This is a genomic window from Delftia acidovorans NBRC 14950, from assembly GCF_001598795.1.
In the GTDB taxonomy this organism is placed as follows: Bacteria; Pseudomonadota; Gammaproteobacteria; order Burkholderiales; family Burkholderiaceae_C; genus Comamonas; species Comamonas acidovorans.
In genome coordinates this window covers 1-55,009 of the sequence record NZ_BCZP01000019.1, presented here as the reverse complement: position 1 = coordinate 55,009, position 55,009 = coordinate 1, and the positions used below count along the sequence as shown (strand labels likewise).

At 64.0% G+C, this 55,009-nt stretch carries 61 protein-coding genes, 1 other RNA gene and 1 other annotated feature (1 of these 63 cut by a window edge); of the genes, 32 read left to right on the top strand and 30 right to left on the bottom strand.

Features of this window, described 5'->3' with window-relative positions; all coding sequences use genetic code 11:
* From DA1_RS21530 to gyrA, 4 genes are all read right to left on the bottom strand, one after another.
* Positions 1-796 carry the 5' portion of a prephenate dehydrogenase gene (locus DA1_RS21530; RefSeq protein WP_034398732.1) on the bottom strand. Its footprint begins 83 nt before the window's first position, so only the first 796 of its 879 coding nucleotides appear in the window; it begins with the start codon at positions 794-796; its stop codon lies beyond the left edge, outside the window.
* The gene (gene pheA / locus DA1_RS21525; RefSeq protein WP_013801628.1) at positions 796-1,896 is read right to left on the bottom strand and encodes a prephenate dehydratase; all 1,101 of its coding nucleotides are present in this window, start codon (positions 1,894-1,896) and stop codon (positions 796-798) included. Before pheA ends, DA1_RS21530 begins: the two co-directional genes overlap by 1 nt.
* Positions 1,897-1,915: 19 nt before the next feature.
* The gene (serC, locus tag DA1_RS21520; protein WP_012206519.1) at positions 1,916-3,025 is read right to left on the bottom strand and encodes a 3-phosphoserine/phosphohydroxythreonine transaminase; all 1,110 of its coding nucleotides are present in this window, start codon (positions 3,023-3,025) and stop codon (positions 1,916-1,918) included.
* 123 nt (positions 3,026-3,148) lie between these two features.
* The gene (gene gyrA, locus DA1_RS21515; protein ID WP_034395021.1) at positions 3,149-5,815 is read right to left on the bottom strand and encodes a DNA gyrase subunit A; all 2,667 of its coding nucleotides are present in this window, start codon (positions 5,813-5,815) and stop codon (positions 3,149-3,151) included.
* A gap of 229 nt (positions 5,816-6,044) precedes the next feature.
* On the opposite strand from gyrA, the gene ompA reads away from it, so the two are divergent.
* From ompA to ssrA, 4 genes are all read left to right on the top strand, one after another.
* Positions 6,045-6,704 carry an outer membrane protein OmpA gene (gene ompA / locus DA1_RS21510; protein ID WP_012206517.1) on the top strand — a complete coding sequence of 220 codons (660 nt, stop codon included), beginning with the start codon at positions 6,045-6,047 and terminating at the stop codon, positions 6,702-6,704.
* Between the two features lie 84 nt (positions 6,705-6,788).
* Positions 6,789-7,511, top strand: coding sequence for a bifunctional 2-polyprenyl-6-hydroxyphenol methylase/3-demethylubiquinol 3-O-methyltransferase UbiG (gene ubiG, locus DA1_RS21505; RefSeq protein ID WP_012206516.1), 723 nt, complete (start codon positions 6,789-6,791; stop codon positions 7,509-7,511).
* 5 nt (positions 7,512-7,516) lie between these two features.
* The gene (locus tag DA1_RS21500; protein WP_013801633.1) at positions 7,517-8,182 is read left to right on the top strand and encodes an HAD family hydrolase; all 666 of its coding nucleotides are present in this window, start codon (positions 7,517-7,519) and stop codon (positions 8,180-8,182) included.
* Positions 8,183-8,194: 12 nt separating this feature from the next.
* Positions 8,195-8,572, top strand: a transfer-messenger RNA (tmRNA) gene (gene ssrA, locus DA1_RS21495).
* A 113-nt stretch (positions 8,573-8,685) separates the two neighbouring features.
* Here the strand turns inward: ssrA and DA1_RS21490 are convergent.
* From DA1_RS21490 to DA1_RS31480, 23 genes are all read right to left on the bottom strand, one after another.
* Positions 8,686-9,861, bottom strand: a complete 1,176-nt coding sequence (locus DA1_RS21490; RefSeq protein WP_080736920.1) for a site-specific integrase — start codon at positions 9,859-9,861, stop codon at positions 8,686-8,688.
* On the bottom strand, positions 9,822-9,962 hold the full coding sequence (locus tag DA1_RS31605) for a hypothetical protein (protein ID WP_507762545.1): 141 nt from the start codon (positions 9,960-9,962) through the stop codon (positions 9,822-9,824). The genes DA1_RS21490 and DA1_RS31605 overlap by 40 nt, the downstream gene beginning before the upstream one ends.
* A 649-nt stretch (positions 9,963-10,611) precedes the next feature.
* Positions 10,612-11,088, bottom strand: coding sequence for a hypothetical protein (locus DA1_RS21485; protein ID WP_034395030.1), 477 nt, complete (start codon positions 11,086-11,088; stop codon positions 10,612-10,614).
* Complete coding sequence (locus DA1_RS31375) at positions 11,085-12,014, bottom strand: hypothetical protein (RefSeq protein WP_230590890.1); 930 nt, start codon at positions 12,012-12,014, stop codon at positions 11,085-11,087. Before DA1_RS31375 ends, DA1_RS21485 begins: the two co-directional genes overlap by 4 nt.
* A 10-nt stretch (positions 12,015-12,024) precedes the next feature.
* On the bottom strand, positions 12,025-12,297 hold the full coding sequence (locus tag DA1_RS21475) for a hypothetical protein (protein WP_062794158.1): 273 nt from the start codon (positions 12,295-12,297) through the stop codon (positions 12,025-12,027).
* Positions 12,294-12,527: a hypothetical protein gene (locus DA1_RS21470; protein WP_034395035.1), complete on the bottom strand. Its 234-nt coding sequence runs from the start codon at positions 12,525-12,527 to the stop codon at positions 12,294-12,296. The genes DA1_RS21475 and DA1_RS21470 overlap by 4 nt, the downstream gene beginning before the upstream one ends.
* A 1-nt stretch (position 12,528) precedes the next feature.
* The gene (locus DA1_RS21465; RefSeq protein ID WP_051940896.1) at positions 12,529-13,158 is read right to left on the bottom strand and encodes a hypothetical protein; all 630 of its coding nucleotides are present in this window, start codon (positions 13,156-13,158) and stop codon (positions 12,529-12,531) included.
* Positions 13,155-13,427 (bottom strand): hypothetical protein, encoded by a 273-nt coding sequence (locus tag DA1_RS21460; RefSeq protein ID WP_034395038.1) that lies wholly within the window; start codon positions 13,425-13,427, stop codon positions 13,155-13,157. Before DA1_RS21460 ends, DA1_RS21465 begins: the two co-directional genes overlap by 4 nt.
* A 280-nt stretch (positions 13,428-13,707) precedes the next feature.
* Positions 13,708-15,459 carry a hypothetical protein gene (locus DA1_RS21450; RefSeq protein WP_155294291.1) on the bottom strand — a complete coding sequence of 584 codons (1,752 nt, stop codon included), beginning with the start codon at positions 15,457-15,459 and terminating at the stop codon, positions 13,708-13,710.
* Between the two features lie 148 nt (positions 15,460-15,607).
* Entirely contained in the window at positions 15,608-16,651 is a 1,044-nt protein-coding gene (locus tag DA1_RS21445; RefSeq protein ID WP_034395044.1) for a DNA-methyltransferase, read from the bottom strand.
* A gap of 402 nt (positions 16,652-17,053) precedes the next feature.
* Positions 17,054-17,338, bottom strand: a complete 285-nt coding sequence (locus DA1_RS21440) for an H-NS histone family protein (protein WP_034395047.1) — start codon at positions 17,336-17,338, stop codon at positions 17,054-17,056.
* Between the two features lie 24 nt (positions 17,339-17,362).
* Positions 17,363-17,545, bottom strand: a complete 183-nt coding sequence (locus DA1_RS21435; RefSeq protein ID WP_034395050.1) for a hypothetical protein — start codon at positions 17,543-17,545, stop codon at positions 17,363-17,365.
* Positions 17,542-17,775 (bottom strand): hypothetical protein, encoded by a 234-nt coding sequence (locus DA1_RS21430; protein WP_034395052.1) that lies wholly within the window; start codon positions 17,773-17,775, stop codon positions 17,542-17,544. Before DA1_RS21430 ends, DA1_RS21435 begins: the two co-directional genes overlap by 4 nt.
* A 45-nt stretch (positions 17,776-17,820) precedes the next feature.
* Positions 17,821-18,672 carry a YfdQ family protein gene (locus DA1_RS21425; RefSeq protein WP_034395055.1) on the bottom strand — a complete coding sequence of 284 codons (852 nt, stop codon included), beginning with the start codon at positions 18,670-18,672 and terminating at the stop codon, positions 17,821-17,823.
* Between the two features lie 38 nt (positions 18,673-18,710).
* Positions 18,711-19,127 (bottom strand): YfdP family phage-associated protein, encoded by a 417-nt coding sequence (locus DA1_RS21420; RefSeq protein ID WP_034395057.1) that lies wholly within the window; start codon positions 19,125-19,127, stop codon positions 18,711-18,713.
* A gap of 76 nt (positions 19,128-19,203) precedes the next feature.
* The gene (locus tag DA1_RS21415) at positions 19,204-19,491 is read right to left on the bottom strand and encodes a hypothetical protein (RefSeq protein WP_034395060.1); all 288 of its coding nucleotides are present in this window, start codon (positions 19,489-19,491) and stop codon (positions 19,204-19,206) included.
* Between the two features lie 5 nt (positions 19,492-19,496).
* Positions 19,497-19,793 (bottom strand): hypothetical protein, encoded by a 297-nt coding sequence (locus tag DA1_RS21410; protein WP_034395063.1) that lies wholly within the window; start codon positions 19,791-19,793, stop codon positions 19,497-19,499.
* 106 nt (positions 19,794-19,899) lie between these two features.
* Positions 19,900-20,211, bottom strand: coding sequence for a hypothetical protein (locus DA1_RS21405; protein WP_034395065.1), 312 nt, complete (start codon positions 20,209-20,211; stop codon positions 19,900-19,902).
* Positions 20,199-20,396: a hypothetical protein gene (locus DA1_RS30605; RefSeq protein ID WP_155737662.1), complete on the bottom strand. Its 198-nt coding sequence runs from the start codon at positions 20,394-20,396 to the stop codon at positions 20,199-20,201. The genes DA1_RS21405 and DA1_RS30605 overlap by 13 nt, the downstream gene beginning before the upstream one ends.
* Positions 20,397-20,653: 257 nt before the next feature.
* Positions 20,654-20,950 (bottom strand): excalibur calcium-binding domain-containing protein, encoded by a 297-nt coding sequence (locus DA1_RS21400; protein ID WP_034395069.1) that lies wholly within the window; start codon positions 20,948-20,950, stop codon positions 20,654-20,656.
* Between the two features lie 332 nt (positions 20,951-21,282).
* Entirely contained in the window at positions 21,283-21,648 is a 366-nt protein-coding gene (locus tag DA1_RS21395; RefSeq protein ID WP_062794155.1) for a hypothetical protein, read from the bottom strand.
* Positions 21,649-21,823: 175 nt separating this feature from the next.
* Positions 21,824-21,914, bottom strand: a sequence feature (23S ribosomal RNA rRNA prediction is too short).
* A gap of 307 nt (positions 21,915-22,221) precedes the next feature.
* Complete coding sequence (locus DA1_RS21390) at positions 22,222-22,521, bottom strand: hypothetical protein (RefSeq protein ID WP_034398739.1); 300 nt, start codon at positions 22,519-22,521, stop codon at positions 22,222-22,224.
* A 155-nt stretch (positions 22,522-22,676) separates the two neighbouring features.
* Positions 22,677-23,399 carry a S24 family peptidase gene (locus DA1_RS31480; RefSeq protein ID WP_051940901.1) on the bottom strand — a complete coding sequence of 241 codons (723 nt, stop codon included), beginning with the start codon at positions 23,397-23,399 and terminating at the stop codon, positions 22,677-22,679.
* A gap of 75 nt (positions 23,400-23,474) precedes the next feature.
* Here DA1_RS31480 and DA1_RS21380 point away from each other — a divergent pair, with 75 nt between their 5' ends.
* Complete coding sequence (locus tag DA1_RS21380; RefSeq protein ID WP_034395077.1) at positions 23,475-23,741, top strand: transcriptional regulator; 267 nt, start codon at positions 23,475-23,477, stop codon at positions 23,739-23,741.
* A 173-nt stretch (positions 23,742-23,914) separates the two neighbouring features.
* On the opposite strand, the gene DA1_RS21375 is transcribed toward DA1_RS21380, so the two are convergent.
* Positions 23,915-24,187 (bottom strand): hypothetical protein, encoded by a 273-nt coding sequence (locus tag DA1_RS21375; RefSeq protein ID WP_034395079.1) that lies wholly within the window; start codon positions 24,185-24,187, stop codon positions 23,915-23,917.
* Positions 24,188-24,284: 97 nt separating this feature from the next.
* Between DA1_RS21375 and DA1_RS21370 the strand changes: the two genes are divergently transcribed.
* From DA1_RS21370 to DA1_RS21270, 22 genes are all read left to right on the top strand, one after another.
* Positions 24,285-24,710, top strand: a complete 426-nt coding sequence (locus DA1_RS21370) for a hypothetical protein (protein WP_034395081.1) — start codon at positions 24,285-24,287, stop codon at positions 24,708-24,710.
* The gene (locus DA1_RS21365; protein WP_034395084.1) at positions 24,707-25,426 is read left to right on the top strand and encodes a phage antirepressor KilAC domain-containing protein; all 720 of its coding nucleotides are present in this window, start codon (positions 24,707-24,709) and stop codon (positions 25,424-25,426) included. Before DA1_RS21370 ends, DA1_RS21365 begins: the two co-directional genes overlap by 4 nt.
* The gene (locus DA1_RS21360) at positions 25,423-26,379 is read left to right on the top strand and encodes a helix-turn-helix domain-containing protein (protein WP_034395086.1); all 957 of its coding nucleotides are present in this window, start codon (positions 25,423-25,425) and stop codon (positions 26,377-26,379) included. Before DA1_RS21365 ends, DA1_RS21360 begins: the two co-directional genes overlap by 4 nt.
* Positions 26,372-27,154: a hypothetical protein gene (locus DA1_RS21355; protein ID WP_034395089.1), complete on the top strand. Its 783-nt coding sequence runs from the start codon at positions 26,372-26,374 to the stop codon at positions 27,152-27,154. Before DA1_RS21360 ends, DA1_RS21355 begins: the two co-directional genes overlap by 8 nt.
* Positions 27,151-27,657, top strand: coding sequence for a hypothetical protein (locus DA1_RS21350; protein WP_034395092.1), 507 nt, complete (start codon positions 27,151-27,153; stop codon positions 27,655-27,657). Before DA1_RS21355 ends, DA1_RS21350 begins: the two co-directional genes overlap by 4 nt.
* On the top strand, positions 27,638-27,865 hold the full coding sequence (locus DA1_RS30600) for a hypothetical protein (protein ID WP_034395095.1): 228 nt from the start codon (positions 27,638-27,640) through the stop codon (positions 27,863-27,865). The genes DA1_RS21350 and DA1_RS30600 overlap by 20 nt, the downstream gene beginning before the upstream one ends.
* On the top strand, positions 27,841-28,329 hold the full coding sequence (locus DA1_RS21340) for a hypothetical protein (RefSeq protein WP_080736921.1): 489 nt from the start codon (positions 27,841-27,843) through the stop codon (positions 28,327-28,329). The genes DA1_RS30600 and DA1_RS21340 overlap by 25 nt, the downstream gene beginning before the upstream one ends.
* Positions 28,326-28,646, top strand: a complete 321-nt coding sequence (locus tag DA1_RS21335) for a DUF4406 domain-containing protein (protein WP_034395097.1) — start codon at positions 28,326-28,328, stop codon at positions 28,644-28,646. Before DA1_RS21340 ends, DA1_RS21335 begins: the two co-directional genes overlap by 4 nt.
* Positions 28,639-28,896 carry a hypothetical protein gene (locus DA1_RS21330; protein WP_034395100.1) on the top strand — a complete coding sequence of 86 codons (258 nt, stop codon included), beginning with the start codon at positions 28,639-28,641 and terminating at the stop codon, positions 28,894-28,896. The genes DA1_RS21335 and DA1_RS21330 overlap by 8 nt, the downstream gene beginning before the upstream one ends.
* Positions 28,893-29,417 (top strand): hypothetical protein, encoded by a 525-nt coding sequence (locus DA1_RS21325; protein WP_034395104.1) that lies wholly within the window; start codon positions 28,893-28,895, stop codon positions 29,415-29,417. The genes DA1_RS21330 and DA1_RS21325 overlap by 4 nt, the downstream gene beginning before the upstream one ends.
* Positions 29,414-29,962: a hypothetical protein gene (locus tag DA1_RS21320; protein ID WP_034395107.1), complete on the top strand. Its 549-nt coding sequence runs from the start codon at positions 29,414-29,416 to the stop codon at positions 29,960-29,962. The genes DA1_RS21325 and DA1_RS21320 overlap by 4 nt, the downstream gene beginning before the upstream one ends.
* 255 nt (positions 29,963-30,217) lie before the next feature.
* Complete coding sequence (locus DA1_RS29950; protein ID WP_230590977.1) at positions 30,218-30,790, top strand: ComF family protein; 573 nt, start codon at positions 30,218-30,220, stop codon at positions 30,788-30,790.
* 5 nt (positions 30,791-30,795) lie between these two features.
* On the top strand, positions 30,796-31,362 hold the full coding sequence (locus tag DA1_RS21315) for a hypothetical protein (RefSeq protein WP_034395110.1): 567 nt from the start codon (positions 30,796-30,798) through the stop codon (positions 31,360-31,362).
* A 65-nt stretch (positions 31,363-31,427) separates the two neighbouring features.
* The gene (locus DA1_RS21310; protein WP_080736923.1) at positions 31,428-32,342 is read left to right on the top strand and encodes a terminase small subunit; all 915 of its coding nucleotides are present in this window, start codon (positions 31,428-31,430) and stop codon (positions 32,340-32,342) included.
* Positions 32,339-33,886, top strand: coding sequence for a terminase family protein (locus tag DA1_RS21305; RefSeq protein WP_034395113.1), 1,548 nt, complete (start codon positions 32,339-32,341; stop codon positions 33,884-33,886). The genes DA1_RS21310 and DA1_RS21305 overlap by 4 nt, the downstream gene beginning before the upstream one ends.
* Positions 33,883-36,216, top strand: a complete 2,334-nt coding sequence (locus DA1_RS21300; RefSeq protein ID WP_307187361.1) for a portal protein — start codon at positions 33,883-33,885, stop codon at positions 36,214-36,216. Before DA1_RS21305 ends, DA1_RS21300 begins: the two co-directional genes overlap by 4 nt.
* Before the next feature lie 232 nt (positions 36,217-36,448).
* A complete protein-coding gene (locus tag DA1_RS21295) occupies positions 36,449-37,513 on the top strand; it encodes a hypothetical protein (RefSeq protein WP_034395116.1) in 1,065 nt (354 codons plus the stop codon).
* A 17-nt stretch (positions 37,514-37,530) separates the two neighbouring features.
* Entirely contained in the window at positions 37,531-38,817 is a 1,287-nt protein-coding gene (locus DA1_RS21290; RefSeq protein ID WP_034395119.1) for a phage capsid family protein, read from the top strand.
* 59 nt (positions 38,818-38,876) lie between these two features.
* Positions 38,877-39,356, top strand: coding sequence for a hypothetical protein (locus DA1_RS21285; protein WP_034395122.1), 480 nt, complete (start codon positions 38,877-38,879; stop codon positions 39,354-39,356).
* Between the two features lie 65 nt (positions 39,357-39,421).
* A complete protein-coding gene (locus tag DA1_RS21280; RefSeq protein WP_034395125.1) occupies positions 39,422-39,874 on the top strand; it encodes a hypothetical protein in 453 nt (150 codons plus the stop codon).
* Entirely contained in the window at positions 39,871-40,542 is a 672-nt protein-coding gene (locus DA1_RS21275; protein ID WP_034395128.1) for a phage adaptor protein, read from the top strand. Before DA1_RS21280 ends, DA1_RS21275 begins: the two co-directional genes overlap by 4 nt.
* A gap of 18 nt (positions 40,543-40,560) precedes the next feature.
* A complete protein-coding gene (locus DA1_RS21270; RefSeq protein WP_155294292.1) occupies positions 40,561-42,234 on the top strand; it encodes a hypothetical protein in 1,674 nt (557 codons plus the stop codon).
* Between the two features lie 4 nt (positions 42,235-42,238).
* On the opposite strand, the gene DA1_RS21265 is transcribed toward DA1_RS21270, so the two are convergent.
* Entirely contained in the window at positions 42,239-42,904 is a 666-nt protein-coding gene (locus DA1_RS21265) for a hypothetical protein (RefSeq protein ID WP_051941109.1), read from the bottom strand.
* Positions 42,905-43,048: 144 nt separating this feature from the next.
* Here DA1_RS21265 and DA1_RS29945 point away from each other — a divergent pair, with 144 nt between their 5' ends.
* The 4 genes from DA1_RS29945 to DA1_RS21250 all read left to right on the top strand — a co-directional run bounded on the left by DA1_RS29945 (position 43,049) and on the right by DA1_RS21250 (position 53,027).
* Complete coding sequence (locus DA1_RS29945; protein WP_080736924.1) at positions 43,049-44,185, top strand: ImmA/IrrE family metallo-endopeptidase; 1,137 nt, start codon at positions 43,049-43,051, stop codon at positions 44,183-44,185.
* Positions 44,186-44,187: 2 nt separating this feature from the next.
* Positions 44,188-44,709 (top strand): DUF4411 family protein, encoded by a 522-nt coding sequence (locus tag DA1_RS29940; protein ID WP_080736925.1) that lies wholly within the window; start codon positions 44,188-44,190, stop codon positions 44,707-44,709.
* Positions 44,710-44,891: 182 nt separating this feature from the next.
* Positions 44,892-45,323, top strand: a complete 432-nt coding sequence (locus tag DA1_RS21255) for a hypothetical protein (protein WP_034395131.1) — start codon at positions 44,892-44,894, stop codon at positions 45,321-45,323.
* 39 nt (positions 45,324-45,362) lie between these two features.
* Entirely contained in the window at positions 45,363-53,027 is a 7,665-nt protein-coding gene (locus DA1_RS21250; RefSeq protein ID WP_051940912.1) for a PLxRFG domain-containing protein, read from the top strand.
* A gap of 260 nt (positions 53,028-53,287) precedes the next feature.
* Here the strand turns inward: DA1_RS21250 and DA1_RS29935 are convergent, their stop codons facing one another.
* Entirely contained in the window at positions 53,288-54,028 is a 741-nt protein-coding gene (locus DA1_RS29935; protein WP_080736926.1) for a discoidin domain-containing protein, read from the bottom strand.
* A gap of 235 nt (positions 54,029-54,263) precedes the next feature.
* Between DA1_RS29935 and DA1_RS21245 the strand changes: the two genes are divergently transcribed.
* A partial coding sequence (locus tag DA1_RS21245) for a hypothetical protein (protein ID WP_062794159.1) occupies positions 54,264-55,009 on the top strand: 746 nt, incomplete at its 3' end.

Sequence of the window (55,009 nt, the reverse complement as noted above, 5' to 3'; positions counted from 1 at the left end):
CGGTCTGGATCAGGGATTCGAGTTGCTGCAGCGCCTGCTGGAACTGGCGCGACTGTGCCAGAACCTGCTCGCTGTTGGCCAGCAGCACATCACGCCACATCTTGGGATCGCCTGCGGCAATGCGCGTGAAGTCGCGGAAGCCGGGGCCGGCCAGGGACAGCACGTCGTCGGAGTCGGGCTGGGTGATCACGCTTTGCATCATGGCGAAGGCCAGCAGATGCGGCAGGTGGCTGACCGTGGCAAAGGCGCTGTCGTGGGCTTCGGGCGACATGGCGCGCACGCGGCAGCCCAGCAGTTCCCACAGGGAGCGGGCCTTTTGCAGGTGGTCGGTCAGCGTGCGTTCGGTGGGTGTCAGGATGACCTGTGCGCCCTTGTACAGCTGGGGGTCGGAGTGCTCGACGCCCGAGACTTCCTTGCCTGCAATGGGGTGGGCCGGCACGAAGGAGCCGAGCTGGTCGCGCAGGACCGAGCGGGCGGCATGCACCACATCAACCTTGGTGGAGCCCACGTCCATGATCATCATCTCGGGCGTGACCAGGTGCTTGATGGACTTGAGCGTGGCCTCGGTCGCCGCCACAGGCACGGCCAGCAGCACCAAGTCGGCACCGGCGGCGGCCAGCAGGGCGGAGGGGGCCTCCACATCGATGACGCCCATCTGGCGAGCGCGTTCGGTCGTCGAAGGCGACTTGCTGTAACCCACGACGCGCTTGACCAGCCCTGCCTGCTTGAGCGCCAGGGCGAACGAGCCGCCCATGAGGCCGCAGCCGATCAGGCCCAGTTGTTCAAAGGGCTGCATCACTTGGATACCGGGTAGGTGCCCAGCACCTTGTAGAAGGCACACAGGCCGCGCAACTCTTCCAGCGCGCTGGCCACATTGGGCTGTGCCGGGTGGCCTTCGAGGTCGATGTAGAAGTAGTACTCCCACTGGCCGGTGCGCGCGGGGCGCGACTCGAAGCGCGTCATCGACACGCCGTGCCTCTTGAGCGGCACCAGCAGGTCATGCACGGCGCCGGGGCGGTTGGGCACGGAGATGATGATGCTGGTGCAATCCTGGCCGCTGGGCGAGGGCGTGGCCAGCGTGTGCGGCAGGCAGATGACGGCGAAGCGCGTGCGGTTGTAGGCATCGTCCTGGATGGCATGCGCCACCACATGCAGGCCGAATTGCTGGGCCGCGCGTTCGCTGGCCAGGCCGGCGATGTTGGGGTGCAGCGCGGCCAGGCGGGCGCCTTCGGCATTGCTGGACACCGGGCGGCGCTCGGCATGCGGCAGGTGCTTGGCCAGCCAGCCCTGGCACTGGGCCAGGGCCTGGGGATGGGCTGCCACGACCTCGATGCCCTCGGTCGTGTTGCTGCTGCGAAGCAGGTTGTGGCGCACCAGCAGGCTGACCTCGCCCACCACGTGGCAGGGCGTGTGCAGGAACATGTCCAGCGAGCGCGTGACCACGCCTTCGTTGGAGTTCTCCACGCCCACCACGCCGTACTGCGCGCTGCCTGCGGCCGTGGCGTGGAACACCTCGTCGAAGCTGTTGCAGTACATCAGATCGGCCGCGCCGCCGAAGTACTGGATGGCGGCTTCCTCGCAGAACGTGCCCGCCGGGCCCAGCACGGCCACGCGCTGGGGCGACTCCAGCGCCAGGCAGGCCGACATGATCTCGCGCCAGATGGCCGAGACATGGCCATTCTTGAGCGGGCCGGGATTGGCGGACTCGATCTTCTGGATGACCTGGGCCACGCGGTCCGGGCGGAAGAAGGGCGTGCCTTCACGCTTCTTGACCTCGCCGACCTGCTCTGCCACGCGGGCACGTCGGTTCAGCAGGTCCAGCAGTTGCTGGTCGATATCGTCGATCTGCACGCGCAGATGCGCCAGATCGGGAGAGGCTTGGGGTGTGGTGCTCATGGGCGGGAGTGTGGGTCGGTCAGGCGTTGCGCTGTTCGAATTCGCGCATGTACTCCACCAGCGCCTGCACGCCAGCGATGGGCATGGCGTTGTAGATGCTGGCACGCATGCCGCCGACGGACTTGTGGCCCTTAAGCTGCAGCAGGCCGCGTTCCCGGGCTCCGGCCAGGAAGGCGTCATTGCGCGATTCGTCGCGCAGGAAGAAGGGGATGTTCATGCGCGAGCGGCAATTGGCAGCGACCTTGTTCACGTAGAACGAGGACTGGTCCACGTACTGGTAGAAGAGGTCGGCCTTGGCGATGTTGCGCGCCTCCAGGGCGGCCACGCCGGTCAGGCCGCCTTCGGTCTGGCGCTTGATCCATTGGAATGTGAGGCCCGCGATGTAGATGCCCCAGGTCGGAGGCGTGTTGTACATCGACTGGTTGTCGGCCACGGTCTTGTAGTCGAAGGCCGAAGGGCAGGCCGGCAGGGCGTGGCCCAGCAGATCCTCGCGCACGATGACCAGGGTCAGGCCGGCAGGGCCCAGGTTCTTCTGCGCGCCGCCGAACGCCAGGCCCACGCGGCTCCAATCGACGGGGCGCGAGGCCACGTGCGAGGAGAAATCAACCACCAGCGGAGCATCGCAGCCCAGCGCCTTCAGGTCGGGCAACTCTTGGAACTCCACGCCATGGATGGTTTCATTGCTGCAGATGTGCACGTAGCTGGCGCCGCGGCTCAGTTGCCAGCTCTCGGGGGCGGGCAGGGCGGTGAACTTGCCGTCCTCGCCGCTGGCCGCGATGTGCGCGTCGGCCACGTACTTGCGTGCTTCCTTGGCCGACTTCTGGCTCCAGCTGCCGCTGAGCACGAAGTCCACCGTGCCTGCGCGCGACAGGTTCAGGGGAACGATGGCGTTCTCGGCCAGGCCACCGCCCTGCATGAACAGGATCTTGAACTCGGGCGGCACGGCCAGCAGCTCGCGCAGGTCGGCCTCGGCCTGTTCATAGATGGAGATGAACTCCTTGCCGCGGTGGCTCATCTCCATCACGCTCATGCCGGACCCGTGCCAGTCGAGCATTTCGGCGGCTGCCTGCTGCAGCACTTCGGCGGGAATGGCGGCGGGGCCGGCGGAGAAGTTGTAAGGGCGGTTCATGGAGTTCACTGTCAAGTCACGCGCAGGCGCCAGTTCGGGCGGTGCCTGCAACTGTCAAAAATCTGGGCCGCCGCTGGGGCTGTGCTCCCGGTGCGGGAGGCAGTCCCAGCGGCGGCTGGGTCATCAGGCGGGCTCGCCCGTGCCTTCGGCAGCGGCTTCGTCGCCTCCCGTGGCCTCCTCGCCCGTGGCCTCGTCCTCGACTTCGTTGGCATCGTTTTCAACGATGCGCTGCAGGCCGCCGAGCTTGGCGCCTTCGTCCAGGGAGATCAGCGTCACGCCCTGGGTGGCGCGGCCCAGTTCGCGGATTTCCGAGACCCGGGTACGCACCAGCACGCCAGTGTCGGTGATCAGCATGATTTCGTCATCGGCATGCACCAGGGTGGCGGCGACGACCTTGCCGTTGCGCTCGGACTGCTGGATGGCAATCATGCCCTTGGTGCCGCGGCCATGGCGCGTGTACTCCACGATGGAGGTGCGCTTGCCGTAGCCGTTCTCGGTGGCCGTGAGCACGCTTTGCGACTCGTCTTCGGCCACCAGCATGGCGATCACGCTCTGGCCTTCTTCCAGGTTCATGCCCTTGACGCCACGCGCGTTGCGGCCCATGGGGCGCACGTCGTTTTCGTCGAAGCGCACGGCCTTGCCGCCGTCGCTGAACAGCATCACGTCATGCTTGCCGTCGGTGAGGGCTGCGCCGATCAGGAAGTCGCCCTCGTCCAGGCCCACGGCGATGATGCCGGCCTTGCGCGGGTTGGAGAACTCGTCCAGCGCCGTCTTCTTCACGGTGCCCATGCTGGTGGACATGAACACATAGTGGTCGGCCGGGAAGCTGCGGTACTCGCCCGTCAGCGGCAGCACCACGTTGATCTTCTCGCCATCCTGCAGCGGGAACATGTTGACGATGGGGCGTCCGCGCGAGCCGCGCGAACCTGCAGGCACTTCCCAGACCTTCAGCCAGTACAGGCGGCCGCGGTTGGAGAAGCACAGCAGGTAGTCGTGCGTGTTGGCGATGAACAGCTGGTCGATCCAGTCGTCTTCCTTGGTGGCCGTGGCCTGCTTGCCGCGTCCGCCGCGCTTTTGCGAGCGGTACTCGGACAGCGGCTGGCTCTTGATGTAGCCCGTGTGGCTAAGCGTGACCACCATGTCGGTGGGCGTGATCAGGTCCTCGGTGGACAGGTCCTGCGCGCTGTACTCGACCGTGCTGCGGCGGGCGCCGACCTTGCTCTGGCCGAACTCGGCCTTGATCTGCTTGAGCTCGTCGCCAATGATGGCCGACACGCGCTCGGGCTTGGACAGGATGTCCAGCAGGTCCTCGATGACGGACATCACGTCCTTGTACTCGGCGACGATCTTGTCTTGCTCCAGGCCGGTCAGTCGCTGCAGGCGCATCTGCAGGATTTCCTGGGCCTGGGTTTCGGACAGGCGGTACAGGCCATCGGCCTGCATGCCGAATTCGCGCTCCAGCCCGTCGGGGCGGTAGTCGTCGGCGTTGACCACGCCGCCATCGGTGCGGGTGCGCGTCAGCATCTCGCGCACCAGCTTGCTGTCCCAGTTGCGCGTCATCAGCTCGGCCTTGGCCACAGGCGGCGTCGGCGCGTTGCGGATGATGGCGATGAAGTCGTCGATATTGGCCAGCGCGACCGCCAGGCCTTCCAGCACATGGCCACGCTCGCGCGCCTTGCGCAGCTCATACACCGTGCGGCGCGTGACCACTTCGCGGCGGTGCTGCAGGAAGACCTCGACCAGATCCTTCAGGTTGCACAGCTTGGGCTGGCCATCGACCAGCGCCACCATGTTCATGCCGAAGGTGTCTTGCAGCTGGGTCAGCTTGTACAGGTTGTTGAGCACGACCTCGGGCACTTCGCCGCGCTTGAGCTCGATCACCAGGCGCATGCCCGACTTGTCGGACTCGTCCTGGATGTGGCTGATGCCTTCAATCTTCTTCTCGTGCACCAGCTCGGCCATGCGCTCCTGCAGCGTCTTCTTGTTGACCTGGTAGGGCAGCTCGTCAACGATGATGGCCTGGCGCTGGCCGCGATCGATGTCCTCGAAGTGGCACTTGGCGCGCATCACCACGCGTCCGCGACCCGTGCGGTAGCCTTCCTTGACACCGTTGATGCCATAGATGATGCCGGCCGTGGGGAAGTCAGGCGCGGGAATGATCTCCATCAGCTCGTCGATGGTGGCCTGAGGCGTCTGCAGCAGGTGCAGGCAGGCATCCACCACCTCGTTGAGGTTGTGCGGAGGAATGTTGGTGGCCATGCCCACGGCAATGCCCGAGGAACCATTGACCAGCAGGTTGGGCAGCCGCGCAGGCAGCACCAGCGGCTCGCGCTCGCTGCCGTCGTAGTTCGGGCCGTAGTCCACCGTCTCCTTGTCGATGTCGCCCAGCATCTCGTGGGAGATCTTGGACAGGCGGATTTCGGTGTAACGCATCGCCGCCGCGCTGTCCCCGTCCACCGAACCGAAGTTGCCCTGCCCGTCGACCAGCATGTGGCGCAGCGAGAAGTCCTGTGCCATGCGCACGATGGTGTCGTACACCGCGCTGTCTCCGTGCGGGTGGTACTTACCGATCACGTCGCCGACGATACGCGCCGACTTCTTGTACGGCCGGTTCCAGTCGTTGTTGAGCTCGTGCATGGCGAACAGCACGCGCCGATGCACAGGCTTGAGACCATCTCGCGCATCGGGCAGCGCCCGGCCCACGATCACGCTCATTGCGTAATCGAGATAGCTGCGACGCATCTCCTCTTCGAGGCTGATGGGCAGGGTTTCTTTAGCAAACTGGGTCATGTGTGGCGATACTCTGACGGCGGGAAAAGGCCCATTTTAGGTCGAATGACGTGTAGCAGCCGAGCAACATAACCCTGGAATTCCGCCGCTGTCCTACTTGTTGGCGCCCGCTTGGCGGTCCGTCTGCTTGTGACGTATGGCACAATCAATTCAACGTTTTTGGTGATGGTCACTGATAACGTCCACAGATTCGCAGCCCTGCTGCGGCTTTTTCCCCAAGAGGAGAACCATGAAGAAACTGAACAAAGTGGCGATGTTGTTTGCCTCTGCCGCCCTCGCAACGGCTGCTGGCGCACAAGTGAAGGCTGCTGACGGTGGCAAGACCATCGACAACTGGCAAAACGGCACCAGCGAACTGGTGTGGAAGAACGGCACGAACGAACTGTGCTGGCGCGATGCCAACTGGACGCCCGCCACTGCAGCAGCTGACTGCGACGGTGCCCTGAAGCCTGTGGCAGCCGCTGTGGCTCCTGCCGCAACGCCCGCTCCGGCAGCTCCCGCTCCGGCACCGGCTCCCGCTCCGGCCGTGGCTTCCAAGGTGACCTTCTCTGCTGACGCTTTCTTCGACTTCGACAAGTCGGTTCTGAAGCCCGAAGGCAAGGCCAAGCTGGATGACCTGGCCTCCAAGGTCAAGGGCATCAACCTGGAAGTGGTCATCGCCGTCGGTCACACCGACTCCGTTGGCTCTGACGCCTACAACCAGAAGCTGTCGGTTCGCCGCGCTGAAGCTGTGAAGGCTTACCTGGTGTCCAAGGGCATCGAAAAGAACCGCGTCTACACTGAAGGCAAGGGCGAAAAGCAGCCCATCGCCGACAACAAGACCAAGGAAGGCCGCGCAAAGAACCGTCGCGTGGAAATCGAAGTGGTCGGCACCCGCGCCGCTCAGTAATCTTTCGATTGCTTCCCGCAAAAGCCCCGGCAACGGGGCTTTTTTTATGGCCGAACGGTCGTCGCAATCACCGACAATCGAGCCATGAGCAACGCAATCAACGTCAATGCCGACCCGGCGGAGCTGGAGAAATTCTCCAGCCTGGCCCATCGCTGGTGGGACCCGGAAAGTGAGTTCAAACCTTTGCATCAGATCAATCCGTTGCGCCTGGACTGGATTGATGCGCAAGCTCCCTTGAAGGGCCGCAGGGTCCTTGATGTCGGCTGCGGTGGCGGCATCCTCGCCGATTCCATGGCCCGCAAGGGGGCGAGAGAGGTGGTGGGCATCGACCTGGCCACCAAGGCATTGCGCGTGGCCCAGTTGCATGCGCTGGAGACGGGTACTCCGAACATCCACTACCACGAAGTCAGCGTGGAACGTCTGGCCGAGGAGCAGCCGGGCTCCTTTGACGTGGTGACCTGCATGGAGATGCTCGAGCATGTGCCCGATCCCGCTTCCGTGGTCGCGGCCTGCGCCGAGCTGGTCAAGCCTGGGGGCTGGGTGTTCTTCTCCACGATCAACCGCAGTGCCAAGGCCTTTGGTCTGGCCATTGTGGCGGCGGAGTACCTGCTCAAGATGATTCCCAAGGGGACGCATGAGTACGCCAAGCTGATCCAGCCCAGCGAACTCGCCATGTTTGCCCGTCAGGCTGGCCTTGACCTGCAGGCCAGCAAGGGCCTGCAGCACAACCCCATCACCGGGCGCTACTGGCTCAGCGCGGACACATCGGTGAACTACATGCTGGCAACGCGCCGGGCAGAAGGGTGAGCCGCATGTGGCAAGAAGTCCGAGCTGTTCTGTTTGACCTGGACGGCACCTTGATCGACAGTGCACCCGACCTGGGTGCGGCCGCAGACAGGATGCGCATTGACCGTGGCCTGCAGTCGCTTCCCTATGAGCGGTATCGGCCCATGGCGGGCGCCGGGGCACGGGGGATGCTGGGGGTGGGCTTCGGGCTCACGCCTGACTCGCCGGAGTTTCCGGAGATGCGCGAGGAGTTTTTCCGCAACTACGAGCAGTGCATGACCGAGCGCACCTATGCGTTCGATGGTGTCCCGGAGCTCATTGCACAGCTCCAGGCGGCATCCATGCCCTGGGGTGTGGTCACCAACAAATCCATGCGTTTCACCGATCCGCTGACGCAGCAGATGCCGCTTTTCGCGAGCGCTGGTGCCATCGTCAGCGGTGATACCACGCCCCACGCAAAGCCCCATCCAGCGCCGTTGCTGGAAGCTGCCGCGCGTATCGGCCTGCCCCCGCAGTGTTTTGTCTATGTGGGTGATGATGAGCGCGACATCGTTGCAGGCAAGGCCGCAGGCATGAAGACCGTGGCGGCCTGCTACGGCTACCTTGGTGCAGCGGGCGATACGCTGCAGTGGCAGGCGGATGCGCAAATCTATTCTCCGCTGGAGCTCTTGAAACTGCTGGAAAGAGGCTAAGATAGGAGCCTTGGGGCTGTCCTGGTTTCGACGTGGGTTCGGGACCGGTGTGGTGCATGTCGAGCTTGAGTGACGCTCGTAAATCTCCATTCAAAAAACTAACTGCAAACGACGAACGTTTCGCACTCGCCGCTTAAATCCGGTGAGCCTTGCAACAGCACGCTGATGGGCTGGGCAAGGGGGTAGCAATACCTCCCGGCTGCAAGGGAATTTACATCAGCTGGCTGCGTGCTGGGCTTCTTAGTACGTGGCAAGATCCAAGGAAGCTGGCATCCCGGGTAGCGTGCGCCTGCGCGACTTGGGAGGCGAGACTCAAAACAGAACGCTAAACATGTAGATCTGCCCGGCGAAGGCTTGCGGACGCGGGTTCAATTCCCGCCAGCTCCACCATCCAAAACAACGCCACACAACGGAGAACCCGATGTGTGGCGTTTTTTCTTGCCCGCTCGTTGCCCTGTGTTGCCCTGAAATTCACACCGGAATCACACCGGATTCACACGGGCTCAGTTCACCGCTTGGAGCGTGGCCCGGGGCTTCTGGTAGTCCTCGCGGATGAACTTCCCGTAGGTGCGAAAGACCATCTCCACATCTTCGTGGCCCAGTTGCTGGGCGACATACCACGGGTTGGCGCCGGCGGTCAGGATCGAAGAAGCGTAGGTATGCCGCACCTGATAGGGGTTCCGGTATGAGATGCCGGAACGCTGCATGATGGGCATCCATGCGGTCTTGCGCACCTGGGCATCAGTTGTCCACGGCTCGAGCGTCCGAGGGTTGAGCCAAACCCGTGCGCCGCGGAGCATGCTGTAGGCCTTCTGTGTTCGCAGGGCCTCCATGGCCTCGAAGTTCAGGTCCACGCTGCGGATGCCTGCGGCCGTCTTTGGTGCCTTGAGCACACCCACGACCTGGTTTTGCTCGATCCGGGCCGTTGCCTTCTCCCAGTCTATGTGTCTCCATTCGAGGGCCTGCAGTTCGCCCGGCCTCAGACCCGTGTTGAACCAGAACTGAACCATCGGCCGCTCATCGTCTCTGCACGCCAGCAGGATCTGCTCCCGCTCCGCCTGAGTGAAGGGCTGGATCACATAGTCGCTGGCCCGGCTGGTCTGGCGGATGAGCTTGGTGAGCGCGAGCCGGTCGAAGGGATTGAACTCGATGAGTCCGTCGTTCAGCGCATCTTCAAACACGCTGCGCAATGGAATCAGCATATTGCGGATAGCCTTGCTGGTGCATTCCATCCCGCTGATCCACTCCCGGAGGGCGGAAGGCGTGACTTCATGGAGCTTGAGGCCATGCCATCGCCGCATGCGCTCCCCGCTGATGCTTTTTTCGTAGCCACGGAATGTGGCCGGCGACATCTTCTCGTTCTCGACCTGCCTGCGGTACAGCTCCAATTGCTTCACCAACATCTCTTCCATCAGGCAGGAAAGCGGATCTGGCGCTCGGGCCTTCGCGCTGGCCGGGAAGTATTCAGCGTACACAAACGTGCCATCTGTGATCTTGCGCCGAATCTCAGCGCGCAGGTTCGCTGCGTACTGGATGCTGCCCTTGTTGACCGGCCCAGGAGGCAGGAGCTCCCGGCATTGCTGCCCGTGCCACGAGAACGCGATCTGAATTCGAGCGCCCGTGGCCATTTCCCGGACTGTCACGCCCGCCGGAGTTGATGGAGCTGGTTTTTTATCCACTGATCTGCTTCCTTTACGTTTACATAGAGGTGTCTGCCCACGACGCCGCAGTGCGTGCCATCCAGCCAAATGCCGGCGCGACGGCGGTTATGGATGGTCATGGGCGTGATGCCAGTCATTTCCTTGTATTTCGTGGCAAGCACCCAATCCGCGCCCTGGGATGGCACGGTATTTCCTGGGGCGCCAGGTTCTGTAACTGTGTGTTTCATGTAATCCACCGAATTTGGAACTCAAAACGGGTTCTTTCCGCGCACTCTGGGTTGATTTATCCAGGTGAAGTGCGGCGGCGTACCGGCATTGAGGTATTGGCTCCAGAGCGCCTGCCCAGCATGGCAACGCTCCTGCCGCCCAGGCAGGACGCCAGCTGTGCAACACTGGGGGCACGCGAAGTGATGAGCCTGGTAGGCCTTGTCAGCGGCCTCCCATGCGTTGGTGGCTGTTGTCATGGCGGTGTGTACCCCCCGAAGTGCTCGCGCAGCCGAGCGAACATGGCCGGATGCATAAACAGTCCTTGTGGGGTTCGGAAGCAAGCAGGCGAGCTGCTTTCCACGCGGACTGCGGCCCAGCGTCGGCGGCGCTTGGCGATTGGGTGCCGGCGCAACTCCCAGGACACATGAACGGTCTCTGCATATGGAGTCTGGAATACCGGAACCCCGTAGAAGGTGGTGAGCTGGTTGATGTTCATTGCAGGCCCAGAAGTGAGAAGCCCCGCTCAAGGGCGGGGCTGGGTGACGGGTGTTTGCGGCAGCGCTATGGCAGCCAGCAGTTGGGCGTGGTGCGCCGGATCGCCGCAACGTCGGAGGACAGCCGCATTTCGGCCAGGTGTCGCGTGGCCGCCGCATCGATGGTGCTGGCCACGGCCGCGCGCGCCTCGCGTTCCAAGCGCGGCAGGAAGTCCGCGCGCTGGGCCTGCAGCAGGCGCAGCCCGGCCAGCAGGTCAGGGTGCAGAGACAGGCAATCGTCCGCCGGGTCCAGGATCTCATTGCGGTCCCAGCAGATCACGTAGCACATGCCGCCGATCACGCGGTTAGTGAAGCCTGGCGCGCGATCCAGGAGGCTGTCGAGAGTGTCGTAGAGACGGCGCAGGTGCTGGCGGTCATCAGGATCGAAGTAGGTGGCGTCCTCGTCCCCATCCCACGGGCAGTACCCGCTGGAGAGGTCGTTCATCAGGGAGAGCAGTTCCCCGGCCGCGTCGATGTCGCGTTCGCTGGGCTTGGCCATCTTCATGACGATTCTCCTGCGCACGTTGGCGGGCCGATCTCCTTGCCGTCCTCTCCCCACATGGGCACATGCATGCAGCTGTCGCAGCGGTGGAAGTCGTGATACGCATTGCTGTCAGCACGGTATTTCCCGGACTCGCACCTGCTGCAGGGCAGGCCGATGCGGGAGCGAGAAAGCGCGAGGGCTGCTTGGGCCGCGATGATTTCGGCATCGCTCAGCGGCAGCGGCCGATCTTGCAAATTCGCGGTTTTGTCAACCAACGGTTCTTGCAGATCCGGCGATTTGTCAACCAGACGCGCGTCCGCCTCGGCCTTGTAGAGCGCCTGGCACATCTCCATCAAGCGAACAGGATCGGGCGGGCTGCCCTTCTTGCCGCGCGGGCCAGCGATCTCAAGGCAGAACTGCATTGCCAGTTCCTCCTGCCCTGGGGCCATGAAATCAAACCCAGGCTCCCAGGTCGGCATGGCGCGCAGGTCGAGGATCTTCCGCGCGAACTGCCGCCAGCCCCAGGTCTTCATGAAGCCGGCCAGGCCGCGCGGCATGCCGTCGGCAATGGCGTCGATCTGCTCATCGCTCAGCGGCAGCGGCTTGCGCGCCTCCAGCTCTGCGATGCGGGCGTATGGGTCGAAGGTCTCCGGCCGCTTGCCGTCTGCGTAGCGCTCGGTGATGGCGCGGATTTCGGGATGATGCTGGATGCTGCCCAGGGCTAGTTCTGCCGTCATGTGCGGCTTGCTGGCGTGGTGCACGGCCCAGCGCTCCACGAACTCCAGCGTCTCGCGCATGGCCTCGTTGTCGGCCTGCAGGCGGCGCAACTCTTGCTCGGCTCGCAGGACCCACTTGTGCGGCGCCTTTGTGCCCTGGCCGAAGCCGTCGCTCTCGCGGAACCAGTCGAGCAGCTCATGCGCCTCGGAGGGTGTTGGTGCTGTGGTCACGGTGCTCTCCTCAGTGCTTTGCCGCGTCCCGGCCCATATCGACACACCGGAATGTATCGACCATGGTCTGCCCGATGGATGCGGCTTGTTCCTGGCCAAAGTCATTGGCCATGGCGCCCATGCATGCCTGCAGAAAGCCGCAGTACAGCTGTGCGAGCTGGTTTGGCGTGGCTTGAAGTTGGGTCTGCGCCTGCTGGACCGCTGGTATGCACAGGTTGATGAATACGGCGGCGCCGATCTCGACGGGCGTGCCTTCCATGGCGATGGTCTTCGTTGTTGTCACGGGGTCTGTCCTTTCGAGAGTGCGTGCGCGGTATGGCGGGCATAGGTGGCCACGGCGCGCCAGTAGGCAGCCATGGGGCCTTTGCGCTTGCGCCATGCCTTCTCTGCCTCGACGTTGGCCTGGTCGCGCAGCTCGCGCATCACGGCCTCGATCCGCGCGCGGTCACCAGGTGGGAGTTGCTGCAGCGCCTGGCCCGCAGGCAGGTCCAGCAGGGGGTTGATGTAGCCCATGTCACGGTCCTTTCTGCTGCGCCTGGGCGCGCGCCTTGGTCGTCGTGTAGCTCGGCGACCACTCCACCTCCAGGTCGAACTTTCCGCCGCAGGTGCCGCATTCGAGGCCCTGAGCCGAATCGTGGCGGTCATCGCTGCTTTGTTTGGTGGCGCAGTACGGGCAGATGATGTCGCTCGTGTAGACGCAGTCGTCTTCGCTGTGGCCCTTCGCCTCGGCTGCGGCAAGCGCTTCAGCTTTCCGGGCCGCGTCCAGGCGGTCCTGGCAGGGCTTGCACCGCCAGCCGCCATCGCGCGCACCCCACGGCACTTCGGTCAGCTCGGCGCGGGTGCAGTTGCAGGTCACGCAGCGGTCGTGCGCATCGCATGGGGAGTAGTTGAACGACTTGCCGCTGCCCAGGCACTTCTCGCAACCGCACACCCAGTACCAGGCCCCGTCTACGCGTTCGGCGATCAGGCCTTTGGCGGGCGGCTCCAAACGCACCTCCGGGAGCCCGTCCTGCGGCGAGTGCTTGTCATTCCAGACCTGCGTGCTGCCGCTGCGGATGCGCCGCGTCCACTCGCCGGGGATTTCGGGGATCAGGATCTTCGTTTCGCGCAGGGATGTGCCTGCGCCGTTCAATGCGTTGGTCATGTGCTCTCCTTGTGCCCAGTGGGGCGCGCCCGGAGCCACTCGTGCAGCTCCAAATTTCCGGTGAAGTCGTAGCCATGGTGATGGAAGGCCTCGGCGTCTTTGGCGCAGGCCTCGCGCTCGGCGGCCGCCACCAGGGCGGCGAATCGCTCCAGCTTGCCTGTCGAGTCCTGACCAGTCAGCTCATCGATGCCGATGCGTGCCTGGTGCTTGCGGTAGTGCACTTCGATGCCCGCCTGCTGGGCAAAGGACAGCAATTTGTCTCGCTTCATGCGTGCTCCCCCTGGGCTGCTGCCTGGGCTGCGAGGGCCTCCACATACTCGGCTCCCCGGCGGAAGTGGCGCCCCGTCCGGTTGTGCCGGAGTTTGATTCGCGGCTCTCCATACGCGATCCAGCCAACGACGGTTGCCTCGAAAGATCCGCGCCCATGGTGGACGCGAACCTGGCAGCCCTTGGGGAAGTCGCCCTCCAGCGCGACCATGATCGCGGCCCGTGCTGCTCGCATCGCGTCGTCTGCCTGCTTGACGGCAGGGGTGTATCCAGGACATGCCATCACGCACCGCCTTCCTTGGCCTGGGCTGCGCGATAGAGCCGGTAGCAGCCGGGCGGCAGCGTGCACGGTGGCACGGTCTCGTAGTCGAGGCCTCCCTCGCTGTCCACTTCGAGCGTGGCCACCCATTCGCCGAGTGCTGGCGCATCCACTGCAGGCGCAGCAGGTGCTGCCACGTCGAAAGGAGCCCAGCCGAGGACGCGGTGACCCGCATCGGTGCTGGTGTCCACAAAGCAGTCCTGCTCCCAGTTCCAGCCGACGAACTGCCAGTGATCCACGCCAGTGTTTTCGACGGTGTTGCCGCCGATGGTCCAGCATGGGTCCGCTGTGTCATAAAGCGGCCCGGCGCCGTTGAGCACGGACTTTTGCCCTGGCGGGTGGTCCACAAACTGGACCAGCAACTGCACTATCGTGCCGTCCTTCGGGGCTGTTTCGAGAGGGTGTACCTGCATCACGGGCATGGCCCAGGGCGCAAAAGGTGCCTGGGGCGCTGCCCCGGAGCCATCGCACTCGCGGCACGGGCCATCAACGGTGTGATCATCGGGGCCGTGGCCATGCGTCAGATAGCCCTCGGGGTCTTCGCCGGAGCCGCTGCAGCGTGTGCAGTCGGGTGCCTGGGGTGCGGTGACGTTGGCCCACTCCGATGCGGCCCAACGGCGGACGAGTGCGGAAAACTTGGGCCCGAACAGGCCCGAGGTCAGGTCATATCCGCCGTCTTTTTCGTCTGCTTCAAGCGCGGCGATGATCTCGCCGGCCAAGGCCGTGACAGCCATGCCTGGAGCCGGTGCCTGGGGCGCTGCTGCACGGGCCAGCCACGCTGCACGCGCGAACTCCCACATGCCCTGGTACGGCTTCCCCTGCTCGCCCTGGAACCACTTCGTGAAAGCGGCCTCCTCATCGCTGGCGGGGGCTGCAAGCGCTTCCAGGGCGGGCGCTGCCTGGGCGCCGCGCATGTAGGCCAGCGGCATGCCGGGCTCCGTCGCAGCGTCCAGTGCGATGCAGGCGACATCGAAGTCCAGAAAGGGACGGCGCGCCAGCCCCAACAGCAGCGTTGCCAGGGAGTCGCGCGTCTTGTCCCAGGCCGGCCCAGCCACAGCGGCAGGCTGCAGGTACACGGTGCGCCAGTGCCCTTCGTTGCCCTGGCGGCACGGCTCCACCTCCGTGAAGAACTGGCCTGTGTGCGTGTTGACGTAGCCGAAGGGCGCCACAGCGGCAGGAGCTGCCTCGGCGCGGCCGATGCGAGCCTTCAGCTTCTCGACCTCGGCCTGCAGGTTGCGGATGGTCGTTGTGCCGTCTTCGGCTTCAGGCAGCTCGCGCAGCCACCACGCGACGGGGCCGTCTTCGGTGTCGAAGATGGAAACCAGCTTCCAGCCGTCGCCCTGGGGTGCGGTGGGCTGCCAGTCGGTCCAGTTGACGGCCTCGCTCATGGCGCCAAGCACATCGCCGTCCAACTGATCTTCGGCAGACGTGTGTGCCAGTTCAAGGCCGAGCGCGGCGAAGAAGCTGCGCGGCATCATGCCTTCGTCCAGCCACGGCAGATCGGGGTGATTGCCGAAGCCCATCTCGTCGCGCTCTGGTGCGCGGCCGTCGAGCATTCGGGCCTTCCAGCGGTCGTCCAACACCGGGGCGCCAGCGTGCTTGCCGCACAGATGTACATAGGCGACATCGGAGTACTCGCCGCCGCCAGAGGAAAACTCATGGCGGCAGCCGCATGCAGCCTTCGCGCCATTCACGAATGTCAGTTTTTGGGACATGGGTTGCTCCGTTCGATGCGCCACCAGGTGGCAGTGGTGTTGATGACGTGGCCGGCGCGCTGCAGCAGCTGCTGGCACTGGGAAGAGTTGGGATTCACGGGATGCAGAAACAGGAAAGCCCTCGCGGCATACCGGGAGGGCTTCGGGATCAAAAAAGCCCGCGTTGTGCGGGCTCTGGTTCGGGTGGTCGTGCGGCGCGGCGTCGGGGCCTGGCCGTGGGCGGAGCGGCAGAGGCCTCAATGCGCTCGCGCTGCAGGGGCTCGTAGTCGGGGTTGAGCTCGCAGCCCAGGTACTGGCGGCCGTGCTGTAGCGCGACGGCCGCTGTCGTGCCGCTGCCCATGAACGGGTCCAGCACGATGTCGCCTGCTCGAGATCCAGCGCGAATGCAGGGCTCGATGAGCGCGGGCGGGAAAGTGGCGAAGTGGGCGCCTTTGTATGGCCGGGTGGCCACGGTCCAGACGCTGCGCCTGTTGCGCGTTGGGCTGGTCGCGCGGAAGGCCTCGCGGCCCGGCATGGCGTTGGTCTTGCCAGCGAACCCGCCGCGCTTCACGCTGGGCCTGAGCCTTCCCTGTGGTGGCGCACCTGGCACGGGGCCGCCCATGGGTGGGTAGTTGTTCACGCCGGCGGCAGGCTCTTGCATGGCACCGCTGTCGAAGAAGTAGCGCGGGCCCTTGGACAACAGGAACAGGTACTCATGCGCCTTAGTGCAGCGGTCCCCAACGCTCTCCGGCATCGGGTTCGGCTTGTGCCAGATGATGTCCTGGCGCAGATACCAGCCGTCGGCCCGCAGCGCGAACGCCAGCATCCAGGGGATGCCGATGAGGTCCTTGTGCTTCAGCCCAGGCGGCACCTGGCTGGATCGGCGGGCGTGCGCTGTCCGGGAGGCAACGTGTGGAGCAACGCTGTCGGCCTTTGGAATGCCCGCCGGCCCGTTCGGCTTGCTGGCATAGCTGTCCCCGATGTTGAGCCACAGCGTGCCATCGTCGGCCAGCACGTCGCGCACACAGCGGAACACCTCGACCATGGCCGCGATGTACTGATCTGGCGTCTGCTCCAGACCCAACTGGCCGGCGTGCCCGTAGTCGCGCAGGCCGAAGTAGGGCGGCGACGTGACGCACATCTGGGCTCGGACGCCCTGGGCCGCCCAGGCGCGCATGGTGTCTCGGCAGTCGCCGAATTCGATGATGTTCATGTTTCAATATCTCACATTAAATCAATTCTTTCTCGCGGCTCATTTGCGTACCATTAATTTTTCTCTGGAGGCTTTATGGCAAATTACGTTGAAAAATTTCATCCCGCACTAATTGAGACCGGACCGAGATTGGTCACGACTGGTCATTATCTCGACTACTCTCTCAGGGTAGTTTCAGGGTATGACGTAGTACATGACAGATTTCCTGTGCATGCATATATACAGAAGGGCAAAGGCGAGACAATAAAAATCGATACACAAGATATTCAAGGACGATCTCAGCATGAAGCATTTGAATTGGGCTTTCATGCAATAGACAAATGGATATCACGACAGCAAACATCATGAAAGACTGAGCCCATGAGGACAGCGCGCGCTGCACGCGCTGTGCTCATGCCTCTGTCAGGCGGGCTTGATCTGGAAGGGCGCGCGGTCCTTGCCGTTGATCCAGTTCGGCGGCTTGCCCCGGCCGGTCCAGGTCGCCCCGGTGGCGGGGTCTCGGTACTTCGGGGCGCCCACGCTGCCCTTGGCCTTCGCGGCTGGGAAGACATCGGCAGCGGTCAGGCCGTGCTCCTGGATCAGCGCGCGGGCTTCGGTTACAGCCTTCGCCTTGGCTTCAGCCTGAGCAGCTGCGATCTGGGCGTCGAGTTCGGCCTTGCGGGCCAGCAGGTTCTGGTATTCGGACATCGGGTTTCCTTTCTTGGATGGTGATTAGTGGCCGCAGGGCAGGGCATCGCCGCGGCTGTGGTCTTCGGGCAGCTCGGCGCCGCAGCCGAAGCAGTGCGTGGGCTTTTGCTCGTCCCACCACAGGGCGCGGGCACGTTCGGCGGCGCGGCGCGCGGCTGGCAGATCGCGCTCGGCGCGCGTGGGTTGGTGCTCGGTGTCTTGGTTCATGCTGTTGAGGCCGTGGCTACCGGGTGCTGCATCCAGATGCTGGCGAGCGTGTCGGTGATACGCGGGCGGGAGTGATTGCGCTTGCGATAGCGGCGGTACTTGTCACACACGCAGGCGTTGCACTGGTCGGCCAGCCCGTCGGGGCTTTTGACCAGTGCGCGGAAGAAGCCCACATCGGCGGGCCAGGGCTCGCCGCAGGTGGTGCAGACCTTTTCAGGTGGTGTGGCCATGGCGGGGGAGTTCGCAAAGGGCGCCCAAGATAGGCGCCCCCGCGATCAGTTGCGCGCGGTGTTCGGCGCGCCGTTGAGGATCTGCAGCTCGGTGGCGGCGGCGATCTTTTCGCGCAGGTCCTTCACGGCCTGCTCGATCACCTTGTGCGGACGGACCAGCTCCAACCACATAACGAGGTTGCCGCCGTCGATGCGGTAGCGGAAGCGCACATCCACACGCCACTTGTCGCCGTTCTCGAAGACAGGAATGCCCAGGCTGAACTGCTCGGGAACCTGCAGCTGGCCCTGGCGCGCGCTGCCCTGCACGTCTTCGTCATAGGTGAACTGGGTCGAGCCGTCCGACAGGCGCACGCTGCTCTTGAAGTCCACCTTCTTCTTGGCCTCCAGCGTGCGGCACACCTCCAGCAGCGTAGAGCCGTCCGGGCTGCCGGGTTCACGCGAGGCTGGGTCAGCAGCGATGAACACGACATCAACCAGGTTGCTCTCGATGAATTGGGCCAGATCGACCTGGCCGACCTTCTTGCCATCCATGCCGGTCCAGGCCTTCCACTCGGGTGCAAGCGGGGCGTTGTACCGGGCCTGGTGATCGCCCCAGCCAGTGCCGAGCGCGATGTGGTTGAACACGGCAGTGAAGGTGGGCGGGTCGATGGTGCTGAACAGACGAGTGGATTCACCCTTCTGGTCGTTGACCACGGCGATGAACGATTCGGCATCGTTCAACTGCACCGTGCCCTTCTTGCGGGTCGGAGCCGCGAGCGTGTGGCTCAGGTCTTCAGCGGTGAAGCCTTCGGGGAGCAGCACGATGGGTGCGCCGGCTCCGACGAAGCGTACGGCTTGATGGCTGGCTGCCTGGATTTCACGGCTGGCGGTTTCGGTCTTGGTGTCTTGCAGGTCCACGGGGTTCTCCTTGAGGGACTGGGTTGAGGGAATGGGAGTCAGCCGACGACGCGCAGGCCGGGCTGCTGCTCAGGGGCTGCGGCGGTTTGGCGCAGCTCCTTCTGGGCAATGGATTCCTGCGACACGTCGCGCACGCCATCCAGCGTTTGCTGGCGTGGATCGCTGCGCTGCAGGTTGTTGTCGGGGGTTGTGAAGAGGATGGTCCGACCCTTGGTGGGCGCGGGCAGCTTGGTCTTCACATCGGTGTCCAGCTCCATCTGGCCGGCCTTGCCGCCGATGGGTTTCATCTTGATCGTCAGGGTCAGCGAGCCGGCTTTGCCCGTTTCCGTGGTGGCGTGCACCAGATCGTTCAGTGCCTCGGTGGCCTCCTCGCCGAGGAATGGCGCGCTGTTGGCCAGGAAGTCGGCAAAGGCCTGGCGTTTGGCCTTGAGGGTGGGATTGATGAGCTTGCTCACGGGATGCTCCTGTCTGGTTAAAGCAAAAAAATGCCCACCAGGTGGTGGGCGTTGTGGGAGAGCAGGGGAAGGGCGGCTAAATCGCGCCGCCCTCGGTGTCGTCGGCCGGCAGGTGCTGGATGGCGGGCGCAGGGATCGCAGGCACGCGCGGCGCGGGCCCGGCCAGGAATTCCTCGCGCTTGGCGTAGAGCCGGTCGATCAGAGCGTCGGCCAGGCGTGGCAGGTCGCGGGCATTCATCAGCACCGCGCTTTGAACCTTCTCGATGGGCACGCCCAGGGCCGCGAGATTCGCCGCGTTGAGCTGCAGCCAGGGAGAGAACTTGGCGCAGATCTGCGTGAGGTTGAGCTTCTCGGTGTTCGACATGGCGATCAGTGGGCCTGTGCCTTGACCTGGGACTCGCGCATCGCCTGGTAGCCGGCGAGCATCGGTTCGAGCTGCTGACGCAGATCCACGCCGGGCTCCAGGTTCGCGCCGATGCTGGCCAGGGCGCAGCCCATGGCATACAGGCCGCCATACAGGGCAAACGTGTTGCCGTTGCGCTGGCCGTAGGCGCTCAGGATTTCGATGATCGGCTCGGCCACGTGCGTCATTGCATGGGCGTGGTGGTTGGACGTGATCTCGTGGGTGACGCGCACGCCTTCGATGGGGTCTGTGGATTGGCTCATGAGCTGGTGCTCCAGGTTCAGAAAAGGGGTGCTCCGGAAATGGCGACCGCAGCAGCAATGCAGAAGGCCGAGTAGGCCGACCAGAGGAAAAAGCCGAGGAGTTTGGTCATGGCAGCTCGCGCAGGCATTCCATGGATTGCGGCCCGTTCCAGACCACGGCATGGCCGGGCGGACAGGCCTGGGCGGCGCTGTGCGCGCGCTGCACGTCCGCTGCGCTGGCCACCGGCTCCTGAGCCGCGCCGGCATCTGCGCACGCGCTGAGCGCCAGAGCCACAAGCAGGACCAGGCACAGGAGCAGCCAGCCGCCGGGCGGGGGCGCCGGGCCCGGCTCGACTACAGGACCAGGGCGAGACGCTTGGCGCAGAAAGCGCGCATCGGGATCGGGATTGAAGGGCTCGGAGGGGATCACTCGTTGCATTTGGGCACTCCAGGAACAGCAAACCCGCCGGGCGGCGGGTTCGTGGGGTTGGTGGCTTGCTGCTGTCGGCGCTGGGCTGCAGCCTCTGCCAACAGGCGCTCTTCTTCTTTCCATTCGGCAAGAGAGCGCGGCTCATAGGCGGCGGCATTGCGTTCGCCGCGCAGACGGGTGAATCTGGTTCTCATGGTGGATTCCAAAAAAGTGCCCGCCCCACATTGCTGCAGGGCGGGCCAATGCCGCGAGAGCGGCCCCACGAAACAAAAAGGCCCTGCAACTGGTGAAGCTGCAGGGCCTGGCTGGAAAGTGCCGATGCCTTGAAAGGCGTGCCTGGGAAGTTGAGAGGGAGGGAGGAGGAAGCCCAGGCTCGGCGCGAAACTGTTGAGGTCAGTATGCCTTGCTCATATTCAGCGGAACATGAACAGGAGGTAAAAGGAGGTAGGGATCAGTTGCAGAGCTGACGCTCGCACGGAATGCCATCTCCATCTCCATCCATCTTGGTGTTGGGGCAGTTGCGCAGGAAGAACTTCGCCTCTTCGCACGAGGTCATCTGCGAGCAGTGCGTGCGACCGTCACAGGTGTATTTAGGAGCGCTTGAAGTGGTGCTGCCGACATCGATGTCGCGAGGGCGAGGCTCATTGAGAAGCAGAGCCGGGACCGGCCCTCCGGTCTTGGCCTGATACGTCGTGTATGCCTTCCAGGCGGCCGCCGCGAGCAGCACGTAAATAATGAGTCTCAGCATTGAATGCCCTCTCTTGTTGTGATTGGTATGGCGGGCATCGTATCGCAGCCGGAAATGAAGATGGCCAGGCCTGTTCGCCCGGGCTTATTCTCAACTCGACGGTGGCAAGACTCTCACTGCTTGCAGGCGGGCAAATGCCTGTCACGATTGGCCATCACAGATAGGTGCCGGACGCGATCCCGGCACAGAAGCGAGCGCTGTTTTTCATGGCAGCCGCATGGCCCTCGCGGGTACGGCCTAGGAAGTCTGTCGCTCCGGTTGCTTCCATTCCCCGCGCGTCGCCCGCGCATTCCCTATCTGTGATGGCCCCGGCTCCGCGCCGAGGCCGAAACTCACAGCGCGAGGCGCCGCTCCAGGTCCTGCAGGGCTGCGCGGTCCTTTCGCAACTGAGTGGCGAGCTCGTTGAGTCGGCGCACCAGAGGAGTGGGGGATGCAGGCTCGGCTTCGTGCGCACTGCCCTCGGCAGAGACGCCGGCCGCCGACAGCACAGGCTCCAACCGGCCGGAAATGCGCCTGATGGTGTTCTGCAAGTCCTCCATGCCTGCATCGATGTTGCTGAGCGCGGCTTCGACTTGGCTCTGCGGGGCCGGGGCAATTTGGGCGCTTTCATATGCTGCGCCACGGGCAACCGATTCGGCGGCACGCTGCAGCACGGTGGGGCCGCTGCCGAGATGAGCGAGGGAATTGGAATGGTTCACGGTGGTCTCTCCTGTGGTGGTGGTGGAAACAGAAAAGGCCTCCCGCATCGAGAAGCCTCTTTTGTTTCGCCCCGATGCGCTCGGGGAGGGCGTGCTGCATCTGGTAGCAGCTGCGCGGCATCAACATGCCGCACCGTTTATTTGCTCCGTGGTGTCATCTCACTGCGTTCGTCACCGGCATGCCAGGGCGGTGTTCCATCGTCGGCTCCAAATGCGCTGGCGCGCACCCTTCACAGCCTCCCGCCTACTCTCTACAGGGCATCCCGCCCGCAGTTCCTTCCCTATGCCGTGAACCGTGCTTTGACGGACTGGCAACCGCGCGGAGACGCGGCGCGCTGACCTGGCCCATGCCCAGGAGCGCCATTTCGCCGGACGAATGCCCCTCGGGTGGGGCAAGCAACATCGGCGTGCGACTTGTGAAAGACCGGGGCTTGCTCGGTCGATGCCGTGGTGCCCAACTTCCCGGCCGGTCCGCATGTGCGGTGGCTAGGTACGTTGAAGGCGATGATAAGGCGATGCCTAATTTTCTGCAATAGGCGTTGCCTTATTAATTTCTATGCGCTGCCTTTGCGCTCAGTGAAGGCGGACTTCGAAGTAGGCCTCTTCCACGGCTATCCCCTGAAGTCCGGCTTGTTGGGCCGCCTCATAGGCCTTCTGCCAGGAAAGCGCCATTGCCTCGTTGGCCTTCCCGATTACGCCGCCCTCGGCCGCATCGTTGAAGAGCTTGTAGGCCCGGGTCATGGCCTCTTGGCTGGGGAAGCTGCGTTCAATCACCTTGGCGAAGCGGGCTTCGGCCTTGGCCTTGATGTCGTGCTCGATGCCGATGCAGTCTTGAAGAGTGACTCGGAACGAGGTGAGGGCGGAAGTGGTCATGTGCATCCTTGGTGCTGGTTAAAAACACAGTTAAAGTATGCATGACAACTGTATGCGTGTACAGTAATTTGTTGCATGGCGCGTAGCTCGCCAGCCAGCGGTCATGAAAAAGCCCGCTCATGGCGGGCTCGGGTCTCAGGCTGGGGCGTTGGCATTCAATGCTTCATAGTCCACCACGCCAACACCTTGCCGGCAATGTTGATGCACTCAGATGCCTTGCGAAGATCAATTCGCTCTTCGTCGGGATAGTCCACGATGTTGTCGCTGCGAAGGACCAGTGTGCCGTCAGACAGTATTAGTGCTTTCTTCAACAAGAGGCGGTTGTAAACATCGATGACGTAAATACCCTGTGCGTCAATGGTCCTCTGCCCCATATCCACAAACACCAGGTCTTCATCTTGAATCGTTGGTTTCATGCTGTGGCCGTTGCCCGTCATGATCTTGATGCGCTCGGGATTGACGGTCCCGATCTTCTTGCGGACCCAACTTTCCAAGACATCGAGATGCCGGACGATCTGCACGGCCTCGTCCATGTGCGAGCCAGGACCCATCGACGGCCGGACCGAGAGATGCTGTAGGCGTACGTAGCCGGGCGGCGGGGTGTCATCGATGACCTGGATCACGTTCTCCCCTTGCTTGGATGTCTCGGCGGTAGTCCCTGGCGGGTAATCGGGCAGCCCCCAGTGCGCTGGCTGGACTACGTCTGCGAAGTAGCTCCAGAGTTTTGGGAGCTTGTCCTTGCTGATGGTTCCACGATTCACCCAGTCTTGGATGGACGGAGGCCTTACCTCAAAGTGCTCGGCCACCTCCTTCTTGGAGACGCCCTTCAGTTCGATGGCTTCAGCGATGGCTTGGCCTAATTTTTCACCAGTAAGCATTGCCTAATGTTCCATGTGTGAGTGTGCGTAGGCAATGCCTATTGATCAAAATTAGGCAGAGCCTTATCATGGGGTATGACGTACTTACACCCCGGACTTGCGGTGCAGGCGGTTGTCGATCTTGTCGGCAGCCAAGCTGCCCTGGCTCGCGCCTTACAGGTATCCCCGCCCACTGTGAACCAGTGGATCAAGAGGCGGCGTCCGGTTCCGAAGGCGCTTAGCCCCAGGATCGAAGCGCTGTCCAGTGGGACTGTCTCCCGCCGTGACCTCCGCCCCAACGACTGGCAGGACATCTGGCCCGAGCTTGCGCAGCCTGCCGCCCAGGAGCAAGGCCATGCGTAGCCGCGCGATCACCCTTCGACCTGGGGAGTCCTTCGTCACGGCAGATGGCGTCAATGTCGAGGGGCGCACCGCGGAACAGGAAGGCCGTGAGCAGGCTGTGCCGGACGCCATCCGCAAGGCCCACCTGCAATCCGTGGCAGCCATGGCGCGTACAGATGACGTGCTGCCAGGGACTACTGATTCCCTCGCTTCCCTGCGCTGGAGGCAAGCAGCGTTTGTCGCACGAGCAGCTCCGTCTGCGCCGCGCGAGCCCGTAGCTCCACTACCTGCTCCGGATCTATGTCCGAAGGCGCCGAGGTCGTCATCGATTCGATGGCTGCTCGGAAGTTCTGCAATAGCAGTTCTGGCGCTGGTGCTTGCGCGATCAGTTGCTCCAAAAGGATCCGCGTGATCTGCGCATCGCACTCCAGTGCAACAAGCGCTTTGCGCAATGTCTCTTCGTTCATGTCCGCCCCTCCTGGGAATGGTTGTGTAGGAACTTCCATTCTGCCCCGGGAGGCGGCGGGCACCTTTTCCCAGAATCAACCCCAGGAGTAGTCCCGCATGCGTGACACCCACGAAAAGCTGAGCCGGGCTGAAGCGGCTGCCGTGAAGGCGATCCAGGCGGCGCTGGCCGTGCTTGATGCCGAGCAGGTTGAGCGCGTGCTGGCTCATGTGCAAGACCAACTGGATGAAGAAGCTGGCGCGCCCATGTTCGCGCGCGGCGTTGCCGGCCCGCTGGGCAAGCTGGACATCCAGCTCAAGACCAAGGTGGACGAGTCCACTGCCGAGCAGTTCCGCCGCAACTGCGTGCTGAAGGGAACGGACACCTCCACGGTGCTGCGCGATGCCATCTACGTGATGACCTGGGAGCGCAGCTATCGGCAGATGGTGGCTGAGAAGTTGATGCATGAGGAGCAGTCTGCCAGCCGACTGCAATCGCTCATAGGACCCTTTGGGGCCCCCGAATTCGGAGGGTCTGCCCGATGAACGCGATCACTGCAATTTCCGCCGCCGTGCTGACCATGAGCAGCCGCGAAATCGCCGAGCTGACGGGCCGCGACCACGGCAACGTGATGCGCGACATCCGCACGTTGCTGGACGACCTGCAGGCTTCAGATTTGAAGCCTGTTTGCGAAACAACGACTTACGCGGGTGCCAACGGCCAGCGCTACCCGCAGTACGAACTGGACCGCGACACCTGCCTGACCCTGCTGCTGGGCTACGACGCCGTGGCGCGCATGAAGGTGGTGAAGCGCTGGCAGGAGCTGGAGGCCCAGGCCGCTCCAGCGGTGCCGCGCACGATGTCTCAGGCGCTGCGCCTGGCCGCTGAACAAGCCGAGCAGATCGAGCAGCAGCAGGCCGCGCTGGCCCTGGCCGCGCCCAAGGTTGAGTTCGTGGACCGCTTCGCTTCTGCCGAGACCGGGGCAATGGGCTTCCGCCAGGTCTGCAAGCTGCTGCGCGCGAACGAGGAGCGCTTCCGCGAGTTCCTGCTGGACCAGAAGGTCATGTACCACCTGGGCGGGCGGCTGACCCCGGCGGCGCCGCACATGGCCGCCGGCCGCTTCGTGGTCAAGGCCGGGCATGCCCAGCACAGCGACCACGCCTACACGCAGGCCAAGTTCACGAGCAAGGGCGTGACGTGGATTGCCGGCCTGTGGGGCCAGCACCAGGCCCGCCTGGCGCAGGAGGGCGTGCAGCAATGAGCACGATGATCATGGCGGCCTGCTGGCCGCTGGCCATGTCCCCGGCGCAGAAGGCGGTGCTGATTTCCCTGGCCGACCAGGCCAACGATGACGGCGTGTGCTGGCCCGGCGTGGCGACCATTGCTCGGCGCACCTGTCTGTCCGAGCGCGCTGTGCAGGATGCCATCGCATGGCTGCAGACCGTGGGTGTGGTGTTCCGTGAGTACCGCATCAACTCGAGCACCAGCTACACCATCACGCCGGCCAACTTCAACCCGGCTGCAGCGCCCGCGAAGCGTAAGCGAGGCACGGGTGCAGATGCCGCACCGGGTGCAAATGGCGCACCCCCCGCAAATGGCGCACCGGGTGCAGAGGGCGCACCACTCCCCGCAGATGGCGCACCAGGGGGTGCAAATGGCGCACCTCAACCCCCGCAGATGGCGCACCCCAGGGGTGCAGATGGCGCACCCAAATCATCATTGAACCGTAATAGGAACCGTAAAGGAACCGCCAACGAATCATTCCCGCCGGCTGCGCCGTCGGCCCGCGATGGGGCTGGCGGTGATCCAGACGACGGCGAGACAGCCCTGCAGGCAGCCTGCAAGCTCACCTGGGCGGCCTACAGCCTGGCCTACGAGCAGCGGTATGGCGTCAAGCCGGTGCGCAACCAGGTGGTGAACGCCAACGTGAAGACGCTGGTCAAGCGCCTGGGCTTCGAGGAGGCACCGCTGGTGGCGGCTTGGTACGTGGCCAGCGTGAACGAGGCTTTCGTGGTGAAGAACTCCCATGGTGTCGGCGTGCTGGTGAACCAGGCCGAGAGCTTCCGCACCCAATGGGCCCGCGGCCAGGCCGTGACCGGCACGGCAGCGCAGGCAGCCGACAAGACGAGCGCCAACTTCGACGCCATCGAGGAGGCCAAGCGGCTGCTGCGCCAGCGTGGCGGCCGGGGAAGCGGGGAGGGTGGCAATGCGTGACGACCTGGACACCGACTGGTTGCTCGAGGAGCTGGGCGCCACCATGGAGCTGAGCGGCCAGCAGGTCCGGCCTGCTGCGCTCCTGCTGTTGGCTGAAGACCTGGCCCACATCGAGAAACCGGTGCTGCGTCTGGCCCTGGCCCGCATCCGCGCCGAGCACCGCGGCCCGATCCTGACCGGCACTGTGCTGCAGTACGTGGACCACGCCATGGGCCGCATGCTGCCCGCCGAGGCCTATGGCCTGGCACTGACCAGCGCCGACCAGCAGGCCACCGTGGTGTGGACCGACGAGATTGCCCAGGCCTGGGCCGTGGCCGCGCCGCTGCTCAGTGCCGGCGACAAGTTCGGCGCACGGCAGGCCTTCATCGAGGCCTATGGCCGGATCACTGGCGAGGCCCGCGCGCTGCGCCGTCGCCCCGTGGTCCAGGTCAGCCTGGGGCACGACCCCGAAGCCCGCACGCGCGCCGTGCAGGAAGCCATTACGGCGGGCCGGCTGCCCGGCGGGCTGGAGGGCCTGACCGACGACCTGCGCGAGCAGCTGCAGCTGCCGGCCCCGCGCGCAGCCCTGGCGCTGCCGGCTCCGGACTCGGTGCCCACCGGCCCGAAGCGCGAGGTGCTGGCCCAGCTGGCCACCCTGCGCGAAGCATTTGCGCTCAAGGCCTCGCGCTTCACGCCCGTGCAGGTTCAGGCCCGCGCAGACCGGATGCGCGTGGGGCAGGCCAAGCGCCGCGCTGCTGCCGCCGTGGCGCAGCACCAGCAGGGGAGCCAGCCATGAGCGCCATCCATCCGGCCGCTACCCGCGCCTACCTGGCGCTGCCCTATGCCTACACGCTCGCACAGGAGCTGTCGGCCAGCGAGCGGCAGCCGCTGCACCAGCGCAAGCGCGAACCCATGGCTGCTGCAGTCCTGGCCGCTGTGCATGCCGTGGGCTACGCCGTTCCGACGGTGCAGCACTGGCGCGACCTGGCCGACGCCGCGAACCTATCCGAAACGCTGCTGGGCATGGGCGTCTTCACCGAGCCCGAGGCCCAGAGCCTGTTTGCCGATGCTGTGGCGGCTGTCGTGGACCTGGGCCGCAAGCACGGCCATGGCCAGGAGATGCGCCTGAACGCTGTGCAGCTGGGCCACCTGGTCGAGTTCGGCGAGGCCTACGGCCAGGTGCTGGAGGTGATCCCGGCCCGCACCTTCATCCGCGCGCACCGCGCCACCGAACGCCGTCTGCGCGAGCTGCTGGTCAACAGCCACGGCAGCGACACCCATGAATTCATCGTCGTCTGAACATCAATGGCAGCAACACCAAATCAATCTCAGCGGGGTAGCCGTGGCTCACCTCGTCAAGCTGGCCCAGCAACCCGGGTGGTGGGAGTACGTCAAGGCCAGGGCCAGGGAATTGGACAGGGACGAGTCCCGGCTGTTCGTGGACATCGAGCAGCAGGTGGTGCAGCAGCTGAAGGCGCTCGCGTGGCGCCCGCCGCCCCGCGCGTGACGGTGCCGGTTGGGCATCAGGGCCCGATCACGGTGCTGGGCATGGACCCGGGCAAGCACACCGGCCTGGCCTGGATCGTTGATGGTCAGCTGCAGGCGCTGGAAGAAATTGCGCCGGCGCAGATCCTGCAGACGCTGCAGGGCAGGACACCCACGCTGGTGATCTTCGAGGACAGCCGCAAGGCACGGAAGACCTGGACCGGCCAGGGCAGCGCGGCGGCGCGGGCCAAGATGGCGCGCAATGTGGGCGAGATCGATGCATGGTGCGTGCTGATCGAAACCCTGTGCGCCAGCCTCGGCATTGCCTGCTTCGGCATGCCGCCCAGCGCGAAGGCCGGCAGTGCCCACGGCGCCAAGATCGATGCCGCCACCTTCAGCCGCCTGACCGGCTGGGCCGGCCGCAGCAATCAGCACCAGCGTGACGCCGCAATGATCGCGTGGTCCTTTCGGAGGGCCCGGCCATGAAGCGCATCTACATCGCCGGTCCGATGACAGGCCTGCCCGACTTCAACTACCCGGCCTTCAACCGAGCCGCCGCCACGCTGCGCGCCCAGGGCCACCACGTCGAGAACCCGGCCGAGAACCCCGCGCCAGCGTGCGGCAGCTGGGCCGGCTACATGCGTTTGGCGCTGCCGCAGCTGTGCACCTGCGATGCCGTGCACCGGCTGCCGGGCTGGAAGCAGTCGCGCGGTGCCCGGTTGGAGAGCTTTGTGGCGCGCGTGCTGGGCCTGGAGGTGCAGGACTTCGATGCCAGCGCAGGGGAGGGCGGTGCCCATGCTTGATTTCCGCCCAGACCTTCCGCGCCGTGGCCAGCGCGGCACCGTGCGCGCCATGCCCCAACACCCGCCCCTGTGGCGCGGCGCCGCAATGCGCGAGCGCATCGACGGCCCCGATGCCCTGGGCCGCTACCGCTTCTCCGTCTGGTCGGAAAACCGTTGCTGCCGCCTGGAGCAGTACGGCCCCACGCGTGTGTGCGTGATGGGCGACCACGGCTTCCTGGTGGATGTGGGGCTGGAGGGTGACATCCGATGATCCAGAACCGGAGCACCTGGCCCAGTCGCGGCTTCGGCCGCCGCGCAGCCGCCGAGCCTGTGCAGGACCGCGAGGAACGCTTGGCGCAACGCGCGGCCCGGGCGATGGACAGTGCCCGCGCCACGGCCGGCATGGCGTGCACAAGCATCGTTGTGATGGGTGCGGCCAGCACAGGCCTAGTCGTGCCCAAGACGGAAATCCTCGAATGTGAGGCCTACCGCCGCGCCGTGGCCGCGCTGCCGTGCATCTGGTGCGGCATCTGCGGGTTCTCCCAGCACGCGCACCTGAACCTCGGCAAGGGCTTCGCGCTCAAGACAGATGACCGCACAGGATTCCCGCTTTGCTGCACGCGCCCCGACATCGAGGGTTGCCACGTCGCATACGACCAATACCGCCTTGTTGACGGCGGCCGCGAAGCCCATCGGGACTATGGCCTCGAATGGGGTCGCATCACCCGCCACACGATTCTCGAATCCGGCCAATGGCCAGCACGACTTCCCCTCTGGAGTGAAAACGCATGAACCAAGCCACCACCAGCACCATCCACAAGACAGCCGGCGGCAATCCGGACACGGGCGCGGTCGAGGCCGTGCCCACGCTGACGCAGGTCTACGAGGCGATCCGCCAGTTGCATGACGCTGGCGAAGAGCCCACGCGCGACCGCATCCACAAGATGACGGGGCTGAATCTCACCACAGTAGATGACCGCATCAAGGTATTGCGCGGCGAGGGGATGATTGCGGCAGTGAAGCAGTGCTATCGCCCGGTGCACCAGCACGGGCCGGCGCGGGATGTGGTCATCGTGCACCTCAACGACGGACGCACGATGGTGGAGATCGGGGAGCATGTGTTGCATCTAATCCGCCCTGAAGCCGCTCGCCTCGGTCAAGGGCTGGCAGGCGTAGCTCTGGAGCATACGGCTCTCGCGCGCGTTACGGAACTTCAGGATCAACTGCTGGACGAATTAGCGAAGCGGCGGGAGTTGGAGCGAGAAGTGAAGGCACTGAAGTCGTTGAGACGCGCGGACAGTCGACAAGCAGACCTCATTCTTGAGATGGGCTCCTGAGACCTGGCGTAGATCATCGGGAGTTGTTGATGCCAGTTGCTATCAGCAGAGAATTGGTCAGAATCTCATTGATTGATGTCAAATTTTAGTGCATAGGGTTTTATCGAATTGACTGCTGCCTTTATTTGTTTTGAGGTGATCTATTTAGTTAAAGCTGATTCCCCAATCTTCGTTCAAGTTCATCTTGGAAGTATTTGGCTGAAGGTGTTACGATGTGTAATCGCTTAACTCTTTGGAAAAGGTGGTGCTATGCAGGTGAACTTGAAAGAAATCCACGGCGACTGGGATGCTGGCTGGGCGCTTGATAAGCATGTCCTCTCTAGTACGTATGTTGGAGATAACGAATGGGGCCACCCTCAGTTTGATACCCAACGCTCCGAAGTAGGGGAAGCATCTTTCCAGTTGAAATATCGTTCGGACTGGGCTCAGGTGCCAGTCCTTGCTCAAGCGCTGGCAGTAAACATTCTTCCGAAAATCAGCAGTGTTGGCTTCATTGTTCCGATGCCTGCGTCGAAAGTGCGAGATCGCCAACCTGTTACGGAGGTCGCACGTGCGTTGGGCATGTTGGTTCAAAAACCTGTATTTGAATCACTTGCGAAGACGCCTGGAGGACCTTCACTGAAGGATTTGCAGACGAAACAGGAGAAGCTTGATGCGCTGACGCAGCGCCTTTCTGTTGTGCATCACATCACCAACGAGGGACGTTGGGACGTGCTGCTGGTGGACGATCTGTATGACTCGGGTGCTTCGATGGAGACAGCATGCGCAGCGCTCCGAGGGTATGAAAAAGTCAATAAAATCTACGTTGCTGCCCTAACTTGGAAATAGCATCGATGAGTACCAAAGTTTTTATCGCCGGTTCAATGAACATCAAAAATCTCGATCCGGAAGTTAAGAAGCGAATCGATAACATCATAGACCAAGACTTCGAAGTGTTGGTCGGTGATGCGGATGGCGTGGACACCTCTGTGCAGTGGCATATGTTAAATCACGGAGGATGTAGGGCTACAATTTTTTGCAGTGGCCCTGTGCCTCGCAACAATGTTGGAGATTGGCCCGTTGAAGCTGTTGTCACACCTCACAGCGAGGGATCGCGTGCATTTTTTACAGCTAAAGATTTGAGGATGGCTGAAGTTGCCGACTATGGGCTAATGATCTGGGACTCGAAGAGCACCGGGACTCTTAGCAATGTCATTGAATTATTGCTGCGTGACAAGAAATCCGTTGTGTTTGTGAACAAGTCTAAAACGTTCCACAAGGTGGGCACCGTTGAGGAGCTAGAGGAACTGGTTGCCTTCATGTCTGATCATGCTAAGAAGAAGGCTGATGAGAAGATTGGTCTTCTTGACCGAATCGACTCACTAAGAAGCGATAAGTCTCAGGCACGCATGTTTCTATAGCAGACATGATGTCCGGACCCGTCTAGGGTTCGACGTCCTCAGGTCGTGCGGGAACACTCCCAGTCATGGCCCAACGTCCTGCCGGCAAGTCCGAGCCTCAAAAGAAACCAGTCCCCAAGAAGCCTGCAGCCGTGAAGAAGGCCGCAGGCTCTGCCGTTCCTGCGAAGCGTCCAGCGGCCAAGAAGCCTGTACGCAAGGCATTGCAGGCCAACGCTGCAGATGCCCAGACTCTGACTCCGAAGCAGCAGCGCTTCGTGGAGGAGTACCTCGTTGACCTCAACGGTGCCCAGGCCGCCATCCGCGCCGGCTATAGCGTTCACACGGCCAAACAGATTGCTACTGAAAACCTAGCAAAACCTTACCTGCAGGCGGCAATCGCAGAGGCACGGAAGCAGCAGCAGGAGCGCACCCAGGTCAGTGCTGACCGCGTGCTCACCGAGGCCCTGAACATCCTGGTTGCTGATCCCCGTGAGCTGGTTGAGGTCAAGACCGGCTGCTGCCGCCACTGCTTTGGCGAGGGCAACCGTTACCAGCGCACGGTGGGCGAGATGAATGCTGACCGTGAGCTCTGGGCCGTGAAGGGCAATGCGCCGGCAGACTTCGATGAGCAGGGCGGCATTGGCTTCAACCCTCTGCTGGAGCCCAGCCCAGACTGCCCGCAGTGCGGTGGCGATGGCCATTCGCGCGTGGTGACGAAGGACACTCGCAGGCTCAGCACGCCCGCGCGTGCGCTGTATGCCGGCGCCAAGGAAGGCAAGTACGGCATCGAGGTCATGTTCCATGACAAGGTGGCCATCCTGGAGAAGCTGTTCAAGCACACCGGCCTCTACGAGAAGGACAACGAGCAGAAGAGCGATCCCTTCATGCTCAAGCAGATGACCGATGCAGAGCGGGCTGTGCGGCTGGCGGCACTGCTCAACGGCGGGCCAGGCGCGGCCATGCTGCTGGCCACGCTCGCGGCGAAGCGGGGTGAGAAATGACCACGCCCGCGCTGACCACAGCCGACATCCTGGATCTGCTCAAGGGCCTGGACGCGGACACGCGCGCGGAGCTGGACTCCCTGCTGCTGTCTGGCGATGCGCCGATCTGGGTCCCGCAGCCTGGCCCCCAGACCGTGGCCTTCGAATCCGACGCCGATATCGTCTTCTACGGCGGCGCGGCCGGCGGCGGCAAGACCGATCTGCTGCTCGGCCTGCCGCTGACCAAGCAAAAGCACAGCATCATCTTCCGGCGCCAGTCCGTGCAGCTCACCGGCATCGAAGAGCGCATGACATCGATCCTGGGTACGCGCGATGGCTACAACAGCCAGGACGGGATCTGGCGGCTGCCGCAGGGCAAGGTGTTGGAGCTGGGCAGCGTGAAGGAGCCGGGCGACTGGATCAAGTACCAGGGCCGCGCGCACGACTTCAAAGGCTTCGATGAGATCACCCACTTCACCGAACTGCAATTCCGGTCCCTGATTGGCTGGCTGCGCACCGATGACCCGACCATCCGGCAGCGTGTGGTGTGCGCGGGGAATCCGCCCACCGAGCCCGAAGGCGAGTGGGTCAAGCGCTTCTGGGCGCCGTGGCTGGAGCCTTCGCACCCGAACCCGGCAAAGCCGGGCGAACTGCGCTGGTTCGTGACCAATGAGAAGGGCGAGGACCAGGAGGTGCCTGGCCCTGAGCCCGTGATGGTCGGCCCGGACCTGATGACGCCCAAGAGCCGGACGTTCATCCCTTCCAGCGTGAACGACAACCTATTCCTGCTGTCCACGGGCTACAAGGCCACGCTGCAGTCCTTGCCTGAGCCGCTACGCAGCAAGATGCTGAATGGCGACTTCAATGCCGGCAGCGCGGACCCGGCCTGGCAGGTGATCCCCACCGAATGGGTGAAGGCGGCGCAGGCCCGGTGGAAGCCGCGCGAAGCCAAGGGTGGCATGACGGCCCTGGGCCTGGACCCGGCGCGCGGCGGCATCGACAAGACCTCGGCGGCGCGGCGCCACGGCGCCTGGTTCGATGAACTGATCACCGTGCCCGGCGCGGTCACCAAGGACGGCCCGACCACTGCGGGCTTTGTCACGCCCCTAGTGCGCGACGGTGCGTGCATCTGCGTGGACAGCATCGGCATCGGCTCCAGCGCCCTGGATTTCATCGTGGGACTGAATCTGCTGGTGCTCGCGGTCAACGGCTCGGAAACGTCCAACGCCATGACCATGGCTGGCAATCTGCGATTCCGGAACCGGCGCGCGGAGATGTACTGGCTGCTGCGTGAGGCCCTGGACCCAACCAACCCCAATCCCATTGCGCTGCCGCCGGACCCCGAGCTGCTGGCCGACCTGACAGCCGTTCGCTACAAGGTTGTGACCCTGGGCCGGGTCGCGGCGATCCAGATGCTTTCCAAGGACGACATCCGCAAGGCGCTTGGCCGCTCCCCTGACAAGGGCGACGCGGTGGCAATGACCTTTGTCCAGGGCATTCCTGAGCCCGGCAGCAAGCGCCACGAATACGAAGAACCCGAAGAGACCGATTGGAGGCTCAATTGATCAACACCAGCACGATGGACGTGGACTCGCCCGAATCCGAGGGTTCTCTCGACGCCGGGGATGATGATCTGCGCATGGGTGAGGGCGAGGTGTCGCTCCACGAATACACGGAATGGCTGCGCGAGATGGACGAGGAGCCGCCATGGCGCATCGCGGCCGACAAGGAGATGGACTATGCCGACGGCAAGCAGCTGGACACCGAGCTGCTGAACGCCATGAAGGAGCAGGGCATTCCGCCGGCCATTGAAGACCGCATCGGGCCCACGCTGCGTGCGCTCACGGGCTACGAGCAGACCACGCGCACGGACTGGCGCGTCACGGCCAACGGCCAGACGGGCAGCAAGGATGTGGCCGACGCACTCAACGTCGAGCTGAACGAGGCCGAGCGGGAGTCCCATGCAGACAATGCCTGCAGCGATGCCTTCCGGCCCCAGGCCGCCGTGGGCTTTGGCTGCGTGGGCGTGCAGCGCGTGAGTGATCCAACACAGTACCGCTACAAATGCGCGGTCGTGCGCCGCAGCGAGGTGCGCTGGGACTGGACTGCCGAGGAGTGGGATCTCAGCGACGCGCGGTATTTCAAGCGGGACAAATGGCTGCACCCCGAGCGCATCGCGCGCGCATTTCCGCAGGCGCGCGAACTGGTACTGTCCTGCGGGCGCAACGGCGCCACCTGGTGGCAGCAGGGCTACCCGGGACGGCTGGCCAACCAGGGCGGCAGCACTACGGGCCTGACCAATGCGGGCCAGGATGCGCGCGGCTGGACGGTGGAAGAAGCGCGCTGGTACGACCGCACCAACAAGCAGTTGTGCCTGACCGAGCTTTGGTATCGGCGTTGGGTCGAGGTGGTTCTGATCGAGTCGCCCGATGGCCGCGTGGTCGAGTACGACGCGGGTAACCAGGCCCACAACTACGGCCTAGCCACGGGCATGACCAAGGCCTTCAAGGCCATCGTGGCCAAGGTGCGCCGCAGCTACTGGCTCGGGCCGCACAAGCTGCATGACAGCCCGTCGCCATATCCGCACAGCCATTTCCCTTACGTGATCTTCTGGGGCTTCCGCGAGGATTCCACGCGCGTGCCCTATGGCTACGTGCGCGGGCTGATCTACCAGCAAGACAGCTTGAACAGTGGCACGGCGCTCATGCGCTGGGGGCTGTCCGCCTACCGGGTCGAGAACACCAAGGGCGCGACGGATATGCCGGACGCGGTCCTGCGCCGCACCATCGGCCGCCGCAACGCCCATGTGGTGCTGAACCAGGAGCACATGGCAAAGGATGGCGCGCGCTTCGAGGTGAAGCGGGATGTTCAGCTCACCGATCAGCAGCACCAGCTCATGAACGACTGCCGCGCGGTCTTCGAGCAGCTGTCCGCGGCGCCGGCGGCCTTCACGGGCCAGCGCGGCAATGCGACCAGCGGCCTGCAGGAGCGCACTCAGCTGGAGCAGGCCAACCAGGCGCTGGGCGAGATCATGGGCAACTTCCGGCGCGCGCGCACCCTCATGGGCGAGATGCTGCTGGCCATGATCGTCCAGGACCTGGGCGCCAAGGAAAAGACGGTGATCATCGAGGGCGATGCCGTCACCGAGGATCGGTCGGTGGTGCTCAACAAGATCGAGACCGACCCGGCCGGCTACACCTACCTGAGCAACGACGTGCAGCGGACCCTGCTGAAGGTCCAGCTCGAGGACGTGCCCAGCACGCCCGGCTATCGCTCTCAGCAGCTGTATGCGATGCAGGAGGTCATCAAGACAATGCCGCCACAGTTCCAGCAGGCCGCCATGCCCTACATGGTTGCGCTCATGGACACGCCGTACAAGCGCGAGATCATCGAGGCCCTGCGCGCGGCCGGCTCCCAGGAGAGCCCGGAGCAGGTCGAGCAGCGGATCCAGCAGGAGGTGCAGGCGGCCCTGACCAAAGCCGGCCACGACCTCAAGGCCCGCGAACTGGACATCAAGGAGCGGCTTACCGATGCCCAGATCCAAGACACCGTCGCGGCAGCCGTGCTCAAGGGCGTGCAATCGGCCTTCAGTTCGATGCAGGGCGGGGCCCAGGTGGCAGCGAACCCGCTGATCGCGCCCATTGCCGACGCCATCATGCAGGGCGCCGGCTATCGAAAGCCCAGTCCCGGTGGCGACGATCCTGACTTTCCGGTACCGGACGCGGCGCCTGGTGGCCCAGTGCCGCAGGCGGGCGGGCCGGGCGCGGTCGGCGACATCGGCCAGGTGCACGAGAACACCAGCCCCACATTCCCACCCATCCCGCAGGAACCGTCGCGCGGCATGCAGGGCATCGAGACGCCCTCCGATGCCGACAACTTACCCGCCGGCGCGTAACGCCCTGCCGCCATTCCCATGCCGCCTTCGGGCGGCTTTTCCATTCCCGCCCCGTCTAGGGTTGGTCTTTCCTCCCCCGCTTTTTGACACTGCTTTCAAGCCATGGCGCATGTCGCTGTGGCGATGACTGCGGCGCTTCGGCGCTGCGGATTCAAGAGCAGATGGCGCGGCGCCCAGGCGCTGCTCCGGATTGCTGGCCCATGCGGCCACGGCGATATGTGGCGGGACAGGCATGACGACATCACATCAGGATTCTTTGGATAGCGCGGGCGGCGAACTGTCGGCCGATCAGTTGACCCAGATGCTCAACGCTGGGTTGCATGGCGATACCTCGGCTGTGTCCGAGGAACCCGGCGGCGCGCCAGCGACCGCCACTGATCCGGCAAACACTCCTGCTGCACCCGCTGTGGAAGCGGTAGCGAAGCCAGGGGGCGTAGCTGCGCCGGCCGAGCCAGACCCGGCGAATGCCGTGGTGCTGGCCCGAGACGGCAAGCACACCATCCCCTACGAGAAGTTGGAACAGGCACGCCAGGGCGAACAGCGCTGGAAGTCTGAGGCCGAGCGTGAGACCGCCCGTGCCACCGCAGCAGAGGCCGCCCTGGCCGAGCTGCAGGCACAGGCGGGCCAACGCGCTGCCGATGGCAAGGCACCGACCGAGACGGACAAGCTGGCAGCGCAGGCAGGCGCGGCCATCGAGGCCGGCGCGGATCCGGAGCTGTTCGGCGACTACTCGGAAGAAGGGCTTCGCGCCGGTCTGCTGAAGCTGCACGCGGCCACCCGCGAGCAGCTCAAGGCAGAGCTGAAGGCGGAACTGCAGGCAGAAGTCGAGCGCGAGCTGGCTCCGCTGCGTCAGCACCGCCATGCCTCGGCCCATGAAGTGCACACGAACGCCATCTACACGGCACACCCCGACGTGGATTCCATCGCCCAGAGCGCGGAGTTTGACGCGTGGCTCAAGGCCATGCCCAGCTACGCGCAAAGCGCCGCTCGCGGCGTGCTGGACGGCGGCACCACCGAGCAGGTGATCGAGCTCTTCAAGGACTACAAGGCCGCAGCTGCCGCTTCCGCCGCGCCCGCTTCAAAGGATCCTCCGAACGACCCGGCCAACGCTGCCAAGGAAAAGCTGGCGGCCCTCGAAGTGCCCGTGCCTCACAGCCTCTCGGACATCCCGGGTGGCCGTCCGGGTGGCGGGTCACTGTTCGAACGGCTGGATTCGCTCCAAGGCGTGGAGCTCTTCAACGCGATGAACGACCTCACGGAAGAACAGCGCGAAGCGTTCCTGAGCCGAAAAACCTGAACTGAGCGAGGACTGACATGACCAAAACCGCAATGTCGGCCAGCGACAAGCAAAAGCTTGTCCAGCAGGCCATGGGCGTTTTCACTGCAACGCAGAAGCGCCATTCCAACATCAACCGTCTTACGGGCAAGTTCCCGAAGATCGATGCTGCCGCCAGCTCGATTGCCAATCAGACGAGCAATACCATGCCCATCGTCCAGACCATGGACCTGGGCAAGGGCAAGGGCGACGAGCTGAAGTTCAACTTCGTCAACCCGGTTGGCGGCATCCCCATCATGGGCGGCGAGTACGCTGCCGGTCGCGGCGAGGGCGTGAGCCTGTCCGAAGACCGTCTGCGCGTGAACCAGGCCCGCTTCCCGCTGGACCTGGGCGGCGTGATGGACGAGGTGCGCAGCCCCGTCGATATCTACCGCCTGGCCAAGCCTTTGCTGCAAAGCGCCATGGACAACTACGAGGACCAGTTGTCGCTGGTGCACATGGCAGGAGCGCGCGGCTTCGAAGACAACATCACCTGGCGCATCCCCCTCGCGGCGGATCCTCGCTTCAACAAGGTGGTGGTCAACCGCGTGAAGGCTCCGACCAAGAACCGCCATTTCATCGTGGACGGGGATTCGGTCCAGCGCTTCAAGGTGAATGCCGGCGAGGTGGACCTGACCACGGCCGACATCATGAAGATGTCCAACGTGGACGCCATCCGCAGCTTCATCGGCCAGATGGTGCTCCCGCCGCCCCCCGTGGAGTTCAATGGCGACGAGATGGCCAAGGACAGCCCGTTCCGGGTGCTGCTGGTGTCGGATGCCCAGTACGAGAAGTTCTCCACCGACCCGAACTTCCGGAATTACCAAGCCCAGGCCCTGGCCCGCGCGCGCAATGCCAAGGACCACCCGCTGTTCCGCAATCCCGAGGTGGCCCTGTGGGGCGGCGTGCTGATCGTGAAGATGCCCAAGCCGATCCGCTTCTTTGCTGGTGATCAGATCAAGTACTGCACCGAGTTCGACAGCGAGACCGAGGCCGGCGTGATCGTGCCCCAGTCCTTCGGCGAAACCTTCGCTGTGGACCGCGCCATTCTGCTGGGCGGCCAGGCCCTGGCCAAGGGCTACGCCAAGAGCCGCCACAACGGCCTGCCGTACTTCTGGAAGGAGCAGGACGACGACTTCGAGGACAAGCTCGAATCGCTGATCGGCGGCATTCTGGGCGCCTCCAAGATCCGCTTCGCCGTGGATATGGGTGATCGGGTCGAGTTCACCGACCACGGCGCCACCGTGATCGACACCGTGGTGCCGATCTTCGGCCGCCGCCTGTAAGGCCTGGGGCAGGGGGCGCGGCCCCCTGTCTCGCTTCTGAACTTCCAAAGGAGCCAATCATGGCAAAGATCAAAATCCTGGGCGCCGACCGCAATCAGTTCGGCGGCGCCCGTCCCTATGGCAATGTGACCACCATCCGCAGCGTGCTGGAAACGGGCGCCACGGGCATCCCGGTGCGTTCCAACGCCGTCGCGGCGCTGGCCGTCAATGATGTCGTGCAGATCAACACGCTGCAGCCGGGCTTCCTGGTCGAGGCGGTGTCGCTGATCGTGTCCAACGGCTTCGGCACGGGCGTCACGGCCTCGCTGGGCTTTGAATACACCGACGGCGTGGACCGGCCCGAGCTGCCCCAGGCCTCCAACTACTTCGGCGCGGGCATCGACCTGGCAACCGTGGCGAACCTGCGCCTGAACCTGACCAAGAAGCTGGCCAAGTTCCCCGCCGCCGTGACGCTGCTGCTGACCATCACCGGCGCGGCCGTGGCCGAGGCAGGCTACCTGGATCTCATCGTCCACGGCGAAGGCCTGGGCGCGGACTGACCCCGCCGCGCGGCCAAAAGGGGCGGTGACGCCTCTTTCCGCGCTGGCATGAACCGCAGAGGCTCATGATGAATCAAGAAACCAATGTCGCGGTCCAGTACATCGGGCGCCGCCCCTCGTACATCGACCGCCTGTATGGCACCGGCCTCTCGTTCGAATTCGAGCAGGTGCGCGGCCTTCCTGCATCCATCGCCAAGAACTTCCTGCGCCATGGCGACCTGTTCCAGCGCGCAGCGGTGGTCGAGGAGGCCGGCGCGGGCCAGGATGGTCAGCAGGCCCCCAGCATGCCCCCGGACGATACGGCTGCTCAGCTTGCCGAGGCACAGCGCCTGCAGGATGAGCAGCGCGCCAAGGACGTGCGTCGCCAGGAGCTGCTGGACCAGGTCTCGAACATGGACAAGGAAGGGCTGCAGGTGTTCGCCAAGGACACCTACAACCAGGTGGTGCCCAAGACCATGACCCTGGAGAACATGCGCGCCAAGGTGTTCGCCTTCATTGACGAGTACGGCGCGGTATGAACGTTCAGCAGCTGGTGGAACAGTTCCGGGTGGACTCCCTTGACCGGGAGCAACCCTATCTCTGGGGCGAACCCGAGGTGCTGGCCTGGCTCAATGAGGCACAGGCCGAAGCCGCAGTGCGTGGCCGCCTGCTGCTGGACGATTCCACGCCTGCCGTGTGCGAAATCGCTGTCGCGGCCGGGGTGGTCAGCTACCAGCTGCATCCAAAGGTCTACGAAATATCGCATCTGCGGTTCGTGAGCGCGGCCACATCGCACGCGTGCGGGCTGGACCTCGTGTCGCGCGAATTTCTGGATGCCAAACATCCGCACTGGCGCGATCACGGGCCGGGCGAGCCTCGCTTCGCCATCCAGACCGAGACGCGGCTGCGCCTGGTGCCTGCGCCGCGCGAGGCGGGGACGCTGCGGCTGGAGGCCTATCGGCTACCGCTCAAGCAATTGACCCACTGCAACGAAAAACCCGAGATACATGAGGCTCACCACGCCTACCTCGTGCACTGGGCGCTGCATCGCGCTTTCGGTCTGCCGGACTCCGATGGCTTCGATCCCTCCCGCTCCGGCACTGCGCTGGGTGAGTTTGAAGCCTACTTCGGCGCCCGCCCCGACGCCGATCTGCGCCGTGCGACCCGTCACGACGAGCCCCAGGTGACCGTGGTCCATACCCTGTGAGAGCAGGAGGAGAAGAGCATGCGAGGATTCGATCCCGAGAAAATGAAGCAGGCCAGGGCTGAAGCGCTGGCCAACCAGCCCCGCCTGGGGTTCCGGCCGCGCGGCAGCGAGCAGGAGCGGGGCCAGCCAGGGCCTGGCCTGGGCTTCGGCCCCACATCGGTGCTGGAAGCGCAGAGAGCTCAGGCACAGAACCAAGCTCCCGATTCCATCCCCGGCATGTTCAAGCCTGGGGAGTTCGTGCTGCCACCCGATACCGTGCACGCCATGGGCGGCGCGGGCGCGCTGCAGGCCGCCGTCGATGCCACCCACACACCAGCACCCGAACAGGCATTCGTGCCGCGCGGCTTCAAGCCCAAGGTGTTCTTCGCCAACGGTGGCCGGCCAGAGGACCAGATCCCCTTGGGCGGCTACCCCAAGGCGCCGACACCAGATGGCTCGCAGTCCAATCCCATGAACACCGAGCTGGGCCGCAATGTGTCGAACCTGGCCAATGCTGTGCCTGGTGCGCTGGGTGGTAGCGCCCGTGCCATCGCGCGAACTGGCGGGGCCATCAGCGGCGCGCTCAACTCCGGCCTCAATGCCCCGCGCGCGCTTGCCGGTGGTGCCGGGATCGCTGGTGGTGGTGCCGCGGCTTCGACACCCGCTGCAGCCTCAACAGGTGTGAATCCCACGCCATCCACAGCTCCAGCAGCCACGGCCACCTCGCCGCAGGCCACGCCATCCGCCGGCAGCACCATGGGCCCGCCCAGCTCGGCGGCGCCACAGGAAGTCCAGCCCGGGATCTTCCGCCAGGGCAACAGCTTCTCCGACAGCGCACAGGGCGCGGCCCTGGGCAGCGAGCCGCGCGGCTTGCCCTCTCGGCAAAACGACCTGGCCGCTCAGAACCTAGCCGACCAATCGACAGCCCGCGGCTTCACCCCCGGCCAGCGCACCGAGGTCGAGCAGCCGCGCCTGGGCTTTCCGGGCTTTCGCACGCCCACCATCGCCCACTCGGGCAACGACTGGCAATCCCGCAACGACCTGCGCAATGCCGAGGTGTCTGCCAGCTCCATCACCAACACGCGGCGCTTCGGCGGGCGTGGGGCTGAAAATAGCCCGGACATGCAGCGGTACCGCGCCATGCTGGGTACCGACGCGGTTTTGCGCCAGGCGCAGCCAGGTCTGGAAGCCGAGACCATGCGCCAGAACGCAGGCCTCATGCGCGAAGACATGCAGCAAGCCGGCGGACTTCAGCGCGAGGCCATGCAGCAGGCCGGGGAAACAGGGCGCACGGGCATGCGCGTGGGCATTGAGCAGCAGCGCCTGCAGGGAGAGGCAGAAGCGCGCGGCTTCAAGACCCGGGCCCAGCGCCAGGAAGAGCAGCTGCGCAATACGCTCCTTGATCCCAATGCCACGCCCCAGCAGAAGCAGCAGGCTCAGCAGGCCATGCGCGCGATTCGGGGCGATGCAGATCCGTCGCCGTGGGCTCTGCAGGTCACGCCCGCCACAAAGAACGCCGACGGCTCTACAACCGAGGGAAGTGTCATCCGCTACAACAAGTCCACGGGGGATGTGCAGAGGGTGGATGGGGGTAACACGGCCCAGCCCTCTGCAAATCACATCGCCGCATTGCGTGCGAACCCAGGACAAGCGGCCATGTTTGACGAGATCTATGGGAAGGGCGCGGCAGCTCGCGTCATCGCACCGCGTTGACGGCCTATTTCTGTAGAAGCTCTCTACCGTAGTTGGGGTCAGCGAACGGATTGCTTCCGCTGGGCGGGGCCTTCATGGTCCCGCGCTCCCAGTCATTGGCCTTGAATTCGCTCATCGTGCGTATCACCGTGTCGGTGGAGCCCTTGGTGATCGCGTTCTCCCGGCCCTTGTCCTGCGTCACCCACGCCCAGAAGTCCTTGCGCGCGAACAGCGCATCCGCATCTGGGTGCGCTGTGTAGATCTTCCGGTAGTGGGTCTCCAGCTTCAGCAGTTCGGCATCCGTCTTCACCAGCGGGTGCTGCGCGCGAATCTCCGCAGACAGCGGATACCGCTCGCACATGTCCGTCGGTCCAGCGCTCGGCGTGTACAGGCAACCGCACGCGCGCATGATCATCCCTGCCGCCGGCTGCCAGGATGTGTCCCGCGCCTTGTCCAGTGTGCACTGCTCTGGAGACTTCGGGCCCAGCAGCCCACGCCCTGAGCCGCGGCGCACCTCGAAGAACTTGTCAGGGTGCTGCTGGGCGCACAGGTTCAGCGCGGCAGCGTGGGCCGGCGCGTTCTTGACCCCAGGGAGCTTGTCTAGCAGGCAGGTGGCGTAGTCAGCGGCCACACTGCAAGTTGCCCATGTGGCTATCAGCAGAACGAATTGGTATCTGAGGAATTTCCTCATGTGTTGCTCCCTCTGGGTTGTACCCGTCCCATGCAACACCGCCGGAGATGGACCAGTCCCTACATCTGTGTACGAATGATAGGTGAACGAACCGAAAACATTGTTCTACGGCTTGTTACATTCATTTGATAGGATACGCCCCAAATGGCAACGCTCAGTCTCGCACCAGAAGTCCTCCAGTGGGCGGCAGGGAACATAGGTTCCACTGTCGAGCAACTTGCTGCCCGTGTCGCAGGTCCCTCGAAGACTCAGCAAGTTATGGATGGCAAGCTCACCGCGAAGCAGGCAGAAAAATTTGCCTCCATTGCGCAGGTGCCTTTCGGCTTCCTTTTCTTACGCGAGCCGCCTAACATCCCCGATCCAGAAATACCCGACCTGCGGCAAGTGCCAGGCGCAAAGCGGCTCTCGCGAGCTTTTTTTGACACGTTGGCTGATGTAAAAAAGAAACAGGAATGGTATTCGGAATTTTTAAAAGATTGTGAAGCTGATCAACTTCCGTTTGTTGGAAGCTTTGACCAAAAAACCGCTTCTGCAAAAGCTGTTGCCGAGAGCATCTCTGCGACTCTTGGGTGCGATGTCGCGCTTAGAGTTAAATGTGATACTAAAGAACAGTATTACGCGGAGTTGGTTAAACGTGTAGAGGCAGCAGGCATACTGGTGTTCAAAAACGGCGTTGTGCAAAACAATGCTCATAAGCCACTTAATGTTGAAGAATTTCGCGGCTTTGCTTTGGTGGATAAATTCGCACCAGTCGTTTTTATTAATGGGAAAGATAGTGCGGCAGCGTGGATTTTTACTCTGCTGCATGAAATAGCGCACATTTGGCTTGGTGCAAGCGGTGTATCTGATGTGTCTGTCTCTGTACTTGGTAGGTTTGATGGACTAGAGCAGAAGTGCAATCAAGTTGCAGCTGAGGTGCTGACACCTGAAAATGAATTTTTGGATCAGTGGAACGTTTGGGGAGATCTTGCGTTGTACAGACTTCCAAATTATTTCAAGGTGAGTCGGTTGGTGATTGCGAAGAGGGCGATGGATCTTGATCTTATGGATAAGGAGTCGTATCTAAGTGTGCTGCACCAAACGAAAGCAAACGATGCAAAAGCTAATGCCGATGGCGGTGGCGATTATTACAAAACAGTTCTTGTAAGAAATAGCAAAAAGCTTACCAATGCCTTAGTTTCCGAGGCTTTTGCTGGTCGTGTGATGCTTAGGGATGCTGGCGCGTTGCTTAATATTTCTTCGAATGCAGTGGCCGAGCTTTACAGGAAAAGAGAGGTGTAGGTTTGGCAAAGTATCTTATTGACGCCAATGTGTTCATCCAAGCCAAGAACATGTACTATCGCTTCGATTTTTGCGGTGGATTTTGGGATTGGCTCAAAGTGGCGCACGACAACGGCATTGTCTACTCGATAAAAAAAGTTAAAGATGAACTAACTGCTCGGGAAGATAACTGCTGCGCCTGGGTCAAAACTTTGCCTGCCACGTTCTTTATTGACGACATGGCTGATGTTAAGGTAATGGCGGAGTATGGCTCAATAATGCAGTGGGCCAACGCCAGTAACTTTAAAGAGCACGCAAAAAAAGAATTTGCCAAGAATGAAGTGGCTGATGCTTTCTTAATTGCTGTGGCTAAAGCGTATAACTACACGGTGGTGACACAGGAGCTAAGCAACCCTGCGCAACGGCGTAAAATATTAATACCCGACGCAGCGGCGGCAAATAATGTGAAAACGATGTATGTCTATGACATGCTTTCGAAACACTCCGAGTCTACATTTCTACATCGAGAATTGGCAGGTGCGTGACGTTGTAGCGCGCTGTTTGATACCCTCGAAAGACTTCACGCCCTTTGTTGTAAAGAGCCCGCTTCGGCGGGCTTCGTCGCTTCTGGGCTACCACGTGACCTGCAGCGTCAGTGCGCCCAGTACCACACCCATCAGCCACGCCCAGGGTTCGCGCGATCCCGCCCCGGTGCTGACACTGGGGCATGGCACATCTCCCCATCCTCATCCTCTCCGGTGCGCTGCTCCTGGCGCTTGCCTTGGTCTGCGTAGCCCTGTGCGCGGCGCATCGTGCGAGGGCTGCGGCGCGGCGGGCTGAAGCGGGCGCGCGGCCCGCCGACGCCGACCTGGCCTATGTGCGCGACGTGCTACTGCTCGCGCGCCGCGAGTTCGACTTCCACGGCGGCTGCGTGGCCACCGACCGGCCAGACTTGCCGCTGGCACCCGACACCAGCTGGACCGTCGATTTCTCCAGGGCGCGCGCGGCTATCGACATCGCAATGGACTCGCTGGACCGCGCGGCGGCACCTTCGGGGGCAAATGCAGAAGGAAATGCCCATCTCCAGAGTGGGCCGCTGTCCTCCCGATCAAAATACGCCCCACCGCCCAGGGGCTGCTCTGCATCCGCCCCCGGCTAGGGTTCGACCGCCCCCGCACCTCTCCTTGAGAGTGGGGGGATGGCACAGAATCCGTTCACCGATCCCGACTACGGCGCCGAAGCGCCGAGCGCCAAGCCTCAGACCAAGAATCCGTTCGCGGATCCTGACTATGGCAAGGAGCCGCCAGGGCGCAGCGTCACCGACTACGCACGCGACGCGGCGGCCTGGGTTGCCAAGGGCGCTGTGGCCGTCCCTGAAGCTGCTGTCGGCCTGGCTGATATCGTCACCGGCGGGCGGGCGGGCAAGATTCTGGAGAACGAGGGTGGTGCAGTAGGCTTCCGGCCCAAGCAGGCGCGCGAGGCCATCAACGAATGGCACTCTGACGCCACCAAGGAAGCCCAGCGGAAATTCCAGGAAGCGGAGGGACTGGGCGGCAAGTTCAAGGCTGCGGTAGAAAACCCTTCCAACATCGTCGGCGCGGTCGTTGAATCGCTGCCGGCCATGGGTGCTGCTGGCGTGGTTTCGCGTGGGCTTACTGCTGCCACTCGGCTGGGTCAGGCGGGTCTGAAGGGGGCTGTAGCAGCGGGAGCACTGGGAGAGGGTGTCGTGGGCGCGGGCTCGGCTGCTGAGCAGATTCGCCAGGAGACGGCCGATGGACTGCTCTCGCCTGGGCAGGCTGCCGCAGCGGCAGCCACGGGCGCGGCTACGGCCGGCATTAGTTTTGGGGGCGGCAGAGTTGCGCAGCGTCTGGGCATCGGTGATGCCGAGACGATGCTGGCTCAGGGCAACAAGGGCATCGCCAAGCAGTTCGCCGATGACGCGGCCACAGCTGCGTCGAATCCACTGCTGCAGCATCGTGCGGTCAAGAGCATTCCGCGCCAGGTGATCGAAGGCGCCATCTCCGAAGGTTTCCTCGAGGAGCTGCCCCAGTCGGTGGCAGAGCAGATCTTCCAGAACCTGGCCCTGGGGAAGGACTGGTCTCAGGACGTGGACACGGCTGTGGTGCTGGGCACGCTGTCGGGCGCGACCATGGGCGGCGGCGCGGCGGGGTATCGGGCGATGCGCGAGCCACGGGTGCCTGCTGGTCAGCCGGGCGATGTTGCCGCCCAGCCCCCGGATGCCGGCGCAGAGCCTGCGGGCCTGCCCGATGTTGCAACCTACGGCCCGGCCATCGACCAGATGGTCCGGCCCGAGAGCCAGCAGCAATACCGTGATGCGCTGGCGCGCGCTCAGGACGAGAGCCTGCCTCCCGAGGACCGGAAGGCTGCGGCGGACTCGCTGCACCAGGCTTTCAGTCCGGATCTGTTCCAGCAGGTCAGCGAGAACCAGGCCGATGGCGAAGTGCCCGCCGGCTTGGCCAAGGTCCGCGACGAATTCATGCGCCAGTTGAGCGCCCAGCAAGAGCCCGTGATCGATGAAGCACGGCTGCGCGAGCAGGGCATCACGCCTGCGCCGCAACTCGATGCCGCTCGCATAGACGCTGCCATCGGCGAACTGCGCCCGTCCGAGGCCATGGGCCTGGACCCTGCGGCCGGCTCCCTTTCCGCGGCTGCTGCCATTGCCGTGGACTCCGGCGCGGCGGCTCAGGCCCAGCAGGCAAGTGCCATGGCCCAGGCCACTGAGGAAGCTGCACGCGCGCCAGCCAAGAAGAAGGCATCCGAGCGCCGGGTAACTGCAGACCCTGCCACCGGCGAGATCCAGGGCGGGGCCCTGGCCACCTGGACGGATGAGGACCTGTCGAATGCCTTCCGCTCAGCCCAGGCCAAGGAAGTCCGCATGCCGCTGGCCAACGAGCTGCAGCGGCGCCGCGCTGAGCGCGAGCAGCAGGCCCGTGCCACCGCGCCTGCGCCCACATCCACCACCCCCAAGCAAGGAAGCATCGATGGCACACAAGCCGATCAAGCCCAGCCGCCGCGCGCGGAATCTTCGCAGGCAGCAGGAGCGCAGGGAGCGCCGGTTGCAGGTCCTGCAGCTGCGCAGGGGCTGAGCAATGGCACCACCTCGTCTCAGCACGATGGCGCGCAAGCAGCTGCAGCGCCAGGCTCGCAGGCTCAAGCGCCAGTCCAAACCCCTGCCCAGCGCATCGACGCCGGGCGCGCGGCCTGGGCCAGCATGCCCACCGCGGAGCGCAAGGCACTGGCCAAGCGTGTGGGCGGTGTAAATGCTGCCATCAAAGGCAGTCTCCACGGCGCGCGCTGGGAGAACCTGAATGCGGAGCTGCAGCTCCGTCTTGCTGACGCCATGCAACCTCAAGGAGCAACCGATGATTCAACCGCACCTGCAGTACGGCTGGCAGATGAACGCCCAGCAGGCCCTGCGGCTGCTGCGGCGGCTGGGGGCGGTCAGCCGGCAGGACGCGCGGCAGATGCACAGCCTGCTGGGCCGCGAGGTGGCAGTGCCGGACAGCCTGCTGCCAGCGTGCAATCTGCTGTACCTGGCCGAAGTGGCGCCAGCGAACAGGCTGCCGCTGTAGCGCCTGCCGCTGCACCAGCGCCCACGGTGGGTCAGCAGCAGGCCGTGGCCATCGCCAAGGAAGGGAACGACGCGCGGCGCGCCCAGCTGCTGGCCGCCAGCGAGCGCTGGACCAGCATGCCGGCGGCCGAGCGCCAGGCTGTGGCGAAGACTGCCAAGGGCTTGAACGCTCTGGCGCGGGCATCCTCGCACACGCGCGCCTGGGCTGACCTGGCGCCCAAGGTTCGAGAGAAGCTGGCCGCCGCCATGCCCGATGCTGCTGCAGCACCTGCAGCACCTGCTGGCCGCGCGCCAGTACGTTCCGTGGAAGGCCGCGACCTGGGCGACGGCTGGGCCAAGTTCTCCCGCGACTCGGGCTCCATCGGCGTGCCGCGTGCGGAGATGCCGCAGATCCGGGCCGAGCATCGCGGCGCCATGGTCAACTTCATGAATGCCCGCGGCATTGCGCACCAGGAAGAGAGTGTGCCGGCCTCCAGCCTCAAGCCCACGCAGGCGGAATTCAGCCGCGAGCGCGTGGCACGGGCCAAAGGTTTCGAGGGTGGGAATCGGTCCATCTTGGTCTCGCGCGACGGGCATGTGCTCGACGGCCACCACCAGTGGCTGGCTGCGCGCGAAGCCGGCGAGGACGTGAAGGTGATCCGGCTGGATGCGCCCATCCGCGAACTGCTGGGCACCGCGCGCGAGTTCCCCAGCTCCACGACCAGCGAGGGTGCAGTCCAGGCTGCGGCTCCGGCCTCTGCTGCAGCAGCCAAGCCAAAGCCTCGCGGCGTCCTGGCCAAGAAGGCAGCCGCTGAGGAAGCGGCGCGCGCCGACTACTTCACCCCGGGCAACATCGTGAAGGGCTACGGGGATAGCCATGTCCGCGTGGTCTCGTACACGCCGGCCAACGCCGATGGCGTCTGGAGCGTGACGGTGCGCCAGGTGGAGAAGCAGGGCTCTGGCTGGGAGGATGTGCCGGGCGTGCGCGAGCGCACCCATGCCACGCCACCCAGCGCACGCGAATTGAAGGCCGGGCCGGCGGAGCGCACCGAGGAACTGCCGTTCCGGCGCGGCAAAGCCGATGGTCAGGGCCTGACCGATGACCAGATGGCCAACCTGCTGCGCATCATGCGGCCCGAGCCTGCGGCGTTTTCGGATGCGGCGCGGGCCCAGGCCGTGGGGCAGGTGCGTGAGACGGTGGACGCCATCCGCAAGGGCTGGAGCAACGGGCCGGAAGTCGTGGTGGCCTTCGACATGAACGACCCGGCCGTGCCCGAGGCAGCGCGGCGCGCGGATTTGCGCCAGCGCAGCGGCGGCGCCAGTGGCGCGCCCGAGGGCTTCTACTGGAAAGGCCGCGCCTACCTGCTGGCCAGCAAGCTGAACACGCCCACCGACGCGGCCCGCGTGCTGCACCACGAGGTGCTGGGCCACCACGGCCTGCGCGGCATGTTCGGGCCGGAACTGAACAAGATCCTCAACCAGGTGGCCACCATGCGCCATGCCGAAGTGGCGGCCAAGATCAAGGAATATGGGCTGCGCGGCGTCACGGATCTGAGCCGGCGCCACGCGGCCGAGGAAGTGCTGGCCGAGATGGCCGAGAAGACGCCGCAGCTGCATTTCGTGCGCCGGGCCGTGGCCGCCATCCGCAACTGGCTGCGGGCCAACGTGCCCGGGTTCAGGGGGCTGAAGCTCTCGGACGCCGACATCATCCAGGGCTACATCCTGCCGGCGCGCGAGTTTGTGGAGCGCGGGCAGCGCGCCGCGACCGATCGCATCGAACCGTCATTCAGCCGTGGCGTGGCCGAGATGTCGTTGGTGGACAAGGCTCGCGTGCTGCAGGGCGAGCCCGTGGCCGTGCTGCGCGGGGATGAGGCGCCCCAGGGCTATCCGCTGCTGCGTGCCTGGGCGGCCAAAATGTTCCGCGATGCTGGTGGCCAGGCCGTGAATCCCGAACTGGGTGCCGTGGTGCTGGATGAGCGTGCTGTCCGCGACAGCATGGCGCACGGTATGAATCCGTTCAAGGCAGCTGGCTTCGCAGCTGTGAAGGACGTATTGGAGAAGGGCGTGGTCGTGATGCAGGCCACGCAGAGCAACCAGGACAGCTTCTTTGTGAGCGCGCCGGTGCGTATCAAGGGGGCCGATGACATCTTGACAGTGCTGGTGCACCGCAACCCGGAGACGCAGCGCATGTACTTGCATAGCGTCATCACAAAAGAAAATCTCCTGAGGGCCAGGGATTCCGGGACCGATGCAGCTGTCGCGGCATCCGGGCACACCGGCAAGGTCACCTCAGGAGAAGTGGCCAGTGTACTGCGGGGCCTCCTGCAGATCAACACGCGGGAGGCCGCCGGCCGAGATGGTGGTGAAGACCTCATGTTCAGCCGCTCCCGGTTGGCCGAGATCAAGGACAGCGCTCTGGACCAGCTCCAGAAGACGATGTCCCACCCAGGCAAGGTCTCTGTTTGGGACAAGACCGTCGGCACCATGCGCCACTTGGCTGAGCGGGCGCCAGCCTTCAAGCCGGTCTACGAGACCGCCCAGCGCAACATCGATGACGTGTCCATGCTGGCAAACGACGCGGCCGACCGGGCGCCGCGCCTGCTCCCGCGCGTGGACACCATCAGCGACCTCGTGGGCAAGAATCGCAAGACCCCTGTCTCGGCGGCCGACAATAAGGCCGTGGCCAAGCCGCTTTTCGAGGGCACGCTGCTGTGGGGCCGGGATGTGGACGGCAAGGCCGTGCTGGTGGACGAGCTGGCCAAGAAGTACGGCAACCTGCCCGCCGACGACAAGGCCCAGCTGCTGCTGCGCGCCGGCCGCCTGGACGACCGCATGCTGCGCGACTGGCGCGGGTTGCCGCTGGCCCAGTACGAAGCGCTGGTGAATTCTCGCTTCGAAAGCAAGATGCTCAAGGCCGGAGCGGTCTGGACGGATGCCGAGTTGCAGACGATGTTCGGCGCCACGCCCAATCAGATTGCCCTGTACCGCGAAGCCCGCGCGGCCATCGACCGCTCCATCGACATGACGGCCCGCGCGGACATGATGCGCGCGCTGGGCGACGAGTACGCCGGGATGCGTGACATGGTGCTGGACGCACCCAAGCTGGCCGATGCCCTGGAGTTGCTGACCACCACGCTGCAGGAGGATGCCAAGGCCAAGCCTGACATGGCCGAACGGCTGCTGCAATTGAACAACATGGTGGTGGACCGGGCGGCCACGGCCAAGGATCTGCAGGACGGCGGGTATGCGCCGCTGTCGCGTTTCGGCCGGTACACGCTGGACGTGGTGGACCAGGAGGGCAACCGTCAGTACTTCGGCATGTACGAGACCATGAAGGACGCCAACCTGGCCAAGATCCAGATGGCCCAGGCCTTCCCTGGCGCAGTGATCACGCAGGGCACCATGAGCCAGCAGTCCTTCAAGCTGTTCGCGGGCATCACTCCCGAGACACTGGAGATCTTCAAGGACATGGTCGTGGGCAAGGAAGCCGACGCGGCCACGCGCAAGGTGTTCGATGAATACCTGAAGCTGACCAAGAACAACCACAGCGCGCTCAAGCGCCTGATCCAGCGCAAGGGCATCGAGGGCTACAGCCAAGACGTGGGCCGCGTGGTGGCCAACTTCATCTACAGCAATGCGCGCCAGGGCGCGGCGGGCCTGAATGCCGGCACCATGGACCGTGCGATCAACGACATCCCGAAGGAGCAGGGGGAGCTGAAGGACCTGGCCATGGGCCTGCGCAGCTACATCCGCGATCCCCAGGAAGAGGGCCAGGCCGTGCGCGGGATGCTGTTCGCGCAGTACCTGGGCGGCTCACTGGCTTCGGCCGTGGTCAACATGACCCAGCCCTTTGCCGTGACGCTGCCTTGGCTCAGCCAGTTCGGGGGCATGCGCGCGGCCAGCGGCCAAATGACACGGGCACTGAACGATATGCGTCGATCCTGGATGGACAAGAGCTTCCGCTATGAGACGGACTTGGCCCATGCCCTGCAAACTGCCGAAGACGACGGCGTGGTCTCGCCGCAGGAAGTGCACCAGCTCATGGCCCAGGCGCGCGGCGCGGGCGGCCTGCGCTCTGGCGACGGTACGCGGGCCGGCGATGCGCGCGCGGCGGCCGGCAATGCCTGGGAACGCGCCAAGGTGGCCTGGGGCCAGCCCTTCGCCCTGGCCGAGCAGTTCAACCGGCGCTCTACCTTCATCGCGGCCTTCCGCATCGCCAAGGCACAGGGCATGGATGATCCGGGCGCCTTCGCGCGCAAGGCCGTGCTGGAGACCCAGTTCGTCTATTCCAAGGCCAACAAGCCCCAGTGGGCACGCGGCGCCGTGGGCGGCACGCTGTTCGTCTTCAAGACCTATTCCGTCAGCTACCTGGAGCTGATGCAGCGGATGTGGAAGCAGGGCGGCCCGGAGGGCAAGCGCGCGGTGGGCTGGGCCCTTGCCATGCTGCTGCTGATGGGCGGCGCCGGCGGCGTGCCCTTCATGGAGGACGCCGAGGACCTTATCGACGGCGTGGGCCAGATGATGGGCTACAACCTCAGTTCCAAGCAGTGGCGCAAGGAGGCGCTGGCCAGCATCGTGGGCAAGGAGCTGACCGAGTTCCTTGAGCAGGGTGTCTCGGGCCTGCCAGGCGCGCCCATCGATGTTTCCGGGCGCCTGGGCATGGGCAACCTGCTGCCCGGCACCGGCCTGCTGCTGACCAAGCAAAGCCGGGAACGGGATCTGCTCGAGGTGGTGGGGCCGGCGGGCGATCTGGTGTCCCGCGGCTTCGCGGCAGGGCGCGAGTTGGTGGGTGGCGTGATGAACCTGGATCCGTCCGCAGCGGGCCGAGCCGCGCTGGAGGTGTCTCCCACGGCGGTGCGCAATGCGTTCAAGGGCGCGGACATGGCCGCCAGCGGCATGTACAAGGACACCAAGGGCTACAAGGTGATCGACACCACGCTGGCCGAGGCGGTGGCCAAGGCTGTCGGCTTTCAGCCCAAGAGCGTGGCTGAGATTCAGGAAGCCAACAGTTTCATGCAGCGTTCCAAGAGCTTCTACAGCCTGACCAGCAGCGAGATAAAGGCGCAGTGGGCGGATGCGCTGTTCCGCAAGGATGAGGGCGCCCTGGCGCGCGTGCGCGCACGGCTGGCCGATTGGAACCAGAACAATCCAGAGCAGCCCATCGTCGTCAAGATGCCCGACGTGTGGAAGAAGGTGCGCGAGATGGGCAAGGATCGGATCGACCGTATCGCGGACAACTCGCCAAAGGCGCTGCGACAGCAAATGCGGGAGATGGCTGCAGAGGCACGGTAATGAAACGGATGACCTTCCGCCGGAGCTGCCAGATGAAGCCCACGGCGCCGAGCCCGATGATGATCAGCCAGTAGGCCTCGATCATCGAGCGGCGCTCGGCGGGCGTGGTCAGCTTGAAGAAGAGGATGGCTGCGATCACGAGCAGCCAGAAGATGATGCCGGGCATAGACGCATGGTAGCCATGCCCTCAGCAGTCCAGCAAGTCCTAACCAAGCTATAACGGCGAATCCCTGCGCGCTGTTGCTTGTGTACTTTTATGCTCAATCACGCTCCAGTACATAAAGTCTATTTGATTGGAATGCGGAGCAGCGTCCGTTGGAGTTGCCTGGGGCTCCGCCTGGAACTATGCTCCAGCCATAAGTGTAGGCAGTGGAGCAAGCAAAGACACGTGTGCCAGATCGTTGCTGGCTCACGTCGCGGAATTTGTAGAGATATTTCCCTTGAGTGTGCGCGCATCTATCGCTTGGACCTGATGCTGAGTAGAGAACCCAACCTTGGTTGTAGTCGTTCGAGAAGCAACTTTCGCGAAGTTCACCCCCATCGAATACTTGAAACTCACGCCATGCAACCCAGGATGGAGAGTTGGTCGTCTCAACGACGATAAACCTTACTGGGGTCTCTATCATGTTGTTGAACTCAATCCATTTGTTGTCTTGGGTAAGCTTCGAAACTTCACCAAAGATGAACCAAGCTCCAGCTTCATTTCTCCCCCAAATCTTGTGAGTAGTGCCGCCAGCTGGGTTTTGCGAAGGTAGCATGCGGAGAGTTGAAAACATTCGATCTGATCCCAGATCAATATCGATCCATTGAGTTGCTGGTCCACCGGAATTCCATGCCGTGTTTGGATTTCCATCAGCGGCTTTGGTCATGTCTGCTAAATTGCCCGAGGCATTGGTTATTTGGATGGGTAGCAGGACCCCGGTGTACTGAGCAAAAGCGCTCGACGTTATCAGTGCAGCCGCCGAACCAATTGCCACCGCAGCCAACTTGAAATATTTCATTTGCAACTACTCCTCCAGTGTGTGAAGTCATGCATGCTAATATAGTTTTGCTCATGCATTTTTAGAATCCCCCTATTGGGTGGTGGATTCATCAAGGAAGCCTATTGCTTATTAAGCCAACTATTACGTTGCTAACTATTGGAGTAATGAAAATGTAATTGGTCGCACACTTTCGCGGAGCGCGTGCCCCGGCTAGGGTTCGACCTATGGATGCACGCCCGGGAAACTGCGGGCCATGCCATCCACCCCCAAGCCCATCGGCCCGTTCCCCCTCGGAATGGACAACCGCGCGCCCGACTTCAAGCTCGGGTTGCCCGAGGGCGCCGGCCACCTGCTGCGTGATGCGCTCAACGTCGATGTGACGGCCCAGGGCTCTCTCAAGACGCGGGCCGGGTATGCGCTGGCGGAGCAGGGCCTGGACTGCCATTCGGGCTGGTCGCCGCTCGATGGCTCGTATGGCCTGTACTGCGACAGCGGCGACATCTTCCGGATCGATGTGGATGCTGCTGGCGCCGCTGCGCGCACCCAGGTCGCCGCGGGATACGGCCGGGTCACGCCAGTCGTGTACTGCGAGGTCAACGAGGCCGTGTACTTCACCGACGGCATCCGCGTCGGCTCGTATCACCCCGTGCCCGGCCCGACCCCGCGCTGGCTCGATGCGCAGCCGCAGGTTGTGGGCGACGTGCAGTTCTCGGTCATGCCTGCAGGCAGCAGCGTCGCCTACCAGGGCGGCCGGCTGCTGGTGGCCGTGGGCTCGGCGCTGATCTACAGCGAGCCCTTTACCCCGGGCCTGCGCGACGAGTCGCGGGGCTTCGAGATTTTCCCGGCGCCCATCACCTGCATCGCGGCCGTGGAGGCTGGCGTGTTCGTGATGGCAGACAAGACCTATTTCCTGGCCGGCGGCCTGCCGGCGCAGTCCATGCGCGCGGTGTTGCCGTACGGCGCGCTGCAGCAGCAGGCCGGGTATCGGCTCGCGGCCAC

Excerpts from the sequence above, each read along its gene's own strand:
- DA1_RS21435 (WP_034395050.1), bottom strand. The coding sequence starts at position 17,545 with ATGAACCAAGACACCGAGCACCAACCCACGCGCGCCGAGCGCGATCTG.
- DA1_RS21485 (WP_034395030.1), bottom strand. The coding sequence starts at position 11,088 with ATGAAGATGGCCAAGCCCAGCGAACGCGACATCGACGCGGCCGGGGAA.
- DA1_RS21375 (WP_034395079.1), bottom strand. The coding sequence starts at position 24,187 with ATGAACGAAGAGACATTGCGCAAAGCGCTTGTTGCACTGGAGTGCGAT.
- ubiG (WP_012206516.1), top strand. The coding sequence starts at position 6,789 with ATGAGCAACGCAATCAACGTCAATGCCGACCCGGCGGAGCTGGAGAAA.
- DA1_RS21335 (WP_034395097.1), top strand. The coding sequence starts at position 28,326 with ATGAAGCGCATCTACATCGCCGGTCCGATGACAGGCCTGCCCGACTTC.
- DA1_RS21350 (WP_034395092.1), top strand. The coding sequence starts at position 27,151 with ATGAGCGCCATCCATCCGGCCGCTACCCGCGCCTACCTGGCGCTGCCC.
- gyrA (WP_034395021.1), bottom strand. The coding sequence starts at position 5,815 with ATGACCCAGTTTGCTAAAGAAACCCTGCCCATCAGCCTCGAAGAGGAG.
- DA1_RS21445 (WP_034395044.1), bottom strand. The coding sequence starts at position 16,651 with ATGAACATCATCGAATTCGGCGACTGCCGAGACACCATGCGCGCCTGG.
- DA1_RS21290 (WP_034395119.1), top strand. The coding sequence starts at position 37,531 with ATGACCAAAACCGCAATGTCGGCCAGCGACAAGCAAAAGCTTGTCCAG.
- ompA (WP_012206517.1), top strand. The coding sequence starts at position 6,045 with ATGAAGAAACTGAACAAAGTGGCGATGTTGTTTGCCTCTGCCGCCCTC.
- DA1_RS21330 (WP_034395100.1), top strand. The coding sequence starts at position 28,639 with ATGCTTGATTTCCGCCCAGACCTTCCGCGCCGTGGCCAGCGCGGCACC.
- DA1_RS21270 (WP_155294292.1), top strand. The coding sequence starts at position 40,561 with ATGCGAGGATTCGATCCCGAGAAAATGAAGCAGGCCAGGGCTGAAGCG.
- DA1_RS21470 (WP_034395035.1), bottom strand. The coding sequence starts at position 12,527 with ATGGGCTACATCAACCCCCTGCTGGACCTGCCTGCGGGCCAGGCGCTG.
- DA1_RS21250 (WP_051940912.1), top strand. The coding sequence starts at position 45,363 with ATGGCACAGAATCCGTTCACCGATCCCGACTACGGCGCCGAAGCGCCG.
- DA1_RS21285 (WP_034395122.1), top strand. The coding sequence starts at position 38,877 with ATGGCAAAGATCAAAATCCTGGGCGCCGACCGCAATCAGTTCGGCGGC.
- DA1_RS21440 (WP_034395047.1), bottom strand. The coding sequence starts at position 17,338 with ATGTCCGAATACCAGAACCTGCTGGCCCGCAAGGCCGAACTCGACGCC.
- DA1_RS30600 (WP_034395095.1), top strand. The coding sequence starts at position 27,638 with ATGAATTCATCGTCGTCTGAACATCAATGGCAGCAACACCAAATCAAT.
- DA1_RS21410 (WP_034395063.1), bottom strand. The coding sequence starts at position 19,793 with ATGAGCCAATCCACAGACCCCATCGAAGGCGTGCGCGTCACCCACGAG.
- DA1_RS21460 (WP_034395038.1), bottom strand. The coding sequence starts at position 13,427 with ATGAAGCGAGACAAATTGCTGTCCTTTGCCCAGCAGGCGGGCATCGAA.
- DA1_RS21295 (WP_034395116.1), top strand. The coding sequence starts at position 36,449 with ATGACGACATCACATCAGGATTCTTTGGATAGCGCGGGCGGCGAACTG.
- DA1_RS21255 (WP_034395131.1), top strand. The coding sequence starts at position 44,892 with ATGGCACATCTCCCCATCCTCATCCTCTCCGGTGCGCTGCTCCTGGCG.
- DA1_RS21320 (WP_034395107.1), top strand. The coding sequence starts at position 29,414 with ATGAACCAAGCCACCACCAGCACCATCCACAAGACAGCCGGCGGCAAT.
- DA1_RS29935 (WP_080736926.1), bottom strand. The coding sequence starts at position 54,028 with ATGAAATATTTCAAGTTGGCTGCGGTGGCAATTGGTTCGGCGGCTGCA.
- DA1_RS21315 (WP_034395110.1), top strand. The coding sequence starts at position 30,796 with ATGAGTACCAAAGTTTTTATCGCCGGTTCAATGAACATCAAAAATCTC.
- DA1_RS31605 (WP_507762545.1), bottom strand. The coding sequence starts at position 9,962 with ATGACCATCCATAACCGCCGTCGCGCCGGCATTTGGCTGGATGGCACG.
- DA1_RS21405 (WP_034395065.1), bottom strand. The coding sequence starts at position 20,211 with ATGCAACGAGTGATCCCCTCCGAGCCCTTCAATCCCGATCCCGATGCG.
- DA1_RS21415 (WP_034395060.1), bottom strand. The coding sequence starts at position 19,491 with ATGTCGAACACCGAGAAGCTCAACCTCACGCAGATCTGCGCCAAGTTC.
- DA1_RS21280 (WP_034395125.1), top strand. The coding sequence starts at position 39,422 with ATGATGAATCAAGAAACCAATGTCGCGGTCCAGTACATCGGGCGCCGC.
- DA1_RS21390 (WP_034398739.1), bottom strand. The coding sequence starts at position 22,521 with ATGACCACTTCCGCCCTCACCTCGTTCCGAGTCACTCTTCAAGACTGC.
- DA1_RS30605 (WP_155737662.1), bottom strand. The coding sequence starts at position 20,396 with ATGAGAACCAGATTCACCCGTCTGCGCGGCGAACGCAATGCCGCCGCC.
- DA1_RS21360 (WP_034395086.1), top strand. The coding sequence starts at position 25,423 with ATGAGCACGATGATCATGGCGGCCTGCTGGCCGCTGGCCATGTCCCCG.
- DA1_RS21275 (WP_034395128.1), top strand. The coding sequence starts at position 39,871 with ATGAACGTTCAGCAGCTGGTGGAACAGTTCCGGGTGGACTCCCTTGAC.
- DA1_RS21430 (WP_034395052.1), bottom strand. The coding sequence starts at position 17,775 with ATGGCCACACCACCTGAAAAGGTCTGCACCACCTGCGGCGAGCCCTGG.
- serC (WP_012206519.1), bottom strand. The coding sequence starts at position 3,025 with ATGAACCGCCCTTACAACTTCTCCGCCGGCCCCGCCGCCATTCCCGCC.
- DA1_RS21305 (WP_034395113.1), top strand. The coding sequence starts at position 32,339 with ATGACCACGCCCGCGCTGACCACAGCCGACATCCTGGATCTGCTCAAG.
- DA1_RS21370 (WP_034395081.1), top strand. The coding sequence starts at position 24,285 with ATGCGTGACACCCACGAAAAGCTGAGCCGGGCTGAAGCGGCTGCCGTG.
- DA1_RS21500 (WP_013801633.1), top strand. The coding sequence starts at position 7,517 with ATGTGGCAAGAAGTCCGAGCTGTTCTGTTTGACCTGGACGGCACCTTG.
- pheA (WP_013801628.1), bottom strand. The coding sequence starts at position 1,896 with ATGAGCACCACACCCCAAGCCTCTCCCGATCTGGCGCATCTGCGCGTG.
- DA1_RS21265 (WP_051941109.1), bottom strand. The coding sequence starts at position 42,904 with ATGAGGAAATTCCTCAGATACCAATTCGTTCTGCTGATAGCCACATGG.
- DA1_RS21365 (WP_034395084.1), top strand. The coding sequence starts at position 24,707 with ATGAACGCGATCACTGCAATTTCCGCCGCCGTGCTGACCATGAGCAGC.
- DA1_RS21325 (WP_034395104.1), top strand. The coding sequence starts at position 28,893 with ATGATCCAGAACCGGAGCACCTGGCCCAGTCGCGGCTTCGGCCGCCGC.
- DA1_RS21380 (WP_034395077.1), top strand. The coding sequence starts at position 23,475 with ATGACGTACTTACACCCCGGACTTGCGGTGCAGGCGGTTGTCGATCTT.
- DA1_RS21400 (WP_034395069.1), bottom strand. The coding sequence starts at position 20,950 with ATGCTGAGACTCATTATTTACGTGCTGCTCGCGGCGGCCGCCTGGAAG.
- DA1_RS21310 (WP_080736923.1), top strand. The coding sequence starts at position 31,428 with ATGGCCCAACGTCCTGCCGGCAAGTCCGAGCCTCAAAAGAAACCAGTC.
- DA1_RS29945 (WP_080736924.1), top strand. The coding sequence starts at position 43,049 with ATGGCAACGCTCAGTCTCGCACCAGAAGTCCTCCAGTGGGCGGCAGGG.
- DA1_RS21450 (WP_155294291.1), bottom strand. The coding sequence starts at position 15,459 with ATGTCCCAAAAACTGACATTCGTGAATGGCGCGAAGGCTGCATGCGGC.
- DA1_RS31480 (WP_051940901.1), bottom strand. The coding sequence starts at position 23,399 with ATGCTTACTGGTGAAAAATTAGGCCAAGCCATCGCTGAAGCCATCGAA.
- DA1_RS21355 (WP_034395089.1), top strand. The coding sequence starts at position 26,372 with ATGCGTGACGACCTGGACACCGACTGGTTGCTCGAGGAGCTGGGCGCC.
- DA1_RS21465 (WP_051940896.1), bottom strand. The coding sequence starts at position 13,158 with ATGACCAACGCATTGAACGGCGCAGGCACATCCCTGCGCGAAACGAAG.